Annotated in this window: 54 protein-coding genes and 1 pseudogene (2 of these 55 cut by a window edge); 30 read left to right on the forward strand and 25 right to left on the reverse strand. The window is 64.7% G+C overall.

The annotated features are described in order from the left end of the window. Positions 1-15, forward strand: partial view of a sulfatase-like hydrolase/transferase gene (locus tag P1K32_RS01135; protein WP_276250898.1) — the 3' portion only. 1377 nt of this gene lie to the left of the window's left edge; 15 of the gene's 1392 nt are visible here — the last part of the coding sequence; the start codon falls outside the window, past its left edge; the stop codon is at positions 13-15. Between the two features lie 45 nt (positions 16-60). Here P1K32_RS01135 and P1K32_RS01140 read toward each other — a convergent pair whose 3' ends face one another. From P1K32_RS01140 to P1K32_RS01170, 7 genes are all read right to left on the reverse strand, one after another. Continuing rightward, positions 61-1506 (reverse strand): oligosaccharide flippase family protein, encoded by a 1446-nt coding sequence (locus P1K32_RS01140; RefSeq protein ID WP_276250899.1) that lies wholly within the window; start codon positions 1504-1506, stop codon positions 61-63. Between the two features lie 3 nt (positions 1507-1509). Continuing rightward, positions 1510-2346: an alkaline phosphatase family protein gene (locus P1K32_RS01145; protein WP_276250900.1), complete on the reverse strand. Its 837-nt coding sequence runs from the start codon at positions 2344-2346 to the stop codon at positions 1510-1512. A gap of 126 nt (positions 2347-2472) precedes the next feature. Continuing rightward, the gene (locus P1K32_RS01150; RefSeq protein WP_276250901.1) at positions 2473-3591 is read right to left on the reverse strand and encodes a sulfatase-like hydrolase/transferase; all 1119 of its coding nucleotides are present in this window, start codon (positions 3589-3591) and stop codon (positions 2473-2475) included. Further along, positions 3588-4142 (reverse strand): methyltransferase domain-containing protein, encoded by a 555-nt coding sequence (locus P1K32_RS01155; RefSeq protein WP_276250902.1) that lies wholly within the window; start codon positions 4140-4142, stop codon positions 3588-3590. The genes P1K32_RS01150 and P1K32_RS01155 overlap by 4 nt, the downstream gene beginning before the upstream one ends. A 114-nt stretch (positions 4143-4256) precedes the next feature. Next, the gene (locus P1K32_RS01160) at positions 4257-5666 is read right to left on the reverse strand and encodes a sulfatase-like hydrolase/transferase (protein ID WP_276250903.1); all 1410 of its coding nucleotides are present in this window, start codon (positions 5664-5666) and stop codon (positions 4257-4259) included. Beyond that, positions 5663-6706 (reverse strand): glycosyltransferase family 4 protein, encoded by a 1044-nt coding sequence (locus P1K32_RS01165; protein WP_276250904.1) that lies wholly within the window; start codon positions 6704-6706, stop codon positions 5663-5665. The genes P1K32_RS01160 and P1K32_RS01165 overlap by 4 nt, the downstream gene beginning before the upstream one ends. Before the next feature lie 26 nt (positions 6707-6732). Then, positions 6733-7794, reverse strand: a complete 1062-nt coding sequence (locus tag P1K32_RS01170; protein WP_276250905.1) for a glycosyltransferase family 4 protein — start codon at positions 7792-7794, stop codon at positions 6733-6735. Positions 7795-7987: 193 nt separating this feature from the next. Between P1K32_RS01170 and P1K32_RS01175 the strand changes: the two genes are divergently transcribed. Continuing rightward, positions 7988-11008 carry an oligosaccharyl transferase, archaeosortase A system-associated gene (locus tag P1K32_RS01175; protein ID WP_419181055.1) on the forward strand — a complete coding sequence of 1007 codons (3021 nt, stop codon included), beginning with the start codon at positions 7988-7990 and terminating at the stop codon, positions 11006-11008. Positions 11009-11094: 86 nt separating this feature from the next. Here the strand turns inward: P1K32_RS01175 and P1K32_RS01180 are convergent, their stop codons facing one another. From P1K32_RS01180 to P1K32_RS01190, 3 genes are all read right to left on the reverse strand, one after another. Then, on the reverse strand, positions 11095-11274 hold the full coding sequence (locus P1K32_RS01180) for an HEWD family protein (protein ID WP_276250907.1): 180 nt from the start codon (positions 11272-11274) through the stop codon (positions 11095-11097). Positions 11275-11353: 79 nt separating this feature from the next. Continuing rightward, the gene (locus P1K32_RS01185) at positions 11354-11809 is read right to left on the reverse strand and encodes a DUF7992 family protein (RefSeq protein ID WP_276250908.1); all 456 of its coding nucleotides are present in this window, start codon (positions 11807-11809) and stop codon (positions 11354-11356) included. Positions 11810-11889: 80 nt separating this feature from the next. After that, on the reverse strand, positions 11890-12165 hold the full coding sequence (locus tag P1K32_RS01190; RefSeq protein WP_220587244.1) for a PadR family transcriptional regulator: 276 nt from the start codon (positions 12163-12165) through the stop codon (positions 11890-11892). A gap of 247 nt (positions 12166-12412) precedes the next feature. Between P1K32_RS01190 and P1K32_RS01195 the strand changes: the two genes are divergently transcribed. The 3 genes from P1K32_RS01195 to purM all read left to right on the forward strand — a co-directional run bounded on the left by P1K32_RS01195 (position 12413) and on the right by purM (position 15709). Further along, the gene (locus P1K32_RS01195) at positions 12413-13936 is read left to right on the forward strand and encodes a TraB/GumN family protein (RefSeq protein ID WP_276250909.1); all 1524 of its coding nucleotides are present in this window, start codon (positions 12413-12415) and stop codon (positions 13934-13936) included. Further along, positions 13936-14574: a zinc metalloprotease gene (locus P1K32_RS01200; RefSeq protein ID WP_276250910.1), complete on the forward strand. Its 639-nt coding sequence runs from the start codon at positions 13936-13938 to the stop codon at positions 14572-14574. Before P1K32_RS01195 ends, P1K32_RS01200 begins: the two co-directional genes overlap by 1 nt. Before the next feature lie 121 nt (positions 14575-14695). After that, complete coding sequence (gene purM / locus P1K32_RS01205; RefSeq protein ID WP_276250911.1) at positions 14696-15709, forward strand: phosphoribosylformylglycinamidine cyclo-ligase; 1014 nt, start codon at positions 14696-14698, stop codon at positions 15707-15709. 307 nt (positions 15710-16016) lie between these two features. On the opposite strand, the gene P1K32_RS01210 is transcribed toward purM, so the two are convergent. Together P1K32_RS01210 and P1K32_RS01215 are read right to left on the reverse strand one after the other, a co-directional pair. Next, positions 16017-16559, reverse strand: a complete 543-nt coding sequence (locus P1K32_RS01210) for a CBS domain-containing protein (protein ID WP_220598900.1) — start codon at positions 16557-16559, stop codon at positions 16017-16019. A gap of 126 nt (positions 16560-16685) precedes the next feature. Beyond that, positions 16686-17054, reverse strand: coding sequence for a DUF555 domain-containing protein (locus P1K32_RS01215; RefSeq protein WP_220587239.1), 369 nt, complete (start codon positions 17052-17054; stop codon positions 16686-16688). Between the two features lie 275 nt (positions 17055-17329). Between P1K32_RS01215 and P1K32_RS01220 the strand changes: the two genes are divergently transcribed. From P1K32_RS01220 to P1K32_RS01245, 6 genes are all read left to right on the forward strand, one after another. Continuing rightward, positions 17330-17500, forward strand: coding sequence for a hypothetical protein (locus tag P1K32_RS01220; protein WP_276250912.1), 171 nt, complete (start codon positions 17330-17332; stop codon positions 17498-17500). A gap of 59 nt (positions 17501-17559) precedes the next feature. Next, the gene (gene psmB / locus P1K32_RS01225; protein WP_276250913.1) at positions 17560-18279 is read left to right on the forward strand and encodes an archaeal proteasome endopeptidase complex subunit beta; all 720 of its coding nucleotides are present in this window, start codon (positions 17560-17562) and stop codon (positions 18277-18279) included. A gap of 306 nt (positions 18280-18585) precedes the next feature. Then, complete coding sequence (locus P1K32_RS01230) at positions 18586-19944, forward strand: phosphopentomutase/phosphoglucosamine mutase (protein WP_276250914.1); 1359 nt, start codon at positions 18586-18588, stop codon at positions 19942-19944. A gap of 100 nt (positions 19945-20044) precedes the next feature. Beyond that, on the forward strand, positions 20045-20437 hold the full coding sequence (cdd, locus tag P1K32_RS01235) for a cytidine deaminase (RefSeq protein WP_276250915.1): 393 nt from the start codon (positions 20045-20047) through the stop codon (positions 20435-20437). Continuing rightward, positions 20434-21258, forward strand: coding sequence for a nucleoside phosphorylase (locus P1K32_RS01240; protein ID WP_276250916.1), 825 nt, complete (start codon positions 20434-20436; stop codon positions 21256-21258). Before cdd ends, P1K32_RS01240 begins: the two co-directional genes overlap by 4 nt. Before the next feature lie 54 nt (positions 21259-21312). Then, entirely contained in the window at positions 21313-21501 is a 189-nt protein-coding gene (locus tag P1K32_RS01245; RefSeq protein WP_276250917.1) for a hypothetical protein, read from the forward strand. A gap of 229 nt (positions 21502-21730) precedes the next feature. On the opposite strand, the gene P1K32_RS01250 is transcribed toward P1K32_RS01245, so the two are convergent. Both P1K32_RS01250 and P1K32_RS01255 read right to left on the reverse strand, forming a co-directional pair. Beyond that, entirely contained in the window at positions 21731-22894 is a 1164-nt protein-coding gene (locus P1K32_RS01250; protein ID WP_276250918.1) for an NAD(P)/FAD-dependent oxidoreductase, read from the reverse strand. Positions 22895-22999: 105 nt separating this feature from the next. After that, on the reverse strand, positions 23000-23533 hold the full coding sequence (locus tag P1K32_RS01255; protein ID WP_276250919.1) for an HTH domain-containing protein: 534 nt from the start codon (positions 23531-23533) through the stop codon (positions 23000-23002). A gap of 125 nt (positions 23534-23658) precedes the next feature. Here P1K32_RS01255 and P1K32_RS01260 point away from each other — a divergent pair, with 125 nt between their 5' ends. Continuing rightward, complete coding sequence (locus P1K32_RS01260; protein WP_276250920.1) at positions 23659-24579, forward strand: NAD-dependent epimerase/dehydratase family protein; 921 nt, start codon at positions 23659-23661, stop codon at positions 24577-24579. Between the two features lie 39 nt (positions 24580-24618). Further along, a complete protein-coding gene (gene rocF / locus P1K32_RS01265; RefSeq protein WP_276250921.1) occupies positions 24619-25527 on the forward strand; it encodes an arginase in 909 nt (302 codons plus the stop codon). Here rocF and P1K32_RS01270 read toward each other — a convergent pair. From P1K32_RS01270 to gyrB, 4 genes are read right to left on the reverse strand one after another with little or no spacing between them, the layout of a single operon-like run. Continuing rightward, positions 25524-25862: a glycerophosphodiester phosphodiesterase gene (locus tag P1K32_RS01270; protein WP_276250922.1), complete on the reverse strand. Its 339-nt coding sequence runs from the start codon at positions 25860-25862 to the stop codon at positions 25524-25526. The genes rocF and P1K32_RS01270 overlap by 4 nt on opposite strands. Beyond that, on the reverse strand, positions 25859-26347 hold the full coding sequence (locus P1K32_RS01275) for a glycerophosphodiester phosphodiesterase (protein ID WP_276250923.1): 489 nt from the start codon (positions 26345-26347) through the stop codon (positions 25859-25861). The genes P1K32_RS01270 and P1K32_RS01275 overlap by 4 nt, the downstream gene beginning before the upstream one ends. Further along, positions 26304-28793 carry a DNA gyrase subunit A gene (gene gyrA, locus P1K32_RS01280; RefSeq protein WP_276250924.1) on the reverse strand — a complete coding sequence of 830 codons (2490 nt, stop codon included), beginning with the start codon at positions 28791-28793 and terminating at the stop codon, positions 26304-26306. The genes P1K32_RS01275 and gyrA overlap by 44 nt, the downstream gene beginning before the upstream one ends. Beyond that, positions 28790-30718 (reverse strand): DNA topoisomerase (ATP-hydrolyzing) subunit B, encoded by a 1929-nt coding sequence (gene gyrB / locus P1K32_RS01285; protein ID WP_276250925.1) that lies wholly within the window; start codon positions 30716-30718, stop codon positions 28790-28792. The genes gyrA and gyrB overlap by 4 nt, the downstream gene beginning before the upstream one ends. Before the next feature lie 244 nt (positions 30719-30962). Between gyrB and P1K32_RS01290 the strand changes: the two genes are divergently transcribed. The 3 genes from P1K32_RS01290 (at position 30963) to P1K32_RS01300 (ending at position 34705) form a co-directional block, all read left to right on the forward strand. Further along, entirely contained in the window at positions 30963-33374 is a 2412-nt protein-coding gene (locus P1K32_RS01290; protein WP_276250926.1) for a DNA topoisomerase VI subunit B, read from the forward strand. A gap of 2 nt (positions 33375-33376) precedes the next feature. Beyond that, positions 33377-34480: a DNA topoisomerase IV subunit A gene (locus P1K32_RS01295; protein ID WP_276250927.1), complete on the forward strand. Its 1104-nt coding sequence runs from the start codon at positions 33377-33379 to the stop codon at positions 34478-34480. Between the two features lie 63 nt (positions 34481-34543). Beyond that, positions 34544-34705 (forward strand): hypothetical protein, encoded by a 162-nt coding sequence (locus P1K32_RS01300; protein ID WP_276250928.1) that lies wholly within the window; start codon positions 34544-34546, stop codon positions 34703-34705. Positions 34706-34746: 41 nt separating this feature from the next. Here P1K32_RS01300 and P1K32_RS01305 read toward each other — a convergent pair whose 3' ends face one another. Then, positions 34747-35100, reverse strand: a complete 354-nt coding sequence (locus tag P1K32_RS01305; RefSeq protein ID WP_276250929.1) for a DUF7344 domain-containing protein — start codon at positions 35098-35100, stop codon at positions 34747-34749. A gap of 242 nt (positions 35101-35342) precedes the next feature. After that, positions 35343-36089, reverse strand: coding sequence for an MBL fold metallo-hydrolase (locus P1K32_RS01310; RefSeq protein ID WP_276250930.1), 747 nt, complete (start codon positions 36087-36089; stop codon positions 35343-35345). Between the two features lie 136 nt (positions 36090-36225). Between P1K32_RS01310 and P1K32_RS01315 the strand changes: the two genes are divergently transcribed. Further along, positions 36226-36924, forward strand: coding sequence for a helix-turn-helix domain-containing protein (locus P1K32_RS01315; protein WP_276250931.1), 699 nt, complete (start codon positions 36226-36228; stop codon positions 36922-36924). A 60-nt stretch (positions 36925-36984) separates the two neighbouring features. Then, complete coding sequence (locus tag P1K32_RS01320; protein WP_276250932.1) at positions 36985-37740, forward strand: alpha/beta fold hydrolase; 756 nt, start codon at positions 36985-36987, stop codon at positions 37738-37740. A gap of 49 nt (positions 37741-37789) precedes the next feature. Here P1K32_RS01320 and P1K32_RS01325 read toward each other — a convergent pair whose 3' ends face one another. From P1K32_RS01325 to P1K32_RS01335, 3 genes are all read right to left on the reverse strand, one after another. Then, positions 37790-40246 carry a type II secretion system F family protein gene (locus tag P1K32_RS01325; protein WP_276250933.1) on the reverse strand — a complete coding sequence of 819 codons (2457 nt, stop codon included), beginning with the start codon at positions 40244-40246 and terminating at the stop codon, positions 37790-37792. A gap of 1 nt (position 40247) precedes the next feature. After that, on the reverse strand, positions 40248-41870 hold the full coding sequence (locus P1K32_RS01330; protein ID WP_276250934.1) for a type II/IV secretion system ATPase subunit: 1623 nt from the start codon (positions 41868-41870) through the stop codon (positions 40248-40250). Between the two features lie 109 nt (positions 41871-41979). Continuing rightward, positions 41980-42480, reverse strand: a complete 501-nt coding sequence (locus tag P1K32_RS01335) for a DUF7549 family protein (protein ID WP_276250935.1) — start codon at positions 42478-42480, stop codon at positions 41980-41982. 184 nt (positions 42481-42664) lie between these two features. On the opposite strand from P1K32_RS01335, the gene P1K32_RS01340 reads away from it, so the two are divergent. Next, positions 42665-43096, forward strand: coding sequence for a DUF5793 family protein (locus P1K32_RS01340; RefSeq protein ID WP_276250936.1), 432 nt, complete (start codon positions 42665-42667; stop codon positions 43094-43096). Here P1K32_RS01340 and P1K32_RS01345 read toward each other — a convergent pair. After that, positions 43093-43860, reverse strand: a complete 768-nt coding sequence (locus tag P1K32_RS01345; protein WP_276250937.1) for an NAD-dependent protein deacylase — start codon at positions 43858-43860, stop codon at positions 43093-43095. The genes P1K32_RS01340 and P1K32_RS01345 overlap by 4 nt on opposite strands. A gap of 129 nt (positions 43861-43989) precedes the next feature. Between P1K32_RS01345 and P1K32_RS01350 the strand changes: the two genes are divergently transcribed. The 11 genes and pseudogenes from P1K32_RS01350 to P1K32_RS01395 all read left to right on the forward strand — a co-directional run bounded on the left by P1K32_RS01350 (position 43990) and on the right by P1K32_RS01395 (position 54224). Beyond that, on the forward strand, positions 43990-44157 hold the full coding sequence (locus tag P1K32_RS01350) for a hypothetical protein (protein WP_276250938.1): 168 nt from the start codon (positions 43990-43992) through the stop codon (positions 44155-44157). Between the two features lie 52 nt (positions 44158-44209). Next, positions 44210-44491 (forward strand): hypothetical protein, encoded by a 282-nt coding sequence (locus P1K32_RS01355; protein ID WP_276250939.1) that lies wholly within the window; start codon positions 44210-44212, stop codon positions 44489-44491. 148 nt (positions 44492-44639) lie between these two features. After that, entirely contained in the window at positions 44640-45788 is a 1149-nt protein-coding gene (sucC, locus tag P1K32_RS01360) for an ADP-forming succinate--CoA ligase subunit beta (protein WP_276250940.1), read from the forward strand. Further along, the gene (sucD, locus tag P1K32_RS01365) at positions 45785-46657 is read left to right on the forward strand and encodes a succinate--CoA ligase subunit alpha (RefSeq protein ID WP_276250941.1); all 873 of its coding nucleotides are present in this window, start codon (positions 45785-45787) and stop codon (positions 46655-46657) included. The genes sucC and sucD overlap by 4 nt, the downstream gene beginning before the upstream one ends. A gap of 173 nt (positions 46658-46830) precedes the next feature. Continuing rightward, positions 46831-47823: a sensor histidine kinase gene (locus P1K32_RS01370; RefSeq protein WP_276250942.1), complete on the forward strand. Its 993-nt coding sequence runs from the start codon at positions 46831-46833 to the stop codon at positions 47821-47823. Between the two features lie 216 nt (positions 47824-48039). After that, the gene (locus P1K32_RS01375) at positions 48040-48276 is read left to right on the forward strand and encodes a transcriptional regulator (protein WP_276250943.1); all 237 of its coding nucleotides are present in this window, start codon (positions 48040-48042) and stop codon (positions 48274-48276) included. A 43-nt stretch (positions 48277-48319) separates the two neighbouring features. After that, positions 48320-48463 (forward strand): annotated as a pseudogene (locus tag P1K32_RS17730) (RNA-guided endonuclease InsQ/TnpB family protein); the annotation flags it as partial. Between the two features lie 109 nt (positions 48464-48572). Next, positions 48573-49475 carry an ABC transporter ATP-binding protein gene (locus P1K32_RS01380; protein WP_276250944.1) on the forward strand — a complete coding sequence of 301 codons (903 nt, stop codon included), beginning with the start codon at positions 48573-48575 and terminating at the stop codon, positions 49473-49475. Beyond that, positions 49476-51425, forward strand: coding sequence for a PrsW family intramembrane metalloprotease (locus P1K32_RS01385; protein ID WP_276250945.1), 1950 nt, complete (start codon positions 49476-49478; stop codon positions 51423-51425). Then, positions 51418-52506, forward strand: a complete 1089-nt coding sequence (locus tag P1K32_RS01390; protein ID WP_276250946.1) for an ABC transporter permease — start codon at positions 51418-51420, stop codon at positions 52504-52506. Before P1K32_RS01385 ends, P1K32_RS01390 begins: the two co-directional genes overlap by 8 nt. Before the next feature lie 80 nt (positions 52507-52586). After that, entirely contained in the window at positions 52587-54224 is a 1638-nt protein-coding gene (locus P1K32_RS01395; protein WP_276250947.1) for a potassium channel family protein, read from the forward strand. Positions 54225-54254: 30 nt separating this feature from the next. Here the strand turns inward: P1K32_RS01395 and P1K32_RS01400 are convergent, their stop codons facing one another. After that, positions 54255-55665 carry the 3' portion of a cation-translocating P-type ATPase gene (locus P1K32_RS01400; protein WP_276250948.1) on the reverse strand. The gene runs 1271 nt beyond the window's last position, so 1411 of the gene's 2682 nt are visible here — the last part of the coding sequence; its start codon lies beyond the right edge, outside the window; it ends in the stop codon at positions 54255-54257.

The following is a 55665-nucleotide window of genomic DNA, read 5'->3' on the forward strand; positions in this document are numbered from 1 at the left end:
CTCGGCTACCGGTGAGCCAAGCGTCGAACAAGCTGAACCGGAGGACACAACTGGGCGTCGTCAGGGGAGGTCGATCGGCATCCCGACAAAGGCACTTTGGAGCGTGGTGCGCAACTGTTTTGAAATACTGAGCAACACCAACCAGTAGACGGCCGCCCCAACCCCAACGAGTATGCCGAGATCGACCCAGCTAGCGACGGTCACGAACTGCTGTGTCAGAGCGACGCCCGCCCCCATTACGACAGCCGATGCGATCTGCTGGACGACCGGTTTCGAGACCGGTGAGAAGGGGGTGACCTCCCGGTGGATGATCACTATCGCGGCGATGTAGCGTGCGAACTCGGCGAGGAACGTGGCGATGACGACCCCAACCGGGCCGTAGTAAAGCGTCAGTACGACTCCGAGCACGACGTTTCCGGCGACCGTTGTGCCCGTGATCCACATCGTGATGTCGGGGCGGTCGAGGCCGTTGAGCGCGTTGATGAGGGGCTGGCTCTGGGTAGCGACCACTCGGTAGGCAGCCAGTCCAATCAGCAGCGGCCAGGCGGAAGTGTACTCGGACCCGAACGCCGTGACGAGTACCTCGGTGTGCAGCAGCAGAAAGCCGACGAACGCTGGGACCGCCAACACCCCGGAGAACGACAACGTATTGACAATATCGGTGTTGGTGGCCTCGTCGGCCGCATCCAGCGCCGACATCTTCGACATCAGCGCCGACCCGGCTGTCTGGGCGACGAACATCACCGGCAGGGTCAGTTTCCACGCCACATCGTAGTAACCGACTGCAGTCGGCGACATTAGCGTCGCTAGTATCAGGATGTCGATCCGGTTGTACACATGGTTGAACGCCGTACTGGGAATGCTATACTTGGCGTATGACCAAAGGCTCCGGAGCAGTTCTCGACCCGGAAGGGCCGGCACGGCGCCCAGGAAATAGAGGGTCACGGGGATCAGCGCGGCCGACGCGAGCGCGAGGCCGAACACCATCCCCCCGGCGCCCCATCCGAGGAGTATCAGGCCGATCTGCAGCGGTGTCGTCAGGTACGACCGGACAGTGTCGATCCACGTTGCCAGATTGATTCGCCCGTGGCCTTTCAATAGCGACTGGAACGTGCTGAATACTCCAACGGACCCCAGTAGGGTGACGATGAACAGCGGGGCCCGCTGGAGACCGGTGTAGGACACGACCAGGTCGGCAAAGAGAAACGTTCCGAGGGCGGCTACCGAGAGCCAGGTGAGGTTGCCGAGGATCTGGGCGCCGAGTATCTGGCTGGTGTCATCGGGGTTCTCGGAGACACGCTTCTTTCCAGCCACCCCCCAGCCCGCCATCGGCTTATCGAACAGTTTGACCAGTGTGATGACGATGCCCACCCCACCGAAGGTCGTCGGTCCGAGCACGCGAGCGAACAGGACCGTCCCGACGAATCCGGCGAGTGCCATTACCACCTTCGCCAGGGTCCCCCCGAGAACCTCCCGGCCGAGGTCAAGATTCTTGATCTTGTTCATTTGTTATCGGTAGCCGAGCGCTTCTAGTTGTTCCTCAAGTGAGGCCGTCTCGGCTGACTTGTCGACCGATTCGGCCGTGTAAGTGCGTTCGTCGGTCGCCTGTGTCTCTATCCAGGGCACCTCTCGCAGTGCATCCACCCGCCCGTGGCGCGGGTGGCCGTACATCCAGCGCTCACCGAAACATTCCCCGTGATCGGCCGTGATGACGACAGATTCCGCGTCGACGTTCTCCAAGACGATCTCGACCTCGTCGAGCACCCACCGCAGGGTGTCGAGATAGTGTTCCCAGACCTCGTCGCGAGACAGTTCTCCCACGTGCATCAGGTCCCAGACGTTCTCCCGGAACAGCGACCCGTCCCCGCGGGCGCCTTCCAGGTCCAGACCGCGGTACGGGGTGTGAGGCTGCATATAATGCAGGATGAACCGGTCGGGATCGGCGTTCCTGAGGTAGTCGATACCCACGTTGGTGACTGCCTGTGGTGGAATCGTACCGAGTTCCTCGTCGAAAGCGTACTCCGAGACCGTCTCCAGCGTCTCGAAGTCGTCCGCCGAAACACCGAACTCGCCGGTCTCGAAACCGTTGGTGTGGCCGTTTGCGCTCACGTAGGCCGTTCCTTCGATTTCGTCGAGAAAGTCCGCCGTGAAGTTCTGACGGAGCCATGTCTCCGACATAGAAGCACGCGAGACGATCGACGAGATGTCGGTCGGGATGAACTCGTACTCGTCGGCGACCTCTTCGAGTGCGTCGACTCGGCAAGCGTCCAGGACGATCAGCCCGTCCCACTCCCGGTCGAAAATGTATTCGCCGCTGTTAGGCAGGACCCGCCCCAGGCGTGCCATCAGTCCCGACCGCAGCGCTATGGCGGACCCGACGGTGCCGCGACGGTATCCGTACCGTCGGATCTGCATACGTGTCCGATCGAGCCACTGTGTGAATCCCATGAAGTCACTTACGTTCGGTCGGCGTCATACGTATCCGAGCGCCTCTAGGTCTTCGAGATCAGCGTCCTCATTGACGAACCCGGCCGGAGAGAACCGGGCGTAGGCGCGGTCTAGCGGCGCCCCATCGACTGCTTCCCCGTCGTGAGTGAAGGTGCCCGCTTCAGTCCGGATGTGGGTCTCGTCGATCGCGGCTTTCCGGTCGCCGTAGGTGGCAAACGCTACGTCGCGGTCGAACGTACCTTCCTCGTGTGGCTCGCCCAGCAGCAGCGATGGTATGTCGGCAAGCGAGACGAGATCTCCTGTCTCCGGGGCGTTCCGGGTCGCAAGTGGGACGTGGAGGGTCTCCATCCTGAGTTCTCCCGGGTGCCCCCACGTGCCCTGTTCACCGAGGCACTCGCCGTGGTCAGCACAGAACACGACACGCGTCTCCTCATCGACGAACTCCCAGAGCCGAGCGAGTTCTTCGTCTAGTTCCTCGATCTCGGCTCGGTACAGGTCCCGGACCAGCTCCTTGTCATCTCGGTCGCCGTTCCCGGCGAGGACACGCCTCGAGACCGCCTGTGCCGTGGTCCTGTCGACGGGCCCGTCGCGCGGATTGTACGGGTGGTGCGGTTCCATGAAGTGCAACCAACCGAACCAGTCGTCGACCCCCTCGACGGCGCGCTGGAACTCATCAATGACATCGGCAGCAGGTCTGTACTCCCGCTCTATATCACCAGACGACAGCGCGGACCGGATTTTTTGATACGTGTTGTAGCCCGCGACGGCGACACTGTGAGGAACGCTTCCCGGCGTGAGCGCCCGCTGGACCGTCCCCTTGAGCCCCTCGTCGGACGGTGACGGAGCCGCGAAGTGGTCGAATCCGACATCGTACTCGTACCGTTCTGAAAGAAGGTGGTTGGTAGTCAGCCCCACCCGGTAGTCGTTGGGCATACGGGTCACGACCGACTTGTTAGCGATCAGACCTGCCCCGTCGGGGTAGTAGCCACCGATGATTGACTGAAAACTCCCGGCTGTAGCTGTACTCGTAGCGAACGCGTACGGTTCCGAGTCCCCCAAAAACGCAGCAGTGTTTGGCATATACTCGTAGTGATCCCGCCTGAGGGAGTCAGCCGTAACCAGGAGTGTGTTGTGAGTGGTCATTTTTCCGGTGGCTTCTGTAATATGAATCGGAGTGAGGCGTCGACATCCGATTCGAACGCGTATTCGTCTTCGGTCCCAAATAGCCGGTGGCGTAGTTGTATTTCCTTCGATCGGATCCCGCTGAAGGGTCGTTCCGGGTGGACCCAGACGTTGACCTCGCGCTCCGCAAGCGTGAATTCGAACGGTTCGTTCTCGAAGTACCACGCGAAGTTCCCGTCGGTGAAGTAGTCGACGGTCCGGTAAGTCCAAGTCGACCGGTGGGTCGGGTCCTGTTGGGAGAGCCGCGAGTCTGCGTGTGGGACGTAAATCTCAAACCTCCCCCCTGGTCGGAGGACACGGTGGACTTCGTTCAGTGTCGCGATCACCTGTTCGGACGATAGATGTTCGAGTACCTGGTCGGCGACAACCTGGTCAAACGCGTTCGCCGTGAACGGTAGCTCGGCTGCGGTCCCTTGGACGTCTGGCCGACCGTGACGTGAGATGTCAAACCTGACATCGCCGGTTGCTGACTCGCCCGCGCCTAAGTTCAGTACGCGCTTTCTCACCTCCACGCTATCGCTGCCTCCGTCTTGTAGTACGGCCATCTTTATGGATGCTTGCCGTTGTGTGTCCGTGGGGGCTCGAAGAGAGACCGATGGCCCGACCGGACGAGAGATTGCGTCGGGTCACATATACCCCAGGTCTTTCAGCCGCTCCTCGGTTGTCGCGTCGACCTCCCGGCTGCTCTCTTGGGCCATCGCTCGCTCCTTGAGCTCTGCGACGTCGCCTTTGAAGTGCTCGCTGGCCCACGATGGAACACTGACATCCTCAGCGTCGAGTTCCTGCCAGCTTGGCCGGTCCGGATCGAGGGAGTATCGATAGCTGCCGCCCTGGGAGTCCCACTCGATCTTCGTGTCGCCCCGATACGCACAGCGGATCATCCGGTCCCAGTACTCTGTGTCGTCGTTCGGTGGATCACCGACACCGCTGCCGATGACTTCCGCTGGGATCGAGTCGTGAGTGGGGACGGCGAGGTTCCCGCCCGCGAATTCAACGATTAACTCCCCTAGGTCGAGGTGAGAGACGTACTCCGAGATCTCTCGCTCTTCGTCTCCCGGAGGGTTGACGATATCGAAGGGGACGTGCAACAGAGCCTCGGTCAAACTGTTCGTGTGACCGAACAACCCGTTGTCGCCCTCGAATCCGAGGTTTTCACCGTGGTCGGCGGTGATCACGAAGGTCGTCTCGCGTTCGGTCTGCTGTTGGACCTCGTCAATGAACGCCGACACCTGGCGATCGAGATAGTCGATCGCACACGCGTACAGTTCGCGGTGGTTCTGGACGTCGGCCTCGTTGTCCTCGTCTATTCCGTCCAGGATAACCCGCCACTGCTCGAAGTCACGTGAAGACCAACCGTACGGGGCCGAGTGCATGGACTTGTCGAATCCGAGAAGGTGTTTCAGGGGAGCGTGTGCGTCCATGAAGTTGGTAAACAGGAAGAAGGGCTCGCTGTGCTCCTCGACTTTGCGGAGCGCTTCCCGCTTGACGAGTTTGGCCCCGTCGTCGGTCAGTTTCGGGAGCGGGAGTTTCAGCATGAGGTCGTCAAGCTTGAATGTGATGCCATTTGCCAGGCTCTGTAATGGGTGGTCGGTGCGCCTGGCCGCGTCTATGAATTCCCAAAATCTGAGCAGCCCCTCCCGTTCCCTGGTCTGGATGAAACGCTCCATGTCCATCCCCTCGGGGAACCGGCGGTGCTGGGCGATGTCAGAATAGTCATCGAAGACAGAGTCGAAGCCGAAAGTGGCGCTGGCGAAGACGTTCGCACTCGCACCGAGGGCGATGTGGTCGGGGAGCGACGAGAGGAACGTCTGCTCACGTGAGAGGTTGTCGAAGTACCGGTCGTGGGTATGGATGCCGTGGACGTGCGGCAGTTCCCCGGTCAGTATGCTCGCGTGGCTCGGGACGCTCCAAGAACTTGCAGCCCGTCCGTTCTCTATCGACACGTCGGCCCTGTCCCGGATTCGATGTGCGTATTTGTCGAAATAATCTTTCCTGACCGTGTCCAAGATAATCAAGACAACGTTCCGGGAGGTCATGCGGTTAGGTTGATTACAGCCTGTCGAAATAGTTTCGATTGATTCGCAACGGTCAGATTCTCTACCAGGGATCTTTGAGCAGCTCCGAGTTCACGCCGCTCCGCCGCCGGCATTGCGTAGTGGGCTTCAATCCCGTCGACGAGCCCTTCTATCGTCGGGGCCACAACCTGCGAGTCTGGCAGCAATTCCCGGACGCCGACACCGGAGGTCACGAGTGTGGGCGTCGCCGAGAGGATACCCTCCAGGGCCGCGACCGGGAAGGAGTCGCCGACCGAGGGCTGGACGTAGACGCTGGCTCGCTCGAAGTACGAGCGGAACTCCGAAAGATCGACGAAGCCGGGCGTCGAGACCGCGTCGAGGTCGGAGTAAGGTTCGTTCGGGTGGTCTGCGCCGAGAACGACCGTCTGGACTGGGAGGCCTCGGTCGACCAACTCTTCGGTCGCAGCGGCTAGCTTGTCGTAGTTGTTCGTGGGCTTGGTGGTACCCGCCGACAGCAAGAGAAACTCCTCGTCGGGTGAGTTCGGCGAGAGGTCCGACAGCAGTTCGTACTTGTCGTCGTCAATCGGTGGGTGAACCACTTCGACTGGCCGTTCCCCCAGGTACGGCTTCGACCAGTCATAGACGTCTTGGCCGACGGCGACGACCCCGTCCAACAGTCGAGCAGTGAGTGGCTTGAGAGCGTTCCAAAGCAGCGTACTTGACAGGCTCTCGAGTGCATAGAAGGTCTCGTCAGCTGCCAGGTAGAGCACGTTCGTATCCCAGTTGCCGAGCAGCCTGTAGGCCATCGCCGTCTGGATAGGTGCCGTCCCCTCGGCGACGACGATCTCGTAGTGGTCGGACAGTGACCGGGCGGTCCGGACCCGTTCGAGTTCGCTGTTGACATCCTGGTTCCTGTCGCCATCCGGGAGACGGCCAGTCTCGAAGTGTCTGTAGTCGGCACCTATCGAGTCCGCGAACACCTGGTGAGAGGGGTGGGCATGGGCGCCCTGAAACAACATACAGGCCGGGGAAAACCCCTCCGGATCAGCATCCTCAATCATCGTTTACTCGGTCACCCTGTAGGTGTTTAAATACCACTTTTTTTGTCCCCGGCGGTCAAGTCGGCAGCAACGCCGGTCACTGACGCGACGGCATCCCGGAAGGCGTCCGTCTGGGCAGACGGCGTGAACGACTGGGCCTTGTTTCGGTTCGACCGGCCGACTTCGATACGTTCCGCACGGCTCATACACGACAGGGTCTCGATCGCTGACGCCAGGCCCTCGACTGTCGGGTCAGTGACCCACTCGTCCGCGAGCAACTGCTTGGCACCGACCAGTTCGGTAACAATCGTCGGGAGACCGGCCAGCATACCCTCGAGTGCGGCAACCCCGAACCCATCGCCAATTGAGGGCTGGACGTACGCGCTTGCAGATGCGTGGTGATCAGCGAACTCGTCGATCGGAACTCGGCCCGGCGTGGAGATAAACGGTTCGTCCGCGTACGGTTTCTCCGGGTGGCCGGCCCCGACGATGGTCAATCTCATGTCAATACCCTTGTCTTTGACCAGGGACTGAACTGCCTCGACCAGCACCCGGTAGTTCTTCATGGGTCTAGCGTCGCCCACCGAGAGCAGTGTGAGTGGGTCCCCGGAGCAGGCTGGGTCAGTCGAGAGCAGGTCGGAGAACTTTTCGGGTGTCGTGGTCGGGTGGACGACACGGCAGGGGACGCCGGGCAGGAATGGCCTGAGCCACTCGGTCACGAGGTCACTGATTGATACACAGAGGTCGATCCGGTTGGTGAGCGGGGCGAGTCCGTGCCAGAGGAACCGAGTTGGCTTGTCCTGGACCTGGTAGAACGTCTCGTCGGCAGCGAGAAAGACAGTTTCGGCGCCTATGTTCGAGAGGTACCGGTAGGCGACGAGCGTCTGCAGCGCGGCGGTCCCTTCAGCGATTATCAGGTCGAACGAAGGGTCCAACGCACGGCCGGTCCGAATCCGGTCCAGTTCGCTTCCGGTGTCGTGGTTGGTCCCCGGCTCCGGGGGGCGGCCGGTCTCAAAGTGTCGGTAGACGGGGTCAAACGGTTCGAAGAACTGTCGGTGAGCGGAGTGTGGTCCCGACCCTTGGAACAGCACGCACGTCCGGTTGGACATGGTTCGACTGCGAGCCAAACTGAATTCAATCTGGCGTTCGGGAGAGGCCCAGGCTTAGAGTAGGGCAGGAGGGCGACCGGGTCTGCTGTTGCGTAGGATTCACCACCGGTACGGTGAGCACTTTCGACAATTATGCATTGAGAACAAGGCGAGGTCAAAAGGCTTATGCGGGCCTTGGCAGTGTCTCAGACCAATGAGTCACTCACGGGGGACGTCCGCCGAAAACCCCGAACCTGAGTCCACGCTGGACAGGGTCAAAACATGGTATCACGTACCAGCCCTCCTCCTCGTACTCGGGTTCATGCTATGGAACCGAGCCAAGAACTACTCGTCGTACATCGTCGACGGTGAGGTCCTCTTTAGCGGGACTGACCCGTGGTACCACTACCGCTCGACGATGTACGTTGTAGAGAACTGGCCGGCCACGATGCCCTTTGACCCGTGGACGTACTTTCCGTATGGTACCCGTACGGGCCAGTTCGGCACGCTGATGGACCAGGTGTTCGGGACTATCGCCATCATCATCGGTCTGGGCGACCCGAGCGCGCATACGGTTGCGATGGTCGCCCTCTTCGCGCCAGTTGTGATGGGGGCGGTTGCGGCGATTCCGACCTATTACATGGGTCGCCGGCTGGCCGGTCGTATCGGCGGTGTGACCGCAGCGGTTATACTCGCCCTCTCGGCAGGTCTCTTCCTCCAGCGGAGTCTGGTTGGGGTGTACGACCACCAGGTCGCCGAAGGGCTGTTGCAGGTGACCTCCGTCCTCGCCGTGATGGTCGCACTATCAGTCGGCGAACGTGACAAGCCGGTCTACGAGCAGTTTCTCGACCGCGACGTCCCGGCGCTCAGGGCGACGGTCGGCTACTCGATGCTCGCGGGCGTCGCTATATCGCTGTATCTCTGGACGTGGCCGCCAGCCGTCCTCCTACTGGGTATCCTCGGGGCCTTCTTCCTGCTCTGGCTGACCATCGAATTCGTCCGTGGAAAGAGCCCGGAACACACCGCTATCGTGGGCGCTGTGAGTATGGGAACGGTCGCCGTGTTGCAGCTGGCGGTCCTCCAGCAGCTGACCATATCGGCGACGGACCACACGCTCCTGCAGGTGCTGCTGGCTGCAGCTATCGCCGGTGGCTGTGTGTTCATGGCCTGGCTCGCTCGTTTCATCGAGGCCAACGATTACGACCGGAACCTCTACCCGGTCATCGTCGGTGGGATCCTGGCGACGCTAGCGATACTGGCTGCAGTGTTGACGCCGGACCTGTTCAACTACTTCGTCAACCAGGTCCTGCGGGTTATCGGCTTCACGTCGAGCCCGGCCGCGAAACAGACCTCCATCGGCGAAGCGACGCCGCTCAGTGAGCCGAGCCGCCTCTACCAGTACCACGGGCTCGCGCTGTTTACTGCTATTATCGGCGCCCTGCTCGTGCTGTTCAACCAGATTGTCGACCGGGACGCGAGCGCGGAGCGGTTCCTCATAGTCGTCTGGTTCGCGTTCATCCTGGCCGCATCGTTCACGCAGGTCCGATTCGGCGTCTATCTCGTCTTCCCAGTGGCCGCACTTTCCGCAATCGCCGTCGACTACGTGGTCCGCTGGACCGACTTCTCCTTCGACGATGGAGTCGAGGCCTACGAGGTCATCACCATCGCCTCTGTGGTGTTGATACTGTTCGGGACGCTCCTGCTAGTCTCGCCGACCGCAATGGACGTCGGCGATGGGGCCGCTCCCGGTCAGGAGCCGGCTGCCTGGACGGAGAGCATGGAGTGGCTCGAAGAGAACTCGCCGGAGGAAGGCGCCTACGGGACCGGCGATAACGGGACGCTCGAGTACTACGGAACCTACGCCGACCGGGACGACTACGACTACGGCGAAGGCGAGTACGGCGTGATGTCGTGGTGGGACTACGGCCACATCATCACGGTGCAGGGCGAGCGTATTCCGAACGCGAACCCGTTCCAGCAGGGAGCGGGAACTGCCGCGAACTTCCTGCTCTCGCCAACCGAGACGCAGGCTAACTCGGTGCTCAACGAGACCGACGAGGACGACGCGAAGACCCGGTACGTTGCCGTCGACTGGAAGATGGCAAACACCTACGGCGCGGCCGGCGGGAAGTTCTTCGCACCGCCCCGGTTCTACGATAAGTCGAACGTCTCCGCCGACGACTACTACGGGACGATTCGCAGTCAACAGAATCAGCAGTACTTCAACTACCGGACACAGGACTACTACGAGAGTATGGTCGTCCGGCTCTACGAGTACCACGGCAGCGCCAAGGAGCCACAGAGTGCGAGCCAGCCGTTCGTCTACGTCGTCGACTGGGAAACGGCGACCACGCAGGAGGGCCAAACCGTCCGAGCGACACCTTCGGATGGTACCCCCGCTGTAAAGCGGTTCAGGACGATGGAGGCGGCCCGTAACTACACCGATTCGGACGCGACCTCACAGATCGGTGGGTTCGGCGCCCAGCCCGGTGAGCGGGTTCCGGCCCTAGAACACTACCGGTACGTCGGTTCCAGCGAGCGAAGCGCTTACAGCTCCGACGCGCACAATCAGTTCCAGCTCATCGAGTCTGCCTTCGGTCAGCTACCCAGCCAGCAGGCCCGGGACGGTACCTGTGCAGGGAACCAGACGGTCATGCCCGTCGGCAACCAGACGTACTGTACGCCTGACCCGGTTGCTGATACCATGGACAACACCAACCCCGCGTGGACGAAGATATTCGAGCGCGTTGAGGGCGGAACCATAGAGGGCACCGCACCGGCAAACACCACTATCGAGGCGTCCGTTCCGATGCACAACAACGTCACTGGAGAGAACTTCACCTACACCCAGCGAGTCGACGTGGGTGCCGACGGGCGCTTCGAGATGACCGTGCCGTACTCGACGACCGGCTACGACGCCTGGGGCACCGACGAGGGCTACACGGACGTGAGCGTCCGAGCCGAGGGGCCATACGAGTTCAGTGTCCCCGTCAGTGTGCAGGCGACGATCCCGCTCAACGGCACCGCATCGGTCACTGAAGGGCAGGTACTCGGCGAGAACGAGTCGGCCACGACGGTCGAGCTCACCACACCGGAAAACAACCAGACGGTCGAGACTAACGAAACCAGCACGAACACGACAACAGACGGCCCGACTGACGGCTCATCGGCCGGTGAGACGTCCACGACTGCCCCGGGGAGCCTGTCGCGACCGGTAGCCAAACCGGCGCCGTAGGCACTACCGACTCGTTTTTCGCTGCGCTCCTGTCGGAAGAACCGACTGACAGAACTGTCCGCGACAACCGACGGTGCCGCAACTCGTCAGGAGTCGACCGGGTTGAACGTCCCGTTGATGTCCCACTCGTGCAGACAGTGCGGATTGCCCGACCGTTTCTCGTCGTCGACGACGGCGATTCGCCAGGTTATCTCCTCGTCGTCCCACACGTCGTGTCGTCCGCAGCGCTCGCACTCCCGTTCGCGTGGTGAGGTAATCGCTGTCATGTCTGAGCCAAGCCCGTGAACAGTTATCAGCGTGCCGGTCCACGCAGGGTTTTACCCATTGATCGAGCGGTGGGTCGCGCTAGAAGTCGGGGAGGTCGCCGGCGTCGACCTCCTGGGCCTCCCAGTCGAGGTACTCGTCGGCCAGCACGTCACAGACGACCTGTCCGAGTTCGGTCAGCCCGGCGTTTATCGACGAGACGGTCTCCCAGGATTCGATATCGGGATGTATCTCCCGCTCACGCCAGTTCTCCGGCAGTCCGGGGGCATGGTAGCCGACCCGTCCCGCAAAGGAGTCCCAGAAGAAATCGAACTCGGCGATCAGTTCGAGGTCGGTGACGATGGCCCAGGTCTCCTCGCTGATACCGGTGTCGGCTGCCCACTCGGTGAACGCGTCCGACCAGGCGCCGTTGGCCAGGGCCTCGGCGAGCTCTTCGCGTCGGTACTCGTCGCCCTGTACGTCCACGTCGTCGTACTCCGTCGCCTCGACGGCTGTCGAGAGCGTCGGCCGGTCGGGGACAGGAACGTCCAGTGTCATAGGCACCCTTCGACAGCGAGAAAGATAAACGTCATCGACTGCAGTTGCTGGCCGCCCCGGCGGTGACCAGCCCGCTGTTGTCAGGCCGCGACGTACTGTGACTCCCAGTCCTGTCTCGCGTCGAGCTCGCGTTCGCCGCGTCGGGTCAGCGTGTAGAAGTTGGTCCGCCGGTCCCGCTGGCCCTTCTCGACGAGCCCTTTCTCGACGAGTGTATCGAGGTTAGGGTAGAGCCGCCCGTGGTTGACCTCGCTCTCGTAGTACCCTTCCAGCTCCTCCTTGATCGCGAGTCCGTGCGGTTCGTCCAGTCCGGCGATTACGTACAACAGGTCACGCTGGAACCCAGTCAGGTCGTGCATGTGTCTCAGTTTATCAGTTGGTGTCCACACATATCATAGTTGCTAAAATATTGGTAAGTAACTTACCATAGGGTTAGCCGTCGCCGTATAGTGGTTACTCCTATACCGTCCTGTAATTTAGTAGTAATTTTCTGGCAACGAGGCGCAGATTGCTGGCATCTCTTTACAGTCTGTCATTACCTGGGCCGACCGAACTCCGTGGACAGACCCGACAACGGTAAAGGAAGTGACTGTGTAGCCGGGCGTGATGACCGAACACGCGGCGTCGGCGGACGACGAGTTTCCAGAGCCGAGAGGCGAGGGGTCCGTCGAAGTCGTGGGGACCGCCCACGTCTCCGAGCAGAGCGTCGAGGAAGTGGAATCGACACTCGAAGAGCGGCGTCCAGACGTCGTGGCCGTCGAACTCGACGAGGGCCGGTACCGCCAGATGCAGGGAGAGACGCCGGACGACCTCGAAGCGAGCGATCTCCTCCAGGGGAACACAGTCTTTCAGTTTCTGGCCTACTGGATGCTGTCCTACGTCCAGGCTCGACTCGGCGACCGCTTCGACGTCGAGCCCGGCGCCGACATGAAAGCCGCCATCGACACCGCCGAGGAGCTCGGCCTGGGGCTGGCCCTGGTCGACCGGGACATCCAGACCACCGTCCAGCGGTTCTGGGCCCGTTTGACGGCCCGTGAGAAGCTGACGTTGCTGGGGAGTCTGCTGGGCGAGCTGGGCCCGCCACTCACCGTCGGGCTGACCGTCGGTGCCGTCTTCGGCGGTGGGTTCGCCGTGGTGGCCGGCGCCTTCCTCGGGACCGTTCTGCTTCCCGCGGGCGGTTTCGGCGGGACGATACCGGGCGCCCTCGTCGGATTGCTCGATACGCTGCTCGTCATCGTCACGGCGAGTCTCGTCGTTGGACTCCCGCTCGCCTATCTGCTGGGACGCCTGCGCGGCGATCCCGAGACCGTCGAGGCGTTCGACATCGAGGAGATGACCGACACCGACGTCGTGAGCGCGATGATGGAGGAGTTCCGGCAGTTCTCCCCCGGCGGCGCCGAGGCCCTCATCGACGAGCGCGACGCCTTCATCGCTCACCGGCTGGTCGAACTCCGCGAAGCGGGCTATCACGTCGTCGCCATCGTTGGAGCGGGCCACCGGGAGGGTATCGAGCGCTACCTCGACCACCCCGAGGAACTCCCGCCGATGGACTCGCTGGTCGGCACCGAGAGCGGCGGCCGGTTTTCACTGTACACGCTCGTGGGCTACGCTATCGGCTTTGCCTTCCTGGTCTTTTTCGGCCTGCTCGTCCTCGGCGGTGCGAGTCAGGCCGTCTTGCTCGAGCTGTTCGTCGCGCTCGTCGTCGTCAACGCCGTCTGTGCGGGCGGCCTGGCGAAGCTGGCGGGCGCACACTGGTCGTCCGCCGCCGCGGCGGGCCTCTTTGGCTGGCTGACGAGCCTCTTCCCACTGCTTGCGGCCGGCTGGTTCGCCGGCTACGTCGAACTGCGGTACATCTCCGTCAACGTCGGTGACATCGGGAAACTCAACGAGATACTGAGCGACGAGGAGGCTCCCATCGCCGACCTGATGGCGCGGATGCGGGCCGTCCCGCTCTTCCGGCTCATCCTCATCGTCGCACTGGCCAACGTCGGGAGCGCTGTCGCCTCCTACGTGGTCTTTCCGCTCCTGTTGCCCTATCTGGCGGCTGACATCGGTGGTATCGACGGTGTGACACGGCTGCTCTGGGCCGGTATCGAGCAGGGGGCCCAGATACTCGTCGGGGTGCTGTGATGGAGCTCCGGTTCAGCCAGCGGGAGCTACGGGACCTCGCCATCGCGTGGCTCGCACTCGGGGTCGCGTTCACGCTCCTCTTAGAGCGCGAGCTCGTCGCCGCACTCGATCTGGGCGGGGATATCGGGGGGCTCGACCCCGCTGTGGTCGCCGAGACGCTCGTGATAAGCCTGCTGACAGTCGGCGTCGGGTTCCTGCTCCACGAAATCGCACACAAAGTGGTCGCGGTCCGGTTCGGCCAGGTCGCGGCGTTTCGGGCCGACTACCGGATGCTCGGGTTCGCCGTCGTCGGCGCGCTCGTCGGCTTCCTCTTTGCCGCGCCGGGGGCCGTCGTCCACCGCGGCCGTCTCACCGCGAAACAGAACGGCCTCATCGCCCTGGCGGGGCCCGTGACGAACCTCCTACTCTCGGTCGTCTTCCTGCTTCCGTTTTTCGTCGTTCTGACCACCGGGACGAGCGGCTTTCTGGCGGACCTGGCCACTCGCGGCCTCCAGATAAACCTCCTGTTGGCGGGGTTCAACATGCTTCCTTTCGGCCCGCTGGACGGTCGCAAGATTCGCGCCTGGAGCACGCTCGTCTGGGCCGTCGTCGCGATTCCGTCGCTCGTCCTCGCGGTGGGCGCACTGTTCGTGCTCTAGACAGCGCGTGAGTGGGACTTTCGAGACAGCCGTCGGCTCTCGGCGCTGGTCGAAGCGAACGTGGACGCCACCGCACCGGGGGAACGATGCTCTTTTGCCCGCCCCACGCACCGTCTTCGGTATGACCGAGGACAACGCGAACCCGGACGAAGCGGGCGACGAGGAGGAGGGGCTGACCTACGCGGAGACGGGTGTCGACATCGACGCGAGCGAGGCGGCTACGAAGGCGCTCATCGGCGCAGCGGGCGAGTTCGAGGGCGACTACGCTGGCCTCGTGGACATCGGTGACCAGTATCTGGCGCTGGCCACCGACGGCGTCGGCACCAAACTGCTGGTGGCCGAAGCCATCGACGACTACTCCACTATCGGCATCGACTGCATGGCGATGAACGCCAACGACCTGCTGGCCGCTGGTGTCGAACCCGTCGCATTCGTCGACTATCTCGCCGTCGAGACACCGGACGAGGAGACGAGCGAGGACATCGGTGCTGGCCTACGCGAGGGCGCCAAGCGCGCAGGCGTCGCACTCGTCGGCGGGGAGACGGCCGTGATGCCCGACGTCATCAAGGGGCTAGACATCGCCGGTACCTGTGCCGGGCTGGCGCCCAAGGACGCCGTCTTCCCCGGCGAAGCCGAGCCCGGCGACGCCATCGTCGGCTGGTCCTCTTCGGGTATCCACTCGAACGGGCTGACCCTTGCCCGGGAAGCGGTGACCAGAAATCACGACTACACCGACCCGTTCCCGCCCGAACCCGAGCAGTCCATCGCCGAGGCGCTGCTGACCCCGACGCGAATCTACAGCGAGGTGTTGGCGCCGCTCCGTGACGCCGAGACCCACGCCGCCGCCCACGTCACCGGCGGCGGGTGGACGAACCTCACGCGGATGGGCGCAGTCCACTACGAGATTACCGACGCGTTCGACCCCCAGCCCGTCTTCGAGTTCGTCCAGGAGGAGGGCAACGTCGACGACGAGGAGATGCATCGGACGTTCAACATGGGGACCGGGTTCGTCGCGGCGCTTCCGGAAGCTGACGCCGAGGCAGTCGTCGAAGCGAGCGAAGACGCCCGGGTTATCGGACACGTCGAGGACGGCGAAGAAGCGGTCTCGATTCGCGGGCTGGAACTTCGGTGCTGAAGCTGAGAACTCGCGAAGTAGACGGGATGGATGGGTCGTTCAGTGACAGTCGGCCCGTCTCAGCGAGTGTCTGGAGCCGTCTCTTCGGCGATTCGCAACTGGAGAGCCGCTCGGATGTGATAGCGTGCCGAGTCGTCCTCCGCTTCCCGGAGGGCGGCCTTTAGATGAGTATCCAGTGAACTCTCTGATATGGTCACTGATAAAATCATTCACGTATCCCCGTATTATAGTTGTGACTCGGTTTTTCGAGGTAGTAGCCGCCTAACGCACGAAGGTGAGAACTGCACACATACACCGGGTAGCTCACTCAACTGACCGTGCGGGCGATATCGGCTTCGGTGATGACGCCGACGGTTCGGCCGTCCTCGACGACCATCACCGCCGCGTTGTGGTTGAGATACGCGTCGACCTCGTCGATGGTGGCGTCGGGTTCGACGGTGGCGATGGACTCGTGCATCACCTCGGCGACGGGGAGTTCGCCGACGTTCTCCTCCGGTCGCTGGCGGATATCGGAGTTGCCGATGAGCCCCTGGGGCGAGCCGTCACGGATGACGGGCACCTGCGAGTACCCCTTCTCGTCCATCAGTTCCTTGCTCTGGTGGACCGAGTCGTCCGGCGCCACGCTCACTACAGGGGAATTCATTACGTCGCGGGCGCGGATGATTCCGCCCTCGGCCTCATCGAGGGCATTGACGATGCGCCGCAGTGTCGAGAGGCGTGGGTCCACGTCACCGCCTTCGATGCGGGCGATGAGCGGCTGTGAGACGTCGGCGTGTTCGGCCAGCTCGCTCTGAGTGAGCTCCAGTTCGTTTCGGCGCTCCCGCAGGTCCTCGGGCGTCGGCAAGTCCATAGTACGTCATAACTCGGGGTAATTAAAAAACCCTGGGTCCCCACAGCCAGACGGAGTGTTGGAATCGTTTCGGATAGCTCGACGCCCAAGTCGGCCCGTTCCGGTACCCCCCGACACCAATCCGTCTCAGGCCTCGGCTTCGGCGTCGTCGTCTTCCTCGGTCTCGAACACTTCGATGACTTTCAGAGGGACGTCTCGCAGGGCGCCGCCGACTTCGCTTTTCGCGATGCGCTGGGCGTGCTCGACGGATTCAGCGTTGAAAATGTCTATCTCCAGGACTAGCCCGACGAGGGCGGTATCGGCGGCAATAAACGCCGAGTCGAACGGCTCGCCACAGGCCGGACAGCCCGTCGCGCCGACCTCGACCTCGACGTAGTCCATATCTGACTCGTTCAGGCGCTTGCCCGCTTCGCTGACGGCGACGCCGATAGCATCGTCGATATCCTCTACGTCGCGGACCAACCAGGCGGCTTCCATCGCCACGAGATAGTTCATAACTCAGTTCAGGAAGGCTGGCTACTCGTTAGTTGCGGTTCGCGGCCGCCGCGCACGTCACCGTTACTATCGTCATAAGTTATGGGAAGTAGGGCCCAACCTTGCCGCCGAGTTACGCCCCGACCCCGACGAAGACCTGTTTCAGTTGCCCCAGCTACAACTCAGACTGAACCGCAAGACGGCGGCGCCTCTATCTCTCACGAACTATCAGACATACACCAGTACGGCCCCGAACACTTATATACTGGTTTGGCCCACGGTCGAGTGAAGCGACAATGGCTGCCCGACTGCACACCGCAACGATATTCGCACTGTACCAGCTCACCCTGCTCGCCGGCATCGTCCTGCTGCCGGTGGCGATGGTCACCGAGCGACTCGGCGTTCGCCTCCCCATCGACCGCGCCGTCAACGGGCTCAACCAGGCCTACGAACAGTCCCGGGAGTGATCGGTATACGCAGCCACGTCACCACAGTTTTATCAGCGCCCGCCTGCTACCGGGCGATAATGAACGAGCCGAACTCACCGCTTTCCCAGCCACCGACAGCCGACCGGTTCCAGACGGACCCCTACGAGCCGGAGGTCGGGTCGCTGCCCGACCGCTCCGGTCAGGACACCGAGAAAGTCAACAAGACCGGGACGACCACCATCGGCATCACGACCAGCGAGGGCGTCGTCATCGCCACCGATATGCGGGCCTCGCTGGGCGGTCGGTTCGTCTCCAACAAGAACGTCCAGAAGGTCGAACAGATCCACCCGAACGCGGCCCTGACCCTCGTCGGCAGCGTCGGCGGCGCCCAGTCCTTTATCCGCTCGCTCCGGGCCGAGGTCAACCTCTACGAGGCCCGCCGCGGCGAGGACATGAGTATGCAGGCCCTCTCGACGCTCGCGGGGAACTTCGCCCGTGGGGGTCCCTTCTTCGCTATCAATCCCATCCTCGGCGGCGTCGACGATGACGGCCACCACGTCTACTCCATCGACCCGGCTGGCGGCGTCATGCAGGACGATTACACGGTGACGGGCTCCGGTCTCACCGTCGCCTACGGGACCCTCGAGGACCGCTACGAGGACGACATGTCCAACGAGGAAGCCAAGGAGGTCGCCGCTGCCGCCATCAACGCCGCCGCCGAGCGCGACACCGGCTCCGGTAACGGCATCTACCTCGCCGACGTGACGAGCGAGGGCGTGGATATCAACGGCTACGACTTCGACGAGCTGCTACAGTAGTACCTTTTTACTGCAGGGGGTTTCCTCGGGCCTTCGGCCCTGCGGGAACCCCCGCTTGCAAAAATCTACGCTAAAAAGGCCGAACTCGCGGCTCAGCCGCGAGTTCGGTGAAACCGCTCGCCGATGGCGAGCGGTATGCTCACTGTAGACAGCCACGCCCTCCCCAGCCGACTGCGTTGCTCGGCTCGCAGGGCTCGCCTGCGCTACTCATCCCTCGCACAATGTCGTCGCGCCACAAGGGCGCGATAGCGCGCGCCGGGCTACCTGAGCCGGGAGAACTAAACACCGAGAAATCGCAATAGGGGTATGGAACTGTTCGGGACGGCCGGGATTCGCGGCGGGGTCGACGAGCGGGTCACGCCCGAGCTGGCCCTGTCGGTCGGACAAGCGGCGGGGCAGGACGGCGAGGAGTTCGTCGTGGGTCACGACGGCAGAGTCACGTCGCCGTCGCTCGCCGACGCTGTGGCCTCGGGACTGGAGAGCGCCGGGGTGCAAGTGAGCCGGGTCGGGCAGGTCCCGACGCCCGCGCTGGCGTACGCCTCGCGAGGGCGCCGAGGCGTGATGGTAACCGCGAGCCACAATCCGCCGACCGACAACGGGCTGAAACTGTTTGTCGACGGCCAAGAGTACGACGACGAGGCCGAGTCTGCCATCGAACGGCGGGTCAAGGACGGGGCCACACCGTCGTCGTGGGATACGTGGGGCAGCTCCCTCACCGAGGACGTCCTGCCGACGTATCGGACTGCTGTGGCCGACTACGCCCGAGGGTTCGGGGCCGACCCCGACCGACTGACCGTCGCCGTCGACTGTGGCAACGGGATGGCCAGTGTCGGGACGCCGCTGGTCCTGCGAGCCCTCGGCGCGGACGTCGTCTCGACGGAGGCCAACGTCGACGGTCACTTCCCGGCCAGAGAGAGCAAACCCACGCCGGAGACGCTGGCGCAGTTCAGCCGGTTCGTGGCCGACACGACCGCCGACCTGGGGGTCGCCCACGACGGCGACGCCGACCGAATCGTCGTCCTCGACAGTGACGGCGATATCGTCCACGAAGACACCGTGCTGGCGATGTTGGCAGAACAGTACACCGCCGCAGCGACCGTCGAGGATCCCGTGGTCGTGACGACACCGAACGCCTCCGGCCGCATCGACGAGCGCGTCGAAGCCGCGGGTGGGCGCGTCGAGCGAGTCCGCCTTGGCGCACTGCACGAGGGCATCGCTCGCGTGCGAGCGGGGGCGATGAGCGACACCGTGGTCGTCTTCGCTGCCGAGCCATGGAAGCACGTCCACCCCGCCTTCGGCGGGTGGATAGACGGCGTCGCGAGCGCGGCTGTTATCACGCGGCTGGTGGCAGCCGAGGGGCTGGCAAAGCGCCGCGCCGCGATAACCGAACGGCCCTACCGGAAGGTGAGTGTCGACTGTCCCGACGCTCGCAAGCCCGCGGTGATGACTGCCCTGGAAACCGAGCTCCCCGACACGTTCCCCGATAGCGACGTCGCCACCGACCACGGCGTGCGCCTCACCTTTCCCGACGATTCGTGGGCGCTCGTCCGACCGAGCGGCACCGAGCCCTACGTCCGCATCTACGCCGAGAGCGACGCAGTAGAGACCCTCGTTGCGGACGTGCGAGCGGTCGTCGAATCTGCGGTCGAATCGGCAGGGCACTGACGACAGTTGCGGGCGGTGAGCCGAGCACAGTGAAGCGAGACTCGTCGTGGCGCAGCTCCGACGGCGGTGGGTATTTCCCCCCGCCGCGCGAGGCCGGGGTATGGACGACCTGCTGGAGGCGGCCCGCGACGCCGCCGAGGCGGCCTACGCGCCCTACTCCGAGTACCGCGTCGGCGCCGCCATCGAGACTGCCGACGGAACCGTCTACACGGGCTGTAACGTCGAGAACGCGAACTACTCGAACAGTCTCCACGCCGAGGAAGTCGCCGTCGGGACCGCGATACGCGAGGGCCACCAGTCTTTCGCCCGGCTGGCGGTCAGCTCGGCGAAACGGGACGGTGTCACGCCCTGTGGGATGTGTCGCCAGACGCTCGCGGAGTTCTGCGGCGAGGAATTCCCCATCGTCACCGAGAGTGAGGCCGGCGGCGAACCGACCGAATACACGCTGGGGGAACTGTTACCGACGACGATCACCCGGGAGCATCTGGAATGACGGGCGACAGCGAGGACCCCCACGACGAGGTGCAGTACCATCTCGAAGTCGGCCCTGGCGACGTGGCCCCCAGCGTCTTGCTACCGGGCGACCCCGAGCGCGTCGAGGCCATCGTCGACGACTGGGAGACTCACGAGATTCGCGCCAGCCACCGCGAGTACCGCACCGCGACCGGGACCCACGAGGGGACGCCCATCTCGGTCACCTCGACGGGCATCGGCTCCCCCTCTGCCGCTATCGCCGTCGAGGAGCTGGCCCGCGTCGGCGTCGACACCCTCCTCCGGGTGGGTTCCTGTGGCGCCATCGTTCCCGAGGCGAGCATCGGCGACCTCGTCATCACGACCGGCGCAGTGCGACAGGAGGGCACCAGCACGGAGTACGTCCGCGAGGACTACCCGGCGTCGGCCGACCCCCGGGTCGTCTCGGCGCTCGTCGCCGCCGCCGAGGAGCTGGACTACGACTACCACCTCGGGATTACGTGCTCGACCGACAGCTTCTACGCCGGCCAGTCACGCCCCGGCTTCGAGGGGTTCGAAGCCCGCGACAGCGAGGCGAACATCGAAGAACTACGGGAGGCCGGTGTGCTCAACTTCGAGATGGAAGCCGCCAGCATCCTCACGCTCGCGAGCATCTACGGGCTGCGAGCCGGCGCGGTCTGTACCGTCTACGCCAACCGCGAAACGGGCGAGTTCCGGACCGAAGGTGAATCACGGGCCGCGAAGTGTGCCAACCACGCTGTCACCTATCTGGAGCGGATGGACGAGGCCGTCGAAGCGTCGGATTCGGACCACTGGCACGCCGGGCTCTCTATCGAGCGGTAGATGTCACGTCTCGAACCGCACAAAACATATCTGTCGATGATATGTACGTCTCCCATGCCCCGCGATACGTTCATCTCGTGGAAGACGCTCGCCCTCTTCGTCCTCTTCCCGCCGCTCGCAATCGTCGCTATCGTCTTTTTCCCGGTGACTCTCGGGGTCATTTTCTGGTTGTACTATCGGGGCAGGAACGAAGCGAAACAGGAAGCGTACGAGCAATCGGACGGTCAGCCGGCAGATGGGTAGCTGATTACTCGGGGCCAGTCAACCTGCTGGCCGGGAGCGCCCTCTGTGGCGCAACCCGGGGAAGGGCAGGCTGACGAACGGAGCATACCGCTCGCGGTCAGTGAGCGGTTTCACTTCACGCGACCGAGCGAAGCGAGGGAGCGTGAAGGGAGTTTTTAGCGTAGATTTTTACAAGGAGTGGTGCCCGCAGCGCCGAAGGCGCGAGGACACCCGACGCAGTAAAAAGGTACTACATGTCCGGCCACGCCTTCACGGCGCGACCGACACCGGTGACGTCCTTTATCCAGCGGGCGGCGATGCCTTTCTTGAGGACCTTCGCCGGGAGCCCGCCGAAGGTGTCGATGGGCATCCCCATCACGTCGTGGGCGACAGCTTTCTCACCGACGGAGATGACCGTCCCCTTGTCCTTGTGGGTCCAGGTCTTCAGGGGCTGGTCCCGAACGGCGCGGGCGAGGTTCTCGCCGGCGACCTCGGCGGCCTGCCAGGCGGCCTGGGCGGTGGGTGGGGCCGGGTTCTCGCCGGGCTGGTCGATGAGTGCACAGTCGCCGATGGCGAAGACGCGCTCGTCCGTGGTCTGAAAGTCGCCCTCGGAGTGAATGCGGTGGTTGCGCTCGTCTTTCTCGAGGTCGACGTCACGCACGCAGTCGCGGCCGGTGATACCGCCGGTCCAGATGAGGACGTCGTAGTCGAGTTCGTCCTCGTCGCCGATGTAGACGGTCTCCTCGTCGACTTCGCCGATGAACTCGCCGGTCTCGATGTTGACGTCGCGCTCTTCGAGGCGCTTCCGGAGCGCGCCCTGAAGTTCGGGGTCGTTCCCCGGGAAAATCTCGTCCAGCCCCTCGACGAGGTGGATGTCGATGGGCGCGCGGTGGTCGTCGCGGAACTCGGCTATCTCGCCACAGGTCTGGATGCCTGACAGTCCGGCGCCGCCGACGACGACCTGCGCGGGGTCGCTCTGGGAGGCCTCGCGGGCGGCCTCCTGAACGGCGTCGTGGATGCCCAGCGCGTCGTCGAGACTCTTGAGCGTGTGGGCGTACTCCGCGAGGCCGTCGATGCCGAAGAAGGCGGTCTTCGAGCCCAGGCCGACGAGCAGGTAGTCGTACTCGACGCCGTCGCGACTGTCGAGTTCGACGACGCGGTCGTCGGTGTCGATGCCGGTGACGGTGTCCTGGATGAACTCGGTCGTCGGCTGTTTGATCTCGTGGACGGGAATCGAAATCTTGTCCTGGATAGAGGGGTCCCGGATACAGCGGTGGGACTCGTGAAGGACGAGGTGATAATCCACGTCGGCGATCCAGGTGACGTCGGCGTCACCGTTCAGTTCGTCTTCGAGGCTCTTGATGGCGCCTGCACCGGCATACCCAGCGCCGAGTACGACGACCTTGTCGGTCATACCGGAGAGTCCGGACGGGGATGATACAAAGGCTACGGATTCGCCGTTAGAGCGGTGAAAAATCGTGGGAGATGGACGACAGTGAATCGACCTCGGGAGCAGAGACTAGTGTTCGGGCTCGCCGGCCGGGGCTCGCATATCGTCTATCTTGAGAATGAGCTTGTTGCTCGTGTCGTCTTTGCCCTGCAACGTGCCGATAATCTGGAGTTTCGAGAGCGGGGTCGGCCCGACAGTGACGTCGTCGCCCTCGTGAAAGCCCGTGATGGAGCCCTGGAGCTGAATCTCGGCGCGGCACTGCTCGGGGTGGTGGACGCTGGTCAGGTCGATCTCCTCGACGTTAGCGTGTTCGACCAGTTCGCCGTTGTGGCGCAACGGGACCTCGGCGGCATGGTCCATCTCCTGAATCTGGAGCGTGTCGTAGGCGGTCGCGGTCGGCTTGTAGCCGCCCTTCGGGCCGGGAACGCCCTCGACCAGCTGGAGCGCTTTCAGGCTCTGCATCTGATTCCGGATAGTTCCCGGGTTGCGGTCTACTTTCTCGGCGATATCCTCGCCTTTGACGGCGCTTTCGCTCTCGCGGTACAGGTTTACCAGCTCCTGCAGAATGTTTTTTTGACTGGGTGTCAGCTCGATTGAAGACATAATCTTTCGTTCGGTACAGCCGCCCTTAAAAGCGACGGTGGCCCCAACCAGGAATCGGCTGGTCGTCAGCAGGGGCCAAAGCGAGAGCGACATCATTTTCACGGGTCCCCCGAGAATCCACCAGTATGAACGGAGCACGCGTGCTGGTCACCGGTGGCGGCGGGTTCATCGGGTCCAATCTGGCGAACCATCTCGCTGCCGATAACGACGTCATCGCACTGGACGATGGCTATCTCGGGACGCCGGAGAACGTAAACGCGGACGTCGAGTACGTCGACGGGAGCGTCCTGGACGAGGACCTGCCGACGGACGTGGACGTCGTCTTTCACCTGGCAGCGCTGTCCTCCTACGCGATGCACGAGGAGAACCCGACAAAAGGGGTCCGTGTCAACGTCGAGGGGTTCGTCAACGTGGTCGAACAGGCCCGCGAGGACGGCTGTGACACTGTCGTCTACGCCTCCACGTCGTCTATCTACGGCGACCGAAGCGAGCCGTCGCCCGAGGATATGCCGGTCACGGTCAACACTGGCTACGAGGCCTCGAAGCTCGCCCGTGAGCGCTACGCCGAGTACTTCCACAACCACTACGGGCTCTCGATGGCCGGGATGCGCTTCTTCTCGGTGTATCAGGGCATGGAGGAGGGCGCCGAGTCACACAAGGGCGACTACGCGAACCTCATCGCGCAGTTCGCCGACGACGTCGCTAACGGCCGCCACCCGGAGATATGGGGCGACGGGACACAGACGCGTGATTTCACACACGTCGACGACATCGTCCGCGGGCTCGAACTGGCCGCCGACCACGAACTGACCGGCATCTACAATCTCGGTACCGGCGAGCAGTACAGCCTCAACACGCTCGTCGACCGCATCAATGAGGCCCTCGGAACTGACGTCGAGCCGGTTTACGAAGACAACCCCATCCCCGAGGACGTCTACGTCCACGATACGATGGCTGATTCGACGAAGATGCGCGAAGCGACCGGCTGGGAGCCCGAAATTTCCTTCCACGAAGGCGTCGAGATGGTCTGTTCGCAGTACCAGTAGCGGGGGAGAATTTTACCCGTGCGGTGCGTAGACGGAGATATGGACGTCCGCGTGCTCGGCGTGCCGATGGACCTGGGAGCCGACCGCCGCGGTGTCGATATGGGGCCGTCGGCGATTCGGTACGCCGGCCTCGCGGCTCAGCTTGAAGCTATCGGTGCCAGCTGTACCGACGGCGGTGATATCTCGGTGCCGCGCCCCGAGGAACGCGACCCGGACGCCGCCGGGTTCGACGGCGGTCGGGCAAAGTTCCACCGTGAGACGAGAGCGGTCTGTGCCGACGTCAGAGACGCCGTCAGCCGGGCCGTCGACGGCGGCGAGACACCGCTGGTGCTGGGCGGTGACCACTCCATCGCTATCGGCTCCGTCGCGGGCGCGGCGGCGTCAGACGAGTCACTCGGCGTGGTCTGGTTCGACGCCCACGGTGATTTCAACACGCCGGCGACGACGCCGAGCGGGAACATCCACGGGATGGCACTGTCGGCCGTCCTGGGACACGCCGCCTTCGGCGGCGAGGCGTGGGGCCTCGAACCGGCCGTCAGCGAGGCGAACGTCGCGCTGGTGGGCGTTCGGGACGTCGACGACCAGGAACGGGAGTTGCTCCGGGAGAGCGACGTCGCCGTCTATACGATGTCGGATATCGACGCCCGCGGTGCACCGGCGGTCACTGCGGAGGCGCTGGAGCGAGCGACCGAGGACACCGACGGGCTGCACGTCTCACTGGACCTCGACTGGCTCGACCCCACGGAGGCCCCTGGCGTCGGTACGCCGGTCCGGGGCGGCGTCTCCTACCGGGAGGCCCACAGCGCGATGGAGGCCGTCGCCGACCACCGCGACCGGCTCCGCTCGCTCGACCTCGTCGAGGTGAACCCCGTCCTCGACGACCACAACCAGACTGCCAAACTCGCCTGTGAGCTGGCCGCCAGCGCCTTCGGAAAGCGGGTGCTCTAGGGCCCCGCGAGGAGGCCAGGGTAGTCGGCGATGATGCCGTCAGCGCCGGCCTCGATGGCGTCCCTCGCGTCCAGCCACGTCCGGACCGTCCAGGCGTTACAGTCTGCGCCGAGGTCCTCGGCGGTGGCGGCCATCTCGGGGTCGTGCTGGAGCAGCTCGACCGGCGGGTGAATCGCGTCCACGTCGTACCGCCGGGCGACGGTCTCGCCCGCCTCGGCGCAGTTCGGCGCGACCAGCGCGGCGACCCGGTCGGTCGACGGAGCGTCCTCGAGCGCGGCCAGCGCCCCCTCGCAGAACGACGAGAACAGCACGTCGTGGTCGAAGCGGTCGGTCACCGAACGCACCGACTCGACGAATGGTTCCCAGCGGCGGCGGGCCTGCCGTCGCGGGGCACCCCGAGCGCCTCCCCGGGCCGGGTATCGTCGCTCCCGGGATTTTTCAGTTCGACGTTGACGGTGACGGTCTCGGGAACGGCCGCCAGGACGTCCGCCAGCAACGGCACACGTTCGTCTGTGCCGAGCACTCGCGCAGCGGTCACCGCGGCCGTCGGTCGCTCCCAGACGACGCCGGTGCCGTCGGTGAGCGCACCCGATTCTCCGTCACCGTCCAGCCGCCGGTCGTGGAAGACGACGACATCGCCGTCCGCGGTCGGCTGGACGTCTATCTCGACGGCGTCGGCACCGTCGGCGACCGCCCCGCGGACGGCCCCGACGGTGTTCTCCGGATATTTGCCGGCGAAGCCGCGATGCGCGAAAACAGTCGGATGGGCCACAGTGTTACTGTTCGCCGGTGTCAGCAGCGTCAGTGGCCGCCGCGCCATCGCCAGCGTCGGCCGGCACCACCGTCACGCTTGCCACCGCATCGCCGTCGTCCAGTTCCATGATAGTCACACCCATCGTGTTCCGGCCGACCTGCGAGATGTCGCCAGACCGGATGCGCATGATCTGACCGCGCTCGGACATGATGACGAGGTCGTCGTCCTCGGTGACGGCCTTGGCCGTGCAGGCGCGGCCGTTGCGCTCGTCGGTCTTGATGTCGATGAGCCCCTGGCCGTAGCGGGACTGCGGGCGGTACTCCGAGAGACGGGTCCGCTTGCCGTAGCCGTTCTTCGTGACCGTCAGCAGCGACCGAGGGTCCTCGTCGGTGGTCGCGACCATCGCGGCTACCCGGTCGTCGTCCTGGAGTTTGATACCGTGGACGCCGCGTGCGGAGCGACCCATCTCGCTGACCTCGCTCTCGTCGAAGCGAATAGTCATCCCCTGCTCGGTCGCGATGACGAGGTCGCCGGTGCCGTCGGTGACGTCGACGTCGACGAGTTCGTCGCCGTCTTCGAGCTTGGCGGCCCGAATCCCCGTCGAGAGGATGTTCTCGAACTGGTCACAGCAGGTCCGCTTGACGTAGCCCTGGCGGGTGACCATCGTGATACACTCGTCGTCGTCGAAGTCGTCCGTGGAGACGACGGCTGTCAGTTCCTCGTCGGCGTCGAGGTCCAGCAGGTTGATGGCGGACTTCCCGCGGGCGGTGCGGGACATCTCCGGCACCTCGTAGGTCTTCAGTCGGTAGACCTGACCCTGGTTGGTGAAACAGAGCAGGTAGTCGTGGCTGTTCGCACGGAAGACCTTCGAGACGCGGTCGCCCTCCTTGGGGTCGGCACCGATGATGCCCTTCCCGCCGCGGTTCTGTGGGTCGAAGTTCGCGACAGGCATCCGTTTGATGTAGTCGTCCTCGGTGATGACGACGACGCAGTCTTCCTCCGGGATGAGGTCCTCGTGCGTGACCTGTCCCTCGTCCTCGATGATAGAGGTCCGGCGGTCGTCGTCGTACTCGTCTTTCATCGCCTGGAGTTCGTCGACGATGACCGAATCGAGTTTCTCGGCGCTCGCGAGGACGGATTCGAGGTAGTCGATGGTGTCCTGCACGTCCTCGTACTCGTCCTCGATTTCGGCGGCTTCCATCGAGGTGAGCGAGCCCAGTTGCATCCGGACGATGTGGGCCGCCTGCTCCTCGGAGAAGTCAAAGTGCTCGTGCAGACCGGCCCGGGCGGCGTCGCGGTCTTCGCTGTTGCGGATGAGTTCGACCACGTCCTCGACGTTTTCGAGGGCCTTCAGCCGACCTTCGAGGATGTGTGCGCGGTCCTCTGCCTCCGCTAAGTCGTGCTCGGAACGCCGACGGACGACCTCGCGGCGGTGGTCGACGTAGTGTTGCAGGGTCTCCTTCAGCGACAGCACCTTCGGCTGGCCGTCGACCAGCGAGAGATTGATGACGCCGAACGTGGACTCGAGGTGGTGGTCGAGCAGCCGGTTCTCGACCACGTCGACGTTCGCGCCCCGTTTGAGTTCGACGACGACGCGGACGCCGTTTCGGTCGGACTCGTCGCGCAGGTCCGAGATGCCCTCTATCTTGCCCTCGTTGACGTCCTCGGCGATACGCTCGACGACGCGGGCCTTGTTCTCCTGATAGGGCAGCTCGGAGATGACGATTCGCCCCTCTTCGCGGTCGACCTCGTACTCGGCGCGGACTCTGAGGCGGCCACGGCCCGTCGCGTACGCCGAGTAGATGGCGTCGCGGCCGACGATGTTCCCGCCGGTCGGGAAGTCCGGCCCCTTGACGTGTTCCATCAGGTCCTCGACGGTCGCGTCGGGGTTCTCGATGAGATGGGTCGTCGCGTCGACGAGTTCGCCGAGGTTGTGTGGCGGGATGTTCGTCGACATCCCGACGGCGATACCCGACGAGCCGTTCAGCAGGAGGCTGGGCACCTTCGCCGGGAGGACGTCCGGTTCCTGGAGGCGGTCGTCGTAGTTACTGGAGAAGTCGACGGTGTCCTTCTCGATGTCCGCGAGTAGCTCCTCGGCGATGGGGGCCATCCGGGCCTCCGTGTACCGCATGGCGGCAGCCGGGTCGCCGTCCATCGACCCGAAGTTCCCCTGGCCGTCCACGAGCGGGTAGCGCATCGAGAACTCCTGGGCCATCCGGACGAGCGTGTCGTAGATGGCGCTGTCACCGTGGGGGTGGTAGTCACCCATCGTCTCGCCGACGATGGAGGAGGACTTCCGGTGGGCGGTGTTCGAGGAGACGCCCATCTCGTGCATCGCATAGAGGATGCGCCGGTGGACGGGTTTCAGCCCGTCGCGGACGTCCGGCAGGGCCCGACCCGCGATGACCGACATCGCGTAGTCGATGTAGGACTGCTCCATCTCGTCCTCGATGCGGACGTGTTTGATTCGGTCAGCGGGCGCGTTGGGGTCGTCGGGTACGTCCGAGCTCATATGTCCACCCACTCCGCTTCAGGCGAGTGTTCCTTGATGAACTCCTTGCGCGGTTCGACGGCGTCGCCCATCAGGACGTTGAACATCTTGTCGGCGGCCGCGGCGTCCTCGATGGTAATCTGTTTGAGAATCCGGTGTTCCGGGTCCATCGTCGTCTCCCAGAGCTGCTGGGGGTTCATCTCTCCCAGCCCCTTGAACCGCTGGACCTGGGTCGGATTGCCGTCGCATTTCTCCTCGACGATGCGGTCCCGTTCTTCCTCGGTCATCGCGTCGTAGGTGTTCCCTCGATAGCGGACGCGATAGAGCGGGGGCTGGGAGGCGTAGACGTAGCCCGCCTCGATGAGCGGTTTCATGTGCCGATAGAGCAGGGTAAGCAGCAGGGTTCGGATGTGGGCGCCGTCGACGTCGGCGTCCGTCATCATGATAATCTTCTCGTAGCGCAGGTCGTCGATGTCGAACTCGTCGCCGATGCCGGTGCCAAGTGCCGTAATCAGATTGCGTATCTCGTTGTTCTCCAGAATCCGGTCCAGGCGGTGTTTCTCGACGTTCAGAATCTTCCCCTTGATGGGGAGGATAGCCTGGAACTCGGGGTTGCGGCCCTGTTTGGCGCTGCCGCCCGCGGAGTCGCCCTCGACGACGAACAGCTCGGCGTCCTCGGGGTCCCGCGTCTGGCAGTCAGCCAGTTTGCCGGGCAGCGCCGTCGAGTCGAGTGCCGACTTCCGACGGGTGAGCTCCTCGGCCTTCTTTGCGGCCTTGCGCGCCTTCGCGGCCTCGACGGCCTTGCCGACGATGGCCTCGGCGGTGTCGGGATGCTCCTCGAAAAAGGTCGAGAGCCCGTCGTGCATCGCGGACTCGACGATGCCCCGGACCTCGCTGTTGCCCAGCTTGGTCTTCGTCTGGCCCTCGAACTGCGGATCGGGGTGTTTCACCGAGATGACCGCGGTCAGCCCCTCACGGATATCGTCGCCCTTGAGGGTGTCGTCCAGGTCTTTCAGCAGGCCGTTGTCGGTCGCGTAGTCGTTGACCACGCGTGTCAGCGAAGTCTTGAAGCCGGTGAGGTGGTCACCGCCCTCGCGTGTGTTGATGTTGTTCGCGAAGGCGTGAATCGAGCCCTGCAGGTCGTCGGTGCCCTGCATGGCAATTTCGACCTGGACGACGCCCTCGGGAATCTCGGCCTCGTCCTCGAAGTAGATGACGTCGTGGTGGAGCGGCTCTTTCGTCTCGTTGAGATACTCGACGAACTCCTTGATACCGCCCTCGTACTCGAAGGTCTCGCTGTTGCCATCGCGCTCGTCTTCGAGACCGATAGCGACCCCTGAGTTGAGGAAGGCGAGTTCGCGCAGTCTGGACAGAAGCGTCGAGAAGGTGAACTCGCCGGTCTCGAATATCTCGTCGTCGGGCCAGAACCGCACTGTAGTACCCGTTTCCTCGTCCGGTTCGAGGTCACGAACCCTCTGTAAGTCGTACTCCGGCTCGCCGTGGTCGAAGCGCATCTTCCACAGCGCGCCGTCACGTTTGACCTCGACCTCGAGCCACTTCGAGAGGGCGTTTACGACGCTGACCCCGACGCCGTGTAGCCCGCCCGAGACCTGATAGGACTTGTTGTCGAACTTCCCCCCGGCGTGGAGGATGGTCATCACTACCTCGACAGCGGGGCGGCCGTGCTCTTCGTGTTCGTCCACGGGGATACCCCGGCCGTCGTCGCTGACGGAGACCGAGCCGTCGTCGTGGATAGTCACGTCGATAGTGTCACAGTACCCGGCGAGGGCCTCGTCGATAGCGTTGTCGACCACTTCGTAGACGAGATGGTGGAGACCCCGAGCGTCGGTCGATCCGATGTACATCGCCGGCCGTTTCCGGACGGCTTCTAACCCTTCCAGGGTCTGGATCGACTTTGCGCCGTACTCTTCAGACTCTCCTGACATAGGAACTGATTCCTCATAGTAGATGCGGGGTGATAAAGGTCCCGCACGCGCGTGCGCAAGCTGGAGAATCACTCTCAGTCGGCCGAAAACGGGCGCAGTCCCCGGTCCTTTTGTCCGTGCTCGGGTGGCCGGAACGAACACCGCCGTACACTGCAGTGGGGGCCGGCTGCCGGGCCGGCCACGGTTCAGTTTCACCGTGGTGGCGATTACCTTTTAACCCCGACGGCGGTACCTACCCTACGAAATGACATCGTTTCAGTCGCAACTCGGCGACGGGGAGGGCATCGCCGAGGAGCTGGCCCAGTCCCAGCGGGCCATCTCCATCGCCGAGTTCTTCGAGAAGAACAAGCACATGCTCGGCTTCGACTCGGGGGCCAGAGCGCTCGTCACCGCCGTAAAGGAGGCGGTCGACAACGCCCTGGACGCCTGCGAGGAGGCGGGTATCCTGCCCGACATCTACGTCGAGATACAGGAGGCTGGCGACTACTACCGCCTCATCGTCGAGGACAACGGACCCGGTATCACCAAGCAACAGCTCCCCAAAATCTTCGGGAAGCTCCTCTATGGCTCACGGTTCCACGCCCGCGAACAGAACCGCGGCCAGCAGGGTATCGGTATCTCCGCGGCGGTTCTGTACTCCCAGCTCACCTCCGGTAAACCCGCGAAAATCACCTCCCGTCCGAAGGGCCAGGCCGAGGCCCAGTACTTCGAGCTCATCGTCGATACCGACACGAACGAACCCGAGATAAGCGTCGACGAGACCACCGCCTGGGAACGGCCCCACGGCACCCGCATCGAACTGGAGATGGAGGCCAACATGCGGGCCCGGTCGAGCCTGCGCGAGTACATCCAGGACACCGCAGTCGTCAACCCCCACGCCCGCATCGAGTTCATGGAGCCGGGCCTCGAGGAGTCGCTGAAGTTCGAGCGCGTCGAGGGCGCCGACCTCCCGGCAGAGACCGAGGAGATTCGGCCCCACCCCCACGGCGTCGAACTCGGGACGCTCCTGAAGATGCTGGAGGCCACCGATTCGTACTCGATTTCGGGGTTCATGCAGGGCGAGTTCACCCGCGTCGGCCAGAAGACGGCCGACAGCGTCATCGCGAACTTCAACGACCGCCACTTCGGTCGCGGGATGGCCTGGTCACCGCCCGCGAGCCACGAGGACGCCGATATCGCGGCGGCCGTCGAGGACGCCGTCGCGAACAAGGGCGCGACCGCCACTGCGGCGTTCGCCGACGCAGTCACCGACGCTATCGAAGACCGGGGCCGTGTCGCCCACCACGACATCGTCGCAATCGTCGACGAGGCCGCCGACGAGGCGGAGGCCGACCACGACAAGACCTTCGGCTCCGCAGTCCGCGAGAACGCGGTCGAGGCGGCCTGGGCCGCCGTCACCGCCGAGCGGACGAGCGACCTCTACGAACTCGTCGACGCCGCCACCACGGTCCGGAAGGACGACGCGGCCGTCGAGGGACTGGCCTCGCGACTGGCCGAGAAGTTCGCGGACCCCGCGGACGCCGACGACGACGAACGCCGCCACCGCCTGACGCGCGAGCAGTTCCGCGAGTACGTCGACCGCGCCGCGGACATGACCGAAGAGCAAGACGAGGTGACCTTCGGCGAGACGGCACGCGAGAACATCGTCGACGAGCTGTGGGAGGTCGCCGGTCGCGTGCCCGACGACCCGCCCAAGGTCACCGACGTGGCGGGCGACCGCGACACGGCCAGCGAGCTGTTGACCGCGATGCGCGAGACCGACATCATCGCGCCGCCGACGGACTGCCTTGCGCCCATCACGGACGAGCTGGTGGAGTCCGGCCTCCGCAAAGAGTACGACGCAGACTTCTACGCCGCCTCCACCCGGGACGCGGCGGTCCACGGCGGCGACCCGTTCATCGTCGAGGCCGGCATCGCCTACGGCGGGGACCTCCCCGCCGAGGGGTCCGTGGAGGTACGGCGCTTCGCCAACCGGGTCCCGCTGGTCTACCAGCGCGGCGCCTGTGCGACGACGGACGTGGTCAAATCCATCAACTGGCGCAACTACAACCTGGACCAGCCCGGCGGCTCCGGTATCCCGAACGGTCCGGCCGTCATCATGGTCCACGTCGCGTCGACGAACGTCCCCTTCACCAGCGAATCCAAGGACGCCATCGCGAACGTCCCCGAGATGGAAGACGAGATAGAGCTCGCCATCCGGGAGGCCGCCCGCGAACTGAAGAGCTACCTGAACAAGCGCCAGTCGATGCAACAGCGCCGGGAGAAACAGGACAAGCTGGCGACCATCCTCCCGGAGATGGCCGAGAAGCTCACCGAGGTGACGGAAAGCGAGGAGCTGAACATCGACGACTCGCTGGCTCGCATCATGAACAACGTCCTCGTGGAACGCGAGGTAGAGGACGGAACGGTGCGACTGGTGGTCGAGAACAACGACGACACCAACGCCGAACTCGACGTGACCGACATCGTCAGCGTCGAGCCCGCAGACACCAACGGCGCACAGGTCGTCGAGATGGACGGCGAGTGGTTCGTGAAGTGGTCGCCGACGGTGGCGGCCGGCGAGAAAGCGGTACTGGAGTACAGCGTCGACGACGAGGCCGAATTCACCGTCTCGGTCGACGGCATCGAGGACGAGAAACTGACGGTGGACGCCTGACTATGAGTTCAGAGACAAAGACACAGGAGGAGGAGGCCCGCGAGAAGCTCATCGGCCTCGCCGAGGAGTTCTACGACCAGTTCGCCGAGGGGGACGTGCCGACGATGTCTATCCCGACGCGGACCAAATCGAACATCGAGTACGACGAGGACATGAACGTCTGGGTGTACGGGGACCGCAAGTCGACCCGCTCGGCCAAGACCGTCTCCGGCGCCGAGAAACTCCTCAAAGCCACCTACGCCATCGATTTCCTCGCCCAGCAACTGGAGGAGGACCGCTCCTCGACCCTGCGTGAACTGTACTACCTCTCGGAGTCGTGGGACCTCGAAGAGGCGCAGTTCAACAGCCAGGACGAGTCAAACGACCTCATCGAGGACTTAGAAATCGTCTCCGACGTCACCCGCGAGGACTTCCACATGCGCCCGGAGGAGTCCGGCGCGACCATCATGGGCCCGCTGAAACTCCGCGAGCAGACCCGCCGCGGTGAGCGGGAGATTCACTGCCAGAAGGACGTGGGCGAAGGCGGCTACCAGATTCCCAACAACCCGGACACCATCGAGTTCCTGGAGAACGACGCCGACTTCGTCCTCTGCGTGGAGACCGGTGGGATGCGCGACCGGCTCGTCGAGAACGGGTTCGACGAGGAGTACAACGTCATTGTCGTCCACCTCAAGGGCCAGCCCGCCCGGGCGACCCGACGCATCACCAAGCGGCTCCACGACGAACTGGACCTGCCGGTCACGGTCTTCACTGACGGGGACCCCTGGTCGTACCGTATCTACGGCTCGGTCGCCTACGGCTCCATCAAGTCGGCCCACCTCTCGGAGCACCTGGCGACGCCGGAAGCGCAGTTCATCGGCATCCGACCGGCCGACATCGTGGAGTACGACCTCCCGACAGACCCGCTGTCGGATTCGGACATCAACGCCCTGGAATCGGAGCTCGAGGACCCCCGCTTCCAGACGGAGTTCTGGAAAGAGCAGATAGAGCTCCAGCTCGACATCGGGAAGAAGGCCGAACAGCAGGCACTGGCCTCGCGAGGCCTGGACTTCGTCACCGAGACGTACCTTCCGGAGCGGCTCACTGAGATGGGAATCATCGAATAGTATCTGACGGCCAATTTCGGCGGCTCCGAATGCATTTTAGCGGCCGTTCCCGTACGTTCGAGTATGCCAGTCATGTCGAGTGACGATTTCTCGCTGCACCGCGAGGACTGCGGTGAGTTCGACGACGGGATGCCTATATCCTCGTTCCCCGACGAGGTCTCTTCTATCGAGGACTTAGACTGTGAGTGCTGGAGCGAGTTCGGGTCACTCACAGAGGTGTCGTGAGGGTGCTGTCCGTTGTCCCAGCCCAGGTCCGATAGAGGCGCTCAACAGCGGTTTGCGAGCATGCTGTCACGTTCCTCCTGTAGCAGGCCATCTATCGACAGGGCCGTCGGTTCGCCCACGTCGTACCGCACGCGTCTCGAGTCATAGGTGACGAGGCCGGCCGTTTCGAGTTTCGGGAGATGCGTGTGATAGAGCGACAGTTTCACGTCCTCGACAGCGGGTGGACTGGAGTCGGCCGGTGAATCACCCACCTCCCAGGCTGTGAGACGCTCCGCCAGCGAGTCCATCGACACGTCGCCATCTGTCTCGTCGAGGATACCGAGAACGAAGCGGCGACGAGGGTGACTGAGCAGTTCGAGGAGCCCGGAGAGAGTGAGTTCGTCGGCGACTGGCATTACGATGATTTCGGACAGCAGACATAATAGTCTTGCTCTCATGAATGTCCGATAATTTGGGCTATACCAAAATTACCTAGCTATTTATGCTGTTTTCTGCGCTAGAGTTGTATATATAGGCCAGATTGCCGTGTAGATTAACAAATATAGACACTCTTTGCTGTGTCACGTTCCGGGCGCGACAGAGACAGCGCTGTTCGGGGAGCAGCGCAACTCGAACACTGTCATCTCGACAGGGATGGCTACTGCTCGTCCAGTACGACCGGTACGCCCCGTCTCGCCACGTCCTCGGCGAACGCGCCCGAATCGGCCTCGAGCGCTTCGAACGTGTTGTAGTGAATCGGGAGGACGAGGTCGGGGTCCATCGCCTCGGCGAGGCCGGCGGCGTCGTGGCGGTCCATCGTGAAGCTGCTCGCGATGGAGGGACAGAACAGCGAGACGTCCAGTTCCGCGTGGCCGTCGAGCACGTCAGTGTCGCCGGGCCAGAACACCCGGGTGTCGTCCAGAGCGAGGAGGAACCCACAGCCGATACCCTTCGGGTGGATTGGGCTACCGTCGGCGCGAACGTTCGGCCCGTCCTCGCGATTGTACGCCGGCATCGTCCAGATAGGGACGTCGTCGACGAGCAGCTCGTCTTCCATCGACACCGTTCGGACCTCGTAGTCGAGGTCCGCGAACCGGTCGAGGTCGCGGTCAGTTGCGTGGACGTTGATGCCGTCGAACGCGACGACCGTGGCGTCCTCGCTTGCCACACGGCGGATGCCGTCCGGGTCGTAGTGGTGGACGTGGGTCACACAGACGATGTCGCCGTCCTGGGGGGCGTAGTCCCGTGCCGGCGGATGCCCGACGCCAGGAGTGTCCGGCCCCCACTCGCCGGTGAGCACGCCGTAACGGCCGGGGTCGAGGTAGACGACGGTGTCGTCGCTCGCCAGGCGAAGCGTCGCGTAGCCGAGCCACTCTGCAGTGATGCCGTCGTGACGGATGGTCATATCCACCGTTGTGCCAGCGCCGAGTTACGACTGTCGGTACCGACGACCCGACGAGCCCATCGGGTGTCGCAGGGCCGGCACCAGCGCCGGTATCGGAGTCCGACCGATATATCAGTGCCAGCACTGAGTGGACCCTATGGGCCTCGTCGCCGAGTTCGATATCGCCTGCGAAGCACTTCCGCTGGTCGGCGTCGCAGCCGCGAGATCGACGGCGACGCTCGTGCTGGAACTGCAGTACAATCACGGGAACCGACCACGGTTTCTCGTCACGGTCACCGGCGACCCAAACGGGTCGGTCGAATCGGCTTTCGAGAGCGCTCACGACGTCGACCGCTGGGCCCTCGTCGGCCGGGCCGGCGACACACGCCACTACCAGCTCCGTCCCGCACTGAGTTTCGAGGACCAGCTGGGCGACCACCTCGGGGACCTCGACGGGCTGGAACAGCTCGCGACGGCCGACGCTATCGTCGAGCGAATCGAGGTGACTCCCGACGGCTGGCGACAGACCGGCTGGTTCGCCGACCGGGCGGCGTTCGACCGGTTCAGGGCGTTCTGGCAGCAGGAAGACCGGTTTACGCTCCGCCGACTCACCGAGGACGGCGACCCGGAACCACCGGGCGAGGGGCTGACCGACCGCCAGCGCGAGGCGCTTCGAACGGCCTACGAGATGGGCTACTTCGACATCCCCCGTGACGCGTCGCTGGCGACGGTCGCCGCGGAACTGTCGCTGTCACCGTCGGCGCTGTCCGAACGCATCCGGCGTGCCCAGACGGAGCTCATCGAGGAGACAGTCGCGCGGACGTGGTCGCCGTTGCCCGCTGGGGACAGTACTTAAACAGCCGGAGTATTACGAGTCAGGGCCTTTCCCCGTGGTCACGGACCAGTAGGTCCCGGAATGCAGACAGTGACATCGACAGACGGTACCAGTATCGCATACGAAGACCACGGCGACGGCCACCCGCTCGTCCTCCTCCACGGCGGGTCGGTGACACGTCGTGCCTGGGAGCCGCTTCGCCGCGCGCTCGGTCCCGAGTTCAGGTTCGTCGTCCCCGACCGCCGTGGCCGGGGCGACAGCGGCGACGCCGCGGCGTACAGTCTGGCCCGCGAAGTGGCCGACCTGCGTGCGGTCCTCGACGACATCGACGGCGACGTGTCCGTCTTCGGTCACTCCTACGGTGCCGTCGTCGCCCTGGAGACGGCCCGGAAAACCGATATCGAGCGCTTGGTGCTGTACGAACCGCCCGTACAGGTCGGTGACCGTGACACCGGTGACCTGACGGCACGGCTACGCGAGCGCTGTGTAGCAGGTGAACGGACAGTCGCGATGAAACTGTTCTACCAGGAAGAAGTCGGTATCCCCGACCCCGAACGGCTCCCGGTCTGGCCGGACGGCGTCGACTTCAGGCTCGCGGACACGGTCCTCCGTGAGCAGGCCGCCCTCGACGGGTACGAGCTCCCCGAGGCGTCCGACATCGATGCCCCGGTGACACTGCTGACAGGCGAGCACAGCGCGCCGCATCTCCGTGCTGGCGCCCGAGAACTCGACACGCGCCTCGAGGACAGTCGCCTCGTGGAGGTCGACGCCGGCCACGTGGGGATTCAGTCGGCTCCGGACTCGGTCGCCCCGGCCCTCTCCAACATCGGGCAGTAATCGGTCCTCGGTCCGCTCTCTCCCCGCTGACGCCCTCTTTCGGCCGACACTACCCCTCGCTCCCTTCGGGTAACTCCACGGTTATGGAGACGAACTCGCTCTGTCCGGCCGCGGGATAGGGCTCGTCGGTCTCACCCGGGTTCTCGAAGTCGTAGTCCAGTTGCTGGTTCTCGTTCGTGTCCTGATGGGCGACCAGCACCAGCGGCTGCCGGTCGGGCGGTTGTTCATCGAGCGTGATCACCACGTCCTTGTGCGAGCCCGGTTCGAGGTACCCCGAGGTGCCCAGGACTGTGCCCTCGGCGTCCTGGGCGTGGACCACGACGAAGCCGCCGCTGGACATCGACGCCGAGTCGACGGTGAGCTGGCCGCCCTCGACGTTGGGGTTCTCGACGGTCATCGAGGCAACCGGCGAGGAGAGCAGGACGAAGGCGACGTAGGCAATACCCAGCAGGACGGCGGCGTGTGTGGCCCCGTCTTTGAGGCTCCCTTCGCCGAGCTGGCCACCGATGAACCCGGTCAGAACGGCCTGAATGAGCGCGATATGGAAGAACACGAGCGTGTAGGCGGCCTTGTCCACCTGGCCGAGGCGGGCGAACTGGTCGGTGTTGACGGCGAGACGATTCGTGTTCTCGGGCGTGGGAACCGACGACGGGAGCGCCGGGACGAGCACCTCCTGGACGGCGACGATGATGACGAGGAAGACGAAAAACGAGATGTAGATGACCACGAGATACGTCAGCATCTGCTGGCGCCGGCGGTTGCGCAGGCGGTGGTCGGCCCGAGCCTGCGTAGCCGCGATTCGCAACACCGGCCCCAGCTGTCCCGAGGCGTGCATCGCCTTCGTCAGCAACGTGACGACGCGGGAGATGGCGGTCGTCCGGATGCGGCGGCCGAAGCGGACGAGCGCGTCGTCGACGTTCGCGCCCATTCTGATATCGGCCCAGATGCGCTCGACCTCCGGGCTGAGCACGCCCACGTCGCTCCCACGGACCCGCCGGACGCTCTCGACGAGTGTCATTCCGGCCTCGTTGAGGCTGGCGAGCCGTTCCAGGAGTTCGGGGGTCGCCGCCTCGATGCGGCTGACCCGCCGAGTGTAGATGGTCCGGACGACCGCAAAGGAGCCAAGCACCAGGAGCAGCGACTGGACGACCAGGTCGTCCAGAATCCGGACGTTGACAGAGCTGGTCTGGAACGCCGACGGGAGGCGGACGGCAAACAGCACGAGTGCGACGGGAACCGCGATATAGAGCACGTGCGTCGGGTTCCAGACGAGCGTTCGAGCGGGCGAGCGCAGGGCTGCCTTGAGAGAGCCCAGCCGGTCGTGGAATCGCAGCCGCGCCCAGTTGGGGTTCCCATCGCGCACGGTGCCACCGTCCGTCAGCCCGGTCGCGCCACTGGCGTCCGACGGTCGCCCGAGCGTGGCAGTCCTGACACGTTCCAGCGCCCTCGTCGTGCCGGTCTCGCCGATGCCCAGCGCGGAGAGCTTCTGGTTGAGATACACCATGAACCCGACGTTCGCGAGCGGAATCGCGAGATAGCCAAGCAGCTGGAGGAACGGGAGGGTGTCCGTCGTCGTCAGCCCGAACACCATCAGGATAGTGATGAGAAAGAGGACGCCGGCGACGAAGATGGTGACGTACGCCTCGGCGACGGTCGCAAGCGACTCCAGCAGGTCCGCCTGGCGCTCTTCGGCCTCCTCCTGGTGGCGCTCGTACTGGTTGTGCAGGAACGACGAGAGCGACTGGCCGCTCTGGAGGACTGACGAGAGGTTCTCTGAGAAGGTCTTGAACCGCTCGCTGGGCGTCCGCCGGTTCATCCGTTTGATGGCCGATAGCATGTCCTGGCCGAACAGGTCCATCTCGCGGACGGCGACGCCGAACTCCCGGGCGTTCTCGCCGTATATCTCCTCGTTTTTCGCAAGGACCGTCATCACCTCCGGGAAGGACATCCCACCTCGGGAGAGGGCGTACATGAACGCGATGGTCCGGGCCATCCCCGCGTCGATGTTCCGCTGGCGCACGTCTGCCCTGCTTTTGGGCATCTCCCAGCGCATCACGTAGGTCAAAAGCGCCGTGACGCCGCCGAAGACGACGCCGCTCGTGATGAGGATGGCCAGTGTCTGGGTCTCAGAGAGGACGAGTTCGAACCCCCGGATGCCGAGCACGTTGACCATCGTCCGCGGCAGCCCCATCATGAGGTCGACGATGGTGGGGACAAGCAGGAGGAACCCGCCGACTGCGTAGGCGCCGGCGATGGCGCCCCCGATGGCTGCCAGCCCGGTGTAAAAGTAGGTCCGCGTGGCGTAGGTCCGGTAGGACTGGCCGACGTAGGCGGCCTCGAGCTGGCGCTCGCGCTCCGGCGAGTCGCTGACGTACCGACCGAAGAGCCGTCGGGCGATACGCGTCAGCCGGCGTTCGACGGCATCGCTGGCCGAGGAGAGGAAGACGAGAGCGAGAACCCCCACGACGACCAGAAGCGGTGCCAGTCCCAGCGGGTTCAGCGCCATCTTACGCTGACTCTGTGGAGCCGATTCGCTCCATCACTTGGGCTTTGTCCGCGTAGTACTTGTTGACCATCGCGGTGAAGCGACGGTAGTCGGTGACACCGCGCTCTTGGAGGAAAGTGAGGAAGCGCTTGCGGTCGTTTATCTCGGTGAGCAGTTCGGACTGGCTCCAGCCCCGTTCCTCGCGTATCTCGTCGACGAGCTCGCTGTTGCGTTCCTGGAAGGAGTCCCGCGTCGCTTCCCACGCGTAGGTCGTCGAGTAGTCCAGTTCGCCGGTCCGCTGGTCGATGCCCTCAATCTCCGCGAGCGTCTTCGCCCGGCGGACCCGCTCGTCGCCCGAACGGGCCAGCACCTGCACACAGAGGATATCGAGGCTCTGGACCATCGGCCGCGGGACGTTGATGGGCTCGTTCTCCAGGCGGTTGATTACCGTCTGGACGGAGTCTGCGTGCATCGTCGAGAAGGTCGTGTGGCCGGTGTTCATCGCCTGGAACAGCGTGATGGCCTCCTCGCCTCGGACCTCCCCGACGATGATGTACTCCGGCCGGTGGCGCAGGGCGGAGCGAAGCAGGTCGTACATCGTGATATCGGAGTCGTCCAACCGTTCCCGCGTGACCGAGGAGAGCCAGTTGTCGTGGTACAGCGAGAGCTCGCGGGTGTCCTCGATGGTCAGCACCTTCGAGCGGGGCGGAATGAACATCGCCAGCGCGTTCATCGAGGTGGTCTTGCCGGCCGCGGTCCCGCCGGCGAAGATGAGCGACTTGTTGGACTCGATGGCCAGCCAGAGGTAGGCGAGCATCTCCAGGGAGAAGGTGCCGAAGTTCAGCAGGTCGATGGGCGTAAAGGGTTCGTCGGCGTACTTCCGGATGGTAAAGGCCGACCCGCGCGGGGTGACCTCCTCGCCCAGTGCCAGTTCGATACGGGAACCGTCCGGCAGCGTCGTCGAGACGACGGGGTCAGAGATGGAGACGTGCCGGCCCGACCGCTGGGCGAGCTGGATGACAAAGTTGTTCAGCTCCTGTTCCTCGAAGGCGATGTTCGTCTCGATGTCGGTGTACTCGTCGTGGTAGACGAAGATGGGGAGGTCCGAGCCGTCACAGGAGATGTCCTCGATGGCCGGGTCGTGCATCAGCGGGTCGATGAGGCCATAGCCCTGGAACGAGCGATAGAGGTAATAAAAGAGCCGGTAGAAGGTCTCGGCCTCGATGACGACGCCGTACTCTTCCAGCCGGTCGTACAGCTCCTCGCGAAGCGCGTGTTCGGGGTCGTCGTCGACGCCGTCGCGGTAGATGAGCGGCCCGCGGATGTCCTCGTACAGTCGGTCGAGCAGTTCGGACTCGAAATCAGACAACGACGGCTCGACGACGTGGTATCGCTTCTCGTCGGTCTCGGGGTCGCGGTTGATGGAGACGAAGGCGAACGGGGCGTTGAGCCAGTAGCGTTCGAGTTCCTCCCACCCCTCCAGGCCCGAAAAGCGAGTCAGCGTCCCGTGGCGGGCCGGGTCGTAGTTCGATTCCGGCACCGCCGTCCCAGACAGGATGGTGGCGGTCCGGGAGAGCCACGCCTGTAGCTGGCCCAGGGGGTTCTGGACGCTGTCGCCGGGGTCGGGTGTCTCAGGGTTAGACATCGGTAAAGAGGTAGGTGCCGTGGATGTAGACTGGGTTTGGTTGCCAGCTACTTAAATTCGCTCGCCGACTCGGCAACTGTGTTCAGACCTGAGAACTGGTCGGCCGGGGCTAGGTCAGGTCGGCAGTGAGCAGGACGGCGGCGAGCACCGGCGCGACCAGCGCGCCGACGGGAATCGTCGTCCCGAGGAATCCGCCCTCGAGGTTCAGCAAGACCGTCGCGACCAGCACGAGCAGGCCGCCGACGCCGAGCAAGCCACCGAAGAGTCGAACCGGGTGGAGCGGGAGCAGGTCGGTGAACTCCATCTCGCGATGGTAGTAGTAGGCGCTGGCGCCGACGGCGACGGCCAGCACAGCCAGTGCGAGCGTCCAGAGGACGGCCGCACGGCCGATGTTGTCCGGGAACTCCATCACCCGCCAGGCCCAGACGAAGTTCAGTTCGTTCGGGATGGAGACGCCGTACAGATACTGGATTCTGAAGGGGAGAAACCGAAACACGACGCCCGTTATCTGCCCGTTCCCGAAGACGGAGACCGACCAGGGCGCGACGGCCACTAGCCACGTCGACAGCACTGCCAGTTCACCGGCGTACTCGGATTTGACCCACGCCATGCTGTTTGCAGGGCCACCGTCGACCGTGTAAAAGCTACCGGTCACACCGCCGGCTGTAACAAACTGAGATACGCCGCCACCCGGAGTGGGCGATATTCTTTACGAACACACAGCCGGCAGTGTCAGCCACGGGATAGCGCGCCGATACGTTCTTTGGGACGGCCATCCAAGCTACCCTATCCGAATGAGGCGCGACTACTTCACCATCGACTTCCGGCCGGAACCGGGCGACGACGGTATCCCCACGATAGCGATAGAGTACACCGGCCCGTCTGGCGGGCTTCGGGACCGCCTCACCGAAACAGCGGAGGCGACGCTAGACTCCAGCGAATTAGACGTGGCGTTCCGTCACCAGGCCGACTCCGACGACGGTGTCCTCTCGCTGACTGACCGGCTGACCGGGGAGTTCATCTTCGAGGTGGCCGCTCCCGTCGAAGCGGTGGATGCACTCGTCTCGGCGGCCCAGCGACACGACGGGGACGGTGAGTACGAGGTGCGGCTGACCGACAGCAACGGGAAGTCGCTGGTCTACGAGAAATCGATCCTGCTGGTGTACGACCAGGAAGGGGACCTCCTGCGCAACCGCAGCCTCATTCCGGGCAGCGTCGAACTCTAGAGCCGGTCGCACAGTGCCGGCAGCACGGTCGTCACGTCCTCGCGAAACACATAGTCAGCCGCCTCGTCGTGGGACGTGGCGTCGAAGTTCACGACGGCGAGCGTCGCGCCCGCCTCCAGGGCGATTCTGGGCAACAGCGCGGCGGGCCGGACCGACAGCGACGACCCCACGGCCAGGAACACGTCGCTCTCGCGGGCCAGCCGCTGGGCCTCCGCCAGCGCCGCATCGGCGAGTGACTCGCCGAACAGCACCACGTCGGGCCGGTAGATGCCACCACAGTCACAGCGGGGCGGGAGCGAGGCGTCTGTGCCCGCACTCGCCGCGTCGGCCGCCCGGTCGAACACCGGCTCGGCCGGTTCGGTCGTCCCGCAGTCGTCACAGCGTACCCGTCGGTTCGTCCCGTGGAGTTCGACGACGTGAGCGCTCCCGGCGGCCGTGTGGAGCCCGTCGACGTTCTGTGTGAGTACCGCCTCGAGGTGGCCGTCGCCTTCCATCGCCGCGAGCGCGTCGTGTGCGGCATTTGGCTCGGGGTCGCCCCCGACCAGCTCCGCGCGAAGCTCGATACGGTCGGCCCAGAACCCGGCCGGGTCGGCGTCGAGGCGCCGGCGATGGAACGCCTTCGGGTCCCACTCGGCCCAGATACCGTCCTCACCCCGGAACGACGGAATGCCAGAGGCCGTCGAGACGCCCGCGCCCGACAGCGCGACAGTGGTGTCGGCGGTGCGGACCGCGGCCCCGAGCGAATCGAGTGCGTCGTCGTTCATAGGTCCAGGAGCGAACCCGACCGCCAAAACAGCGTCGCACGACAGCGCCACTGTCACCGTAATCTACGCTCGCTGGACCGTGGGAAAATTGGAGTTATAAGGTTATATATCCTACATTACGACGGCCAGATGAACCCCTCCAGTCGCGATATATCGGCGTTGACGAACGGCTCGACGAGCGACGGACCGCGGTACGGCGAGATAACCGAGTGTGAACTGTGCGAGAACGAACGACACTGCACCGACCGCTGTGGGATGCTCACCTGTCCCGCCTGTCAGGCCGATTTCTTGCCCTGAACAGACAGGGTTTCGTGCGAGGATTTAGGCGTCTCCGGCCCAAGTTTCGTGTATGTGCTTCGACCGTCTCGCCGACGAGGAGACGCTGGAGGCCAGTCTCCCGGCGTTGCTCGCCGCGGAGTGGCGCTGTGCGGTACGAAACGGTGCGATGGCAGCCGCGATGGTACTCGTCGTCTTGCTGGTCCAGGGCGCGCCGGTCTGGGTCGTCGGCGTGAGCGTCGCCGGGGCCATCGCCCTCGGGACGGCCCTCCATCAGGCCGTGTTGCTCACCGGCACGGGCGTCCTGCGGGCCAGGGCTCGCTGGCGGGAAAGTCGGCACGGGTCGGCCACGTAACTCCACGGCAGTACCGACAGCGGGCCAGGTAGCTACCGGAACGTTCGATTCTACGGGGAATTTCTGTACGAATCTGCCGCCGAGACACCCGGCGGCACCGTCCGCGAAAGACGGATTTAAACCGCCCCGCCCCGCCCATCAGTATGACATGCGATTGCATGAATACCAGGCGAAACAGGTCTTCGCCGATGCGGGCGTCCCGACACCTGCGTCCACGTTGGCCGAGACAGTCGACGAGGCCGTCGATGCGGCCGAAGAGATCGGCTATCCGGTCGCTATCAAGGCACAGGTACACGTCGGCGGCCGCGGGAAGGCCGGTGGCATCAAACTCGTCGATGACGCCGAGGAGGCCCGCGAGGCGGCCGATGCCATCCTCGGGATGGACCTCAAGGGCTTTCACGTCTCGAAGGTGCTCGTCGAGGAAGCCGTCGACTTCGTCAACGAACTGTACGTCGGCGTGACGATGGACCGCGGCGAGGGCCGTCCCGTCGCCATGGTCTCGACGAAAGGCGGCGTCGACATCGAGTCGGTCGCCGAGGAGACCCCCGAGGCTATCGCCCGCGAACACGTCGACCCTGCCTTCGGGATGCACCCGTTCCAGGCGCGCAAGGCTGTGTACGATGCCGGCGTCGACCGCGAGGTCGCAAACGACGTCGCGCGCGTCCTGACGACGCTGTATCAGCTCTGGGACGACCGCGACGGCGCGGACGTCGAGGTCAACCCGCTGATGATAACCAGTGACGGTGACGTGGTGGCGGCCGACGCCGTCATGAACATCGACGGGGACGCCCTCTTCCGCCAGCCCGAGCTGCAGGAGATGGGCGAGGAAGCCGCCGACGGCGACGAACTCGAACAGAAGGCCGACGAGTACGGCTTCGACTACGTCCGACTCGACGGCAACGTCGGTATCATCGGTAACGGCGCCGGTCTCGTGATGACGACGCTCGACCTCGTGGACTACTACGGCGGCGAGCCCGCGAACTTCCTCGACGTCGGCGGCGGCGCGAAGGCCGACCGCATCGCCAACGCGCTGGATATGGTATTTTCGGACGACAACGTGGATTCGGTCGTCTTCAACATCTTCGGCGGTATCACCCGCGGTGACGAGGTGGCAAACGGTATCAACCAGGCCTTAGAGCAGTTCGAGGAGATTCCCAAGCCCGTCACCGTCCGACTGGCCGGGACCAACGCCACCGAGGGCATGGAGATTCTGAACGAGGACCTCGTCACGGTCGAACACACGCTGGAGGACGCCGTCCAGCGAGCGGTTAGTTACGCGGAGGAGGAAGAAGAATGAGCGTTCTAGTCGACGAAGACACGCGCGTCGTTGTACAGGGTATCACGGGCGGCGAGGGCAAGTTCCACACCGAGCAGATGCTGGAATACGGCACCAACGTCGTCGCGGGCGCGGTGCCCGGCCGAGGCGGCCAGGAGGTCGCCGGCGTCCCGGTGTACGACACCGTCCACCAGGCCGTCCGCGAGGAGGACGCCAACGCGTCAGTCGTGTTCGTCCCGCCGGCCTTCGCCGGTGACGCCTGCTTCGAGGCGCTCGACGCCGCCGGACTCGACCTCGTCGTCGCCATCACCGAGGGCATCCCGACCCAGGACATGGCTCGCGTCTACCGCAAGCTAGAGGAGACCGACACGCACCTCGTCGGGCCGAACTGTCCCGGGCTCATCACACCCGGCGTCGCCAAGCTCGGCATCCTGCCCGGCAACATCTTCTCGTCCGGTAACGTCGGCCTTGTGTCACGCTCTGGCACGCTTACGTACCAGGTCGTCGACAACCTCACCGAGCGCGGGCTGGGCCAGTCGACTGCCATCGGCATCGGCGGCGACCCCATCATCGGGACGGACTTCATCGACGCCCTCGAACTGTTCGAGGCCGACCCCGACACCCACGTCGTCGCCATGTGTGGCGAAATCGGCGGTGAGGACGAGGAGGAAGCCGCCCGCTACATCGGAGAGCACATGGACACGCCCGTCGTCGGCTTTATCGCCGGCCGAACCGCCCCACCGGGCAAGCGGATGGGCCACGCCGGTGCCATCGTCTCCGGCTCCGGGACCGGCACCGCCGAGTCCAAAATCAACGCGCTGGAGAACAACGGTGTCGCCGTCGGCGACACGCCGAACGAAGTAGCCGAACACGTAGAAGACCTCCTATAGGTCTGCGGCGTCCGCTGGCCGGTTTTATCCGGCCGACCAGCAGAGCCGCAGACGAATTGGTATGACTCTGCGGCGCCCGTCGATAGGGATTCGGCGGACGGGGCTCAGAAACCCCGGATTCCTGCTCTGCGCGGCCGACGCCTTCTTTACCTAGGTTTGCAAACACCTACTGAATGAGCGAGTGGGCAGCCGAACGGACGATCGTGGTCACAGGTGCGAAATCGGGGGGAATCGATAGGCTACCGACGGTACTGGCCGAACGGAGTCATCTCACCGTCGTGGCTGCGGGCGAAGACGAGCTGGCGGGCGAACTGGCCGATGGGGACGCGCTCGTCGTCGTCGACGACCCGCCGGCGGCAGACGGCGTGGCAACGTTTCGACGTGTCCGTCGAGACGATTGGGCGCTCCCGGTCGTGCTGGTCAGCGAGGCCGTCGACCCAGACCGGGTCCAGACAGCACTCTCGACCGGTGTCACCGAATATCTCACGGGGTGGTCGGACGACCGGGCCGGCGAACTGGCAGCACGTATCGAGGCCCACGTCAGGACGCCGTCGCTGGACGGCATCGTCCAGGCCGAGCGCTGGAAGACCATCGTCGGGGCGCTCGCCCACGACGCCAAGAACCCGTTGAACGTCGTCACCGGTCGACTCGAACTGCTCGACGTCGAGGACACACACACCGACGCTATAGAACGCTCCGTCGGGCGGGTCCAGTCGCTGCTTTCAGAGCTCTCGACGGTCGCGAGCGTGGCCGGCCCCATCGAGGGCACCGAACCGGTCGACCTCGGCGAGATGGCCGAGCGGGTATGGCGGGACAGCGGCGGCTCGACCGAGCAGCTCCGCGTCGAGACCACGGCGACGGTGCAGGCAGACCCCAACTGTCTCGGACTCATTCTCGAACGGCTCTTCGAGAACGCCGTCGTCCACGGCGACGACCCCACCGTCACCGTCGGCGACACCGAGTCGGGGTTCTACGTCGCCGACGACGGCCCTGGCATCCCCGCCGAGGACCGGCAACGCGTCTTCGAACAGGGATACGGGACGGCCCGCGAGGGGGAAGGGTACGGCCTGTTCGTCGCCGAGAGCATCGCGACGTCGCACGGATGGGACATCGACGCGGCCGAGAGCGATGCCGGCGGCGCCAGGTTCGAGGTCCGGGCCCGCTAGAGACGGACTCTCATGCCGGTATCGTCGCCCCGGTTAGACGGCACCACGACAATCCAGAGGTAGGGTCATCGAACCGTGTGACACGGGGCCGATAGCGGCGGGCCGAACTTGTCGGTATTGTCGGAAAACCGTCCAGAACAGGGCGTTTCTGCCGGTCCGTGAGCGCGTTGTGAACGTTCCGGTGTAGCTATAAGGGCGGAATATGAACATTCGGATATGCCCCACACCTGCCGGAACTGCAAGCGGACATTCGGGACCGAGCTCGAACTCGAACTCCACCTGGACACCTGCTCCGCCGGGCAGCTGTACTGCGACGAGTGTGGCGGTCGGTTCACCGAGCGAGCGGCGACGGAGGACGGATGGCACTATCGCTGTCCGAACGAGGACTGTGACGGCAGCGGAATCGACGAGGACATTCACCAGGTATCTGACGCGCGCGTAGCGAAACAGTAGTTCTCCACGGCCACGTCCGGCTTTTTCCACACTCCAATCCGGCCTTCGAGTCACGGTACTCCCGAGTCTCGCCACGGACGGCGGCGATAGGGATAACGGCTGGTTGGCACAGCCAGCGGTTCACCTGTTCGACCGTAGTGAGGGCTGTCTCGCCCCACGAGAACAAGTCCTGAACCGCGAACCATAATATCCCAACGGCGGTCGGGAATCCTCGCCCTTCAGGGCGGGGAGGATGTCAACAGAACGGATAGAACGGTACCAAAGTATAGGTTAGTCCGGGCATAACCGCTTGCCAGATGATAGACGCCCGTGACCTTCGGAAGGAGTACGGCGATTTCGTCGCCGTCGAGGGGAGCACGTTCTCGGTGGACCGGGGAGAGGTGTTCGGAGTCATCGGGCCCAACGGGGCCGGGAAGACGACCACCCTGAAGATGCTCGCCGGCCTGCTCGAGCCGACGGCTGGGACCGCCGAGATAGCCGGCCTGGACACCGAGACGACGGAGATGCGCCAGCAGCTGGGCTTTCTCCCGGAGGAGTCGCCACTGTACGAGGAGATGACGCCTATCTCCTATCTGCAGTTCTTCGCGGACCTCTACGATGTCCCCGGCGACGTGGCCAAGCAACGGATGCACGAGACACTGGACGAGCTACAGCTCGAACACAAGGAGCGCAAGCTGGGCGATATGTCCAAGGGGATGAAACGCAAGGTGGCAATCGCACGCTCGCTCATCAACGACCCGGACGTGCTCATCTACGACGAGCCCGCCTCTGGGCTGGACCCGCTGACGACGAACTACGTCATCGAGTTCACCGAGCAGCTCGCAAAGGACGGCAAGACCATCGTCTTCTCTGCGCACAACCTCTTTCACGTCGAGTCTATCTGTGACCGAGTCGCCATTATGAACGAGGGGCAGATCGTCGCCAGAGGCGACCTCGAGGAACTCCAGGCGGAGTACGGCGAGACGCGCTATCACGTCTACACTACCGTCGAGGTGCCCGACGCGGTCCGGGAGAACGGCAACTTCCGGACGGAAGTCGAGAGCATGGACGCCGTCGAGGAAACCCGGACCGCCGCGGAAGACGCCGGCGGGCAGGTGGTCGACATCCGCACCGAGGAGTCCAGCCTGGAAGAGGTGTTCCTCAACGTCGCCGAAGCCGGCACTCGGGGCACACGCTACGTCGGGGAGGACGGCGAGTAGATGCGACCCGCGAAGCTGCTGCGGGTCGCGAAGTGGGAGGTGACCAAAAACGCCGGCGGTGTCGACAGGAAGACAGTCGTCGTGATGGTACTGGCCGTCCTCGCGATGGGGTCTGTCGCGGCTGTCGCGGCGAGCGGGAGCGGTCCCGGACTGAACGCGGACATCTACCGCGTCGGGGTCGAGGAGTCGAACCCGTACTACGATGTCGTCGAAGACGACCCGAGCTTCAGAGCTCAGGCGCCCGACCGCGAGGCGTTCGAACGCGGTGAGCAGGACCTGACGTTCTACGGGCCGAACCGGCTCAGCCGCCCACAGACCGAAAAGCAGGCGGCGGCACTGGAGGCGCTCCGGACCAGTACGGAGTCGTACAACGACCGAACGATGGCCCGAGAGAGCAATCAGACCGCGGCGTTCCCGGTCTCGGTGACACTGGTCTATCAGGAACAGGGCGGGAGCAGTGCGCTCGACACCCGGACCGACGGGAGCGCTAACGGGAGCGGTGACGCGACCGCCGGCGATCGAAACGACAGCGACGGCACCGCCAGTGGGAACGGGACCGCGACCGACGACGGTGCCACGCCGGCCGGAGGAAGCGGTGGCGACGGTGGCGGCGGTGGCGACGGTGGCGACGGTGGCGGCGGTGACGCCGGCGAGAGTACCGGCGACGGAGAAACCGCTGGCGGTGGCGGCGGAGCGAACCTGGGTGGTATCGGCGCCCGGCTCACCGGCGACGTCGATAGCGGGACCCCAAGCGACATCTCGCCGCCCTTCCCGTTCGAGTCGCTCGTGCTCGCCTTCCTCTACATCGTCCCGATGAACTTCGTCATCCAGGCCTACGGCTCCTCGATGCTCTCAGAGCGGCTGAACCGCCGGGGCGAGCTCCTGCTCGTGACGCCGGCCTCGCGCGTGGACATCATCGGCGGGAAGACGCTCCCGTACTTCCTCGGCGCGATGGGGGTCGCGACGGCTATCACCGCCCTGTTGCGGTTCTCGGGTATCGCGCCGAGCGGGAGCCTCATCGCGGTGGCCGCGGTCCTGCCCATCGCCATGCTCTTCCTGGCGGCGACGTTCTGTGGCGCGATGTTCGCGCGATCGTTCAAGGAACTGACCTTCGTCACGGTCACTGTCACGGTGACGTTGACCTCCTACGCGTTCGTACCGGCCATCTTCACCGACGTGACGCCCATCGCGCTCATCTCGCCGCTCACCCTGGTCGTGATGGACCTCACCGGCCGGTCGATAGCGCTGGGTGAGTTCGCGTTCTCGACGCTCCCACCGCTGTTCACCGCGCTCGTCCTCTTCGGCCTCGGCGCGGGGCTCTACCGCGAGGAGGACATGTTCACCCAGCGCTCGATTCCGCTCAAGGTACTGGACGCGCTGGCGGGCCAGATCAAGGGCCGCAAGAGCGCGCTGAAGATGAGCGCTATCCTCATCCCCTTCGTCATCGTCGCCGAACTGGGCGCCGTCGCGTTCCTGTTCGTCCTCGATTCGGTGTCGCTGAACGTCTTCGGGACGAACCAGTCGCTTGGCATCGTGCTCGTACTGGGCGTCGTCGCTCTCGTCGAGGAACTGGGCAAGAGCCTCCACCTCTATGCCGGCTACGCCAACGCTCGCTACGAGCGGGGGCTCCGGTCGGCCATCGGGCTGGGCGCGCTCTCGGGCCTTGGCTTTTTCATCGCCGAGAAGGGGCTGCTCATCGTCCGACTCTCGGACCTGGAGAGCCTGCCGATCGGCGACGCCGCCGTCCAGGGGGCGACGCCGCCCGCCGGCGTCCCGCTCTGGGCCGTCGCGTTACTGTTCCTCTTTGCGCCGCTGGCCTTGCACGCGGTGACGGCAGCCATCTCCTCGGTCGGCGCCCAGCGGGGCCGGTTGGCGTACGTCGCCGGCGTCGGGGTGGCCGTCGTCGTTCACTTCGCCTACAACCTCACGGTGGTGAGTAGCCTTGCCTGACGACCGCCCCTGGTATCGGGACCCACGAATCGTGGTCGCCCGCCGGGACGTGCGCTCGCTCTCCCGCGAGAAGACCATCGTGCTGGCCCTGCTCATCCAGCTGTTCGTGGCCGGCTTCTCGTCGTTCCTCGTCGTGGGGCTCACCTCGCTGTACGACCCCGGCTCCGTCTCGACCGGCGAGGTCGAGATGGCGGTCACCGGCGACGCCCAGGACGAACTGGAGCAAGCCGCAGCCGAACACGACAGCGTGGAGACGCAGGCGTTCAACAGCAGCAGGGACGCACAGCTGGCCTTCGAAGAGCGCCGCGTGGACGCCCTGTTGAACGCCAGTTACGTCGAGTCGAGCGACGGGCCCGGGACAGAGATATCAGTCACGGCTCGCATCCCCGAGGGGTCGATTCGCTCGACGCTCATCGTCGTCAACGTCCGCCGAGTGTTGGAGACCCTGGAGCGCCAGGAGCGGTTCGACCGGGCCGGCTCACTGGAGGAGAATCCGGTTCCCCTGCCACCGGAGGTCAGTGCCAGCCCCTACTTCGGCTTTACCTACACTGTCTTGATTCCGCTACTGCTCTTCCTCCCCGCGTTCATCAGCGGGTCGGTGGCCGTCGACACCATCACCGAGGAGATGGAACGCGGGACCCTGGAACTGCTCCGCGTCGCGCCCGTCTCCTTGCTCGACATCGTCGACGGGAAGGCCCTGGGGATGGCGCTGCTGGCGCCCGCCCAGTCGCTGCTGTGGATTCTGCTGCTTTCGGTCAACGGCATCCGAGTGGCGAACGTGGCCGTCATCCTCCTGTTCGTCGCGGCCGTCGCGGCGGTGGTCGTCACCATCGGTGTCGTGCTGGGCGTCGCGACCGGGAAACGACGGCCCGCGCAGCTGCTGTACTCGGTGCTGACGCTTGTCGTCTTCGGGGCCGCCGTGGTGTTGCCCGAACACCCGGCGACGACGGTTGCGAAGCTCGCCGTCGACAGCCCGACGCTGTCGACTTACGCGACGGTCTTCGGGACGCTTGCGGTCGCGCTCGCAGGCTACGCCGCGGCACGGAAGTACGTCGACAGCGTCGACGCCAGCGCGTTCTGACCGCCGAGCAGCGAGGTCTTCTCCCTCGCCGGCAGGCATCCGTCAGAGCGATTATCCCTCGCTCAGCAGTACGTCCCAGCATGAACGACCGCTCGCGTCGAACCGCCTACTATCTCCTCGCGGTCGCCGTCACGACGGTGGTGTTCACCCTCGTCTACAACTACGGGATGGCGACCCTCGAAAACCGGCCCCAACCGCTCTACCGGTCGCTCGAGGTCGTCTTCCAGACGTTCACGACGACCGGCTACGGCGAGGACGCGGGGTGGGACACGCTCTGGATGAATTTGCTGGTGATACTGATGCAACTCACCGGTATCGGGCTCATCCTCGCCGCGGTGGACGTCTTCGTCGTGCCGTGGCTCCGACGGTCGCTCGCCCCCTCGGCGCCCGAGCGACGCGCGGGACTCAGTGGCCACGTCGTCGTCTGTGGCCACACCGCCAGGACAGACGCGTTCATCTCGGAGCTCGACGCACGCGGCCGGGAGTACGTGCTCGTCGTCGCCGACGAGGACGACGCGACAGACCTCCAGACGGCGGGGTATCAGGTGCTGCTCGGCGACCCAGAGGCCACTGCCACGCTGCGAAACGCGTCCATCGACGACGCCGTCGCCGTGGTCGCCGACGGGGCCGACGACACGAACGCCAGTATCGCGCTCTCGGCGCGGGACGTCTGTCCCGACGTCCGGGTGGTGACGCTCGTCGAGGACGCGTCGCTCGCCCGGTACCACCGCGCCGCCGGCGCCGACGAGGTTCTCTCGCCCCGACAGCTGCTCGGTGAGAGCCTCTCTCGGCAGGTGCCCACCACCGTCACGGCAGACATCAGGGAGGGCGTACCGATAGACGAGGACCTCCAGCTGGCCGAGCTGACTATCGCCCCAGACAGCGGCTTCGCGGGGGAGACCTTCGGCGAGGCGCAGTTGCGCGAGCGGTTCGGCGTGAACGTCATCGGCGCCTGGTTCGACGGCGATTTCGAGACGCCGGTCGAGGCCGACGACGTCCTGACCGGCGGGACGCGGCTCCTGGTCGCCGGTGAGCCGACACAGGTGACCAGCCTGCAGGAGGCGACCACGTCCAGAGTCCGTGAGTTCGGACCACAGCGAATCCTGCTGGCGGGGTACGGGGACTCCGGGCAGGCGGCCTACGACCTGCTCGACGGGACCGGCTCTCAGCTTACGGTCCTCGACCTCGAGGACCACGAGAACGTCGACGTCACCGGCGACGCGAGCGACCCGGACGTACTGGAGGCGGCGGGCATCGCAGACGCCACTGCGCTGTTGCTGACAGTCGGCGACGATACGACGGCGATTTTCACGACGCTCATCGCCCGCGAGCTGAACCCGGACCTCCACATCGTCGTGCGCGCCAACGACCACGCCGACGTCCAGAAGCTGTACCGCGCCGGTGCGGACTACGTCCAGTCGCTGGCGACTGTGAGCGGGCGGATGCTGGCCTCGACGGTGTTCGAGGACGAGACGATGCTGGCGTACGACCGCCAGTTCAGCGTGGTACGCCTCCCAGCGGACGGACTGGTCGGAACCACCATCGTCGACGAGTCGGTCCGGACGGAGACGGGCTGTACCGTCGTCGGGATACTCCGAGACGGCGAGACGATAACCGACTTCGACCCGGCGGCGTTCACTTTCGAGGCCGGTGACGAGGTCATCGTCGCCGGGACCGACGAGGCCATCACGCGGTTCGAGCAGCGGTTCGTCGACTGACAGAGCGGTCCTGTTGCCGGTCCCCGGCGGCTACGGCTCGGGGTCCTCGCCGGAGGGGGACCGACCCCGGTTCCAGACCAGCTTGTGGAGTTCGATAGCGACTGCGACACCGAGTGCGACGCCCGACAGCAGGAGCCACCGGCCCGGCTGGACCGGGGCCGTTTCCAGGACCGCCTGTGCCGGCGGGACGTACATCGCCAGCAGGTGGACGAGGAAAGCCACGGCAGTGCCCGCGAGCAGTATCGGGCTGTCCCACGGTGCGAGTCGGGTCAGCGAGACGGTCTCAGAGCGGGCGTTGCCGATGTTGACAATCTCGAACAGCACCATCAGCAGGAGGACCTGATTTCTGACGGCCGTCTCGGAGAGGCCGCTGTCGAGCAACCACACGAACACGCCAAAGCCGAGCGCCCCCATGACCGCAGCCGCGACGGCCGTCCGCTCGGTCATGAGCCGGTTGAAAATGCGTTCGGTGGGTGACCGTGGCGGCCGGTCCAGCACGTCGCGTTCCTTCGGTTCGAACGCGAGCGCGACGTCCTGGATGCCGTTCGTGACGAGGTTCAACCAGAGAATCTGGACCGGCGTCAGCGGGAGCGGTAACCCCGCGGCCAGCGCCAGCAGTACCAGCACCACCTCTGCCGCGCCGGTCGAGACGAGCAGGTAGATTATTTTCCGGATGTTGTCGTAGGCGACCCGCCCCTGTTCGATACCGGCGACGATGGTCGCGAAGTTGTCGTCGCTGAGGACCAGGTCGGCCGCGTCGCGGGCGACGTCGGTGCCCATCTCGCCCATCGCGATACCGATATTCGCCTGCCGGAGCGCCGGCGCGTCGTTGACCCCGTCACCGGTCACGGCGACGTAGTGGCCGGCGCTGCGAGCGGCCTTGACGATGTCGAGCTTCTGCTCGGGAGAGACGCGGGCGAATACTCGCGTGTCCTCGATGCGGGCGGCGAGCGCAGACTCGGACAGCCCCGCGAGTTCGGCACCGGTCGTCACGTCCGCCGGCGTCGACGCCAGTCCCAGGTCGCGGGCGATAGCGAGCGCGGTCTCCGGGTGGTCCCCGGTTATCATCGTGACCGTGATGCCCGCCTCGCCGGCCGTCGCTACCGCCTCCCGGACGCCCGACCGGAGCGGGTCGACCAGACCGAGAAGGCCCAGAAACGTCAGTCCCGACGGCTCCGGTGGCGGATCTGACGGGTCGAGTCCGTCTTCGACGCGCCCCGCGGCGACGGCGAGGACGCGATACCCGTCGCGGGCCATCTCGGTCGCGTCGTCGGAAAGCGCCGCCGTGTTCACCCCGTCACACAGCGCCAGGACCCGCTCGGGGGCGCCCTTGAGGTACACTTTCGTCCCGTCGGCCCCGCGGTGGAACGACGCGGCGAAGCGCTGCTCGGACTCGAAGGGTATCTGGGCTATCTGGGGATACTCGTCCAGTGCGCGCTCC

Origin of the sequence: Haloarcula rara, assembly GCF_029338235.1 — an archaeon.
Taxonomy (GTDB): domain Archaea; phylum Halobacteriota; class Halobacteria; order Halobacteriales; family Haloarculaceae; genus Haloarcula; species Haloarcula rara.

Excerpts from the sequence above, each read along its gene's own strand:
- P1K32_RS01240 (WP_276250916.1), top strand. The coding sequence starts at position 20,434 with ATGACGGGCGACAGCGAGGACCCCCACGACGAGGTGCAGTACCATCTC.
- P1K32_RS01245 (WP_276250917.1), top strand. The coding sequence starts at position 21,313 with ATGCCCCGCGATACGTTCATCTCGTGGAAGACGCTCGCCCTCTTCGTC.
- P1K32_RS01375 (WP_276250943.1), top strand. The coding sequence starts at position 48,040 with ATGCCCCACACCTGCCGGAACTGCAAGCGGACATTCGGGACCGAGCTC.
- P1K32_RS01290 (WP_276250926.1), top strand. The coding sequence starts at position 30,963 with ATGACATCGTTTCAGTCGCAACTCGGCGACGGGGAGGGCATCGCCGAG.
- P1K32_RS01325 (WP_276250933.1), bottom strand. The coding sequence starts at position 40,246 with ATGGCGCTGAACCCGCTGGGACTGGCACCGCTTCTGGTCGTCGTGGGG.
- P1K32_RS01145 (WP_276250900.1), bottom strand. The coding sequence starts at position 2,346 with ATGGCACGCCTGGGGCGGGTCCTGCCTAACAGCGGCGAATACATTTTC.
- P1K32_RS01175 (WP_419181055.1), top strand. The coding sequence starts at position 7,988 with ATGAGTCACTCACGGGGGACGTCCGCCGAAAACCCCGAACCTGAGTCC.
- gyrB (WP_276250925.1), bottom strand. The coding sequence starts at position 30,718 with ATGTCAGGAGAGTCTGAAGAGTACGGCGCAAAGTCGATCCAGACCCTG.
- P1K32_RS01140 (WP_276250899.1), bottom strand. The coding sequence starts at position 1,506 with ATGAACAAGATCAAGAATCTTGACCTCGGCCGGGAGGTTCTCGGGGGG.
- P1K32_RS01160 (WP_276250903.1), bottom strand. The coding sequence starts at position 5,666 with ATGACCTCCCGGAACGTTGTCTTGATTATCTTGGACACGGTCAGGAAA.
- P1K32_RS01150 (WP_276250901.1), bottom strand. The coding sequence starts at position 3,591 with ATGACCACTCACAACACACTCCTGGTTACGGCTGACTCCCTCAGGCGG.
- P1K32_RS01295 (WP_276250927.1), top strand. The coding sequence starts at position 33,377 with ATGAGTTCAGAGACAAAGACACAGGAGGAGGAGGCCCGCGAGAAGCTC.
- P1K32_RS01380 (WP_276250944.1), top strand. The coding sequence starts at position 48,573 with ATGATAGACGCCCGTGACCTTCGGAAGGAGTACGGCGATTTCGTCGCC.
- P1K32_RS01395 (WP_276250947.1), top strand. The coding sequence starts at position 52,587 with ATGAACGACCGCTCGCGTCGAACCGCCTACTATCTCCTCGCGGTCGCC.
- P1K32_RS01350 (WP_276250938.1), top strand. The coding sequence starts at position 43,990 with ATGAACCCCTCCAGTCGCGATATATCGGCGTTGACGAACGGCTCGACG.
- P1K32_RS01320 (WP_276250932.1), top strand. The coding sequence starts at position 36,985 with ATGCAGACAGTGACATCGACAGACGGTACCAGTATCGCATACGAAGAC.
- sucD (WP_276250941.1), top strand. The coding sequence starts at position 45,785 with ATGAGCGTTCTAGTCGACGAAGACACGCGCGTCGTTGTACAGGGTATC.
- P1K32_RS01165 (WP_276250904.1), bottom strand. The coding sequence starts at position 6,706 with ATGATTGAGGATGCTGATCCGGAGGGGTTTTCCCCGGCCTGTATGTTG.
- P1K32_RS01215 (WP_220587239.1), bottom strand. The coding sequence starts at position 17,054 with ATGAACTATCTCGTGGCGATGGAAGCCGCCTGGTTGGTCCGCGACGTA.
- P1K32_RS01250 (WP_276250918.1), bottom strand. The coding sequence starts at position 22,894 with ATGACCGACAAGGTCGTCGTACTCGGCGCTGGGTATGCCGGTGCAGGC.
- P1K32_RS01310 (WP_276250930.1), bottom strand. The coding sequence starts at position 36,089 with ATGACCATCCGTCACGACGGCATCACTGCAGAGTGGCTCGGCTACGCG.
- P1K32_RS01305 (WP_276250929.1), bottom strand. The coding sequence starts at position 35,100 with ATGCCAGTCGCCGACGAACTCACTCTCTCCGGGCTCCTCGAACTGCTC.
- P1K32_RS01170 (WP_276250905.1), bottom strand. The coding sequence starts at position 7,794 with ATGTCCAACCGGACGTGCGTGCTGTTCCAAGGGTCGGGACCACACTCC.
- P1K32_RS01300 (WP_276250928.1), top strand. The coding sequence starts at position 34,544 with ATGCCAGTCATGTCGAGTGACGATTTCTCGCTGCACCGCGAGGACTGC.
- P1K32_RS01230 (WP_276250914.1), top strand. The coding sequence starts at position 18,586 with ATGGAACTGTTCGGGACGGCCGGGATTCGCGGCGGGGTCGACGAGCGG.
- P1K32_RS01330 (WP_276250934.1), bottom strand. The coding sequence starts at position 41,870 with ATGTCTAACCCTGAGACACCCGACCCCGGCGACAGCGTCCAGAACCCC.
- P1K32_RS01335 (WP_276250935.1), bottom strand. The coding sequence starts at position 42,480 with ATGGCGTGGGTCAAATCCGAGTACGCCGGTGAACTGGCAGTGCTGTCG.
- P1K32_RS01370 (WP_276250942.1), top strand. The coding sequence starts at position 46,831 with ATGAGCGAGTGGGCAGCCGAACGGACGATCGTGGTCACAGGTGCGAAA.
- P1K32_RS01355 (WP_276250939.1), top strand. The coding sequence starts at position 44,210 with ATGTGCTTCGACCGTCTCGCCGACGAGGAGACGCTGGAGGCCAGTCTC.
- P1K32_RS01255 (WP_276250919.1), bottom strand. The coding sequence starts at position 23,533 with ATGTCTTCAATCGAGCTGACACCCAGTCAAAAAAACATTCTGCAGGAG.
- cdd (WP_276250915.1), top strand. The coding sequence starts at position 20,045 with ATGGACGACCTGCTGGAGGCGGCCCGCGACGCCGCCGAGGCGGCCTAC.
- P1K32_RS01275 (WP_276250923.1), bottom strand. The coding sequence starts at position 26,347 with ATGGCGCGGCGGCCACTGACGCTGCTGACACCGGCGAACAGTAACACT.
- rocF (WP_276250921.1), top strand. The coding sequence starts at position 24,619 with ATGGACGTCCGCGTGCTCGGCGTGCCGATGGACCTGGGAGCCGACCGC.
- P1K32_RS01190 (WP_220587244.1), bottom strand. The coding sequence starts at position 12,165 with ATGCACGACCTGACTGGGTTCCAGCGTGACCTGTTGTACGTAATCGCC.
- P1K32_RS01180 (WP_276250907.1), bottom strand. The coding sequence starts at position 11,274 with ATGACAGCGATTACCTCACCACGCGAACGGGAGTGCGAGCGCTGCGGA.
- P1K32_RS01345 (WP_276250937.1), bottom strand. The coding sequence starts at position 43,860 with ATGAACGACGACGCACTCGATTCGCTCGGGGCCGCGGTCCGCACCGCC.
- P1K32_RS01315 (WP_276250931.1), top strand. The coding sequence starts at position 36,226 with ATGGGCCTCGTCGCCGAGTTCGATATCGCCTGCGAAGCACTTCCGCTG.
- P1K32_RS01385 (WP_276250945.1), top strand. The coding sequence starts at position 49,476 with ATGCGACCCGCGAAGCTGCTGCGGGTCGCGAAGTGGGAGGTGACCAAA.
- P1K32_RS01210 (WP_220598900.1), bottom strand. The coding sequence starts at position 16,559 with ATGGACTTGCCGACGCCCGAGGACCTGCGGGAGCGCCGAAACGAACTG.
- P1K32_RS01340 (WP_276250936.1), top strand. The coding sequence starts at position 42,665 with ATGAGGCGCGACTACTTCACCATCGACTTCCGGCCGGAACCGGGCGAC.
- gyrA (WP_276250924.1), bottom strand. The coding sequence starts at position 28,793 with ATGAGCTCGGACGTACCCGACGACCCCAACGCGCCCGCTGACCGAATC.
- purM (WP_276250911.1), top strand. The coding sequence starts at position 14,696 with ATGACCGAGGACAACGCGAACCCGGACGAAGCGGGCGACGAGGAGGAG.
- sucC (WP_276250940.1), top strand. The coding sequence starts at position 44,640 with ATGCGATTGCATGAATACCAGGCGAAACAGGTCTTCGCCGATGCGGGC.
- P1K32_RS01220 (WP_276250912.1), top strand. The coding sequence starts at position 17,330 with ATGGCTGCCCGACTGCACACCGCAACGATATTCGCACTGTACCAGCTC.
- P1K32_RS01185 (WP_276250908.1), bottom strand. The coding sequence starts at position 11,809 with ATGACACTGGACGTTCCTGTCCCCGACCGGCCGACGCTCTCGACAGCC.
- P1K32_RS01260 (WP_276250920.1), top strand. The coding sequence starts at position 23,659 with ATGAACGGAGCACGCGTGCTGGTCACCGGTGGCGGCGGGTTCATCGGG.
- P1K32_RS01200 (WP_276250910.1), top strand. The coding sequence starts at position 13,936 with ATGGAGCTCCGGTTCAGCCAGCGGGAGCTACGGGACCTCGCCATCGCG.
- P1K32_RS01195 (WP_276250909.1), top strand. The coding sequence starts at position 12,413 with ATGACCGAACACGCGGCGTCGGCGGACGACGAGTTTCCAGAGCCGAGA.
- psmB (WP_276250913.1), top strand. The coding sequence starts at position 17,560 with ATGAACGAGCCGAACTCACCGCTTTCCCAGCCACCGACAGCCGACCGG.